Genomic DNA, 57,671 nt, shown 5'->3' with positions numbered 1-57,671 from the left:
GGGCAAAACCTGGCGGGAATCCGTTGTGCCGAACAGTACCGGCTGCGTACACATGAACATTACGCTGCTGCAGGACGGCACTCTGCTGGCGCTCTACCGCAGCCGTTGGGCCGACGCCATCTACCTGAGCCGCTCCACCGACGGCGGGGAAAGCTGGTCCGATCCGGTCACGACCGATCTGCCTAACAATAACTCGTCGATTCAGGTCACGACGCTGCGCAATGGCCATCTGGCGCTGGTGTTCAACCACATGAATGCAGAGGGCGCCACCGAACGTCGCGTTTCGCTGTATGACGAAATCGAAGATGAAGAGGATGAGGGCCAGAATGCAGTCATGCCGGAAATCACCAGCGAGCGCAGCGCCTTCTGGGGCGCACCGCGTGCGCCGATGACCGTCGCCATTTCTGAAGACGGCGGCCGTAGCTGGCCGTGGCAGCGCAACATCGAAATTGGTGATGGCTACTGCATGACCAATAACTCGACAGAAAAGCTGAACCGCGAGTTCTCCTACCCCAGCATCAAGCAAGGGCCGGATGACAAACTGCACATAGCCTTCACCTACTTCCGCCAGGCAATCAAATACGTTTGCGTCAGCGAAGCGTGGGTAAAAGGTTAACGCACTTTGCAGAGCAGGAAGGTGAGGAGTGATCAACCTGCATGACGTGCATTGCAAATAGGTGTTAGCCAGTGAGTCCGTCATGAGCGATGTCGGCTTGTTGGCTCGCCGGCACGAACCTCAAGGATGAGGTTCACCCATCCCGCCCCACCTGTCGCGAACCGACACATGGATAAAACTGATGGCGCCGGCAGCCGGGGATATAAAAGGGCATATCAACGTGCAAACTCGCATCTCAGGGGAAGCATGGGAGAATCTACCTTATCGTCAGTCCCCCAACGCTCTCAGGTAGAACACATTCAATAAAGAACCACTGTCCAACAACAGGAACACACCATGATCGCAGGCAATCTGAATCATCTGTCGCTGGCGACATTGCCAGCCTCGCTGTGGAACATCCTCTCCGGAATGACGCTGGAAACGCTAAACGCGCTGCCGGAAGGGAAATACCAGCCGGAAGGCGTCGACTGGTTTTACTCCATCGGTACCGTATCTACCGCGCCGCGTAAAGAACGGCACACCGAATTCCATCGCCGTTATCTGGACATCCAGCTGATTCTGGCCGGCGAAGAAATCATGGGATATGACCTGCAGGATGCAGGCGATCGCCCCGCCACCGAGCGCAAACCGGATCTGTTCATTCTCGATCAACCGGACGTCCCTCATGCCATCCGGCTCTCCGCCGGAGATTTCGTGACCTTCTACCCCGGCGAACCGCATCAGGCATTGTGTGCCATCGACGATGTGCCTGCGCCGGTCAAGAAAGCGGTGTTCAAGGTGCCGGTAGCCCTGCTGGAACAGGAAAGGAACCCGGCGTCATGAGCCATCAGAAACGTGTGTTGATCACTGGCAGCAGTTCCGGTATTGGCGCTGCCATCACCGATACCCTATTGCGGGTAGGCTGGCAGGTCGTCGGGTTGTCCCGCCAGCGCGGGCCGCATACCCATGCCGCGTTCGAGCACCATGCGCTGGACGTGACTGATATTCCGGCGTTGACCACATTGCTGGATAGCCTGCCCGCCGTCGATGCAGTCATCCATGCAGCGGGTATCATGAGGGCGGCGCCGTTGGGAAAGCTGAGTTACAGCGACAGCGAACAACTGTGGCGCCTGCATATTCAGGTGGCGGAAGTGCTGGCGGATCGCCTGGTGGATAAATTACCGCAGGGCGGACGCATCGTTTTATTAGGCAGCCGGACATCCAGCGGCGCCGCCGGACGCAGCCAATACGTCACGACGAAATCCGCCATGATCGGTATGGTGCGCAGTTGGGCAGCAGAATTGGCACCGCGCGGCATCACCGTGAATATCGTGGCACCCGGTGCGACGGAAACGCCAATGCTGAATCAGCCGGGACGTCAAAGCTCGCCGCCAAAAATGCCGCCGATCGGACGTTTTATTCAACCGCAGGAAGTCGCGGATCTGGTGGGTTATCTGCTGTCGCCATCCGCCGCGGCCATTACCGGCCAGCAATTGGTGATTTGCGGCGGTGCGTCGCTGTAACCCCCTTTCCATCGGGATACAAAAGCGAGGCCCAGCGCAGGGAGGCGCTGATATCACGCGACCACACAACGCAGGAGCACCGAGTTAACTCAGGGTTTCTGCACAAATTCCCGGTATTTAACCAGCAGATCGAGAAAATCGTCCAGACCGCACAGCGATAGGCTTTCCTCGTCGTAGTAGCTCATACCTTCTTCCATTTCATCCATGGAAAAATCCAGTTGATTGGCGCGCACCATGACTTCCTCGCTATCCAGCAATAGCGTGTATTCATGCCCATGGCGCTCCCACTGGCGTTCGCTGCCCGCGAGATCACGCACCGCAGCTTCGATCTCGTCCAGCACAGCTTCCTGCCCCTTCACTTCTTCATTCAACCAGTGACCTACAGCTTCATGTCCCATCGACATTCGTACCATGACCTGTCCGGTCACATCGCGTAAAAATTCATAGTCCATGGCGTGACTCCTGTTGCTGCATCCACTCTGAATGCCGGCACTGTTTGCCGGCCGTAAAAAAGGGAGGCTCAACGGCCTCCCTTCCTGTTTATTGCGGCAAACTATAACGGCTTAGACAGCGGTCTGGAAGATCACCTTATCCGCTTTCTCGGTATACGGCTGCAGGTGGTCAAAGTTCAGATAGCGGTAAGTATCCTCCGCCGTCTTATCCACCTGCGCCATAAAGCTCTGGTACTCTTCCGGCGTCGGCAGCTTGCCCAACAGCGAGGCGACCGCCGCCAGCTCCGCCGATGCCAGATACACGTTAGCCCCCGTTCCCAGCCGGTTCGGGAAATTACGTGTCGACGTCGATACCACCGTCGCGCCGTCCGCGACCCGCGCCTGATTACCCATGCACAACGAACAACCTGGGATTTCTATCCGCGCACCGCTCTTGCCGAACACGCTGTAGTAGCCTTCTTCCGTCAACTGTGCCGCGTCCATCTTGGTCGGCGGCGCCACCCACAGACGGGTTGGCAATTGGCCTTTATGCTGATCCAGCAGCTTGCCCGCCGCACGGAAGTGGCCGATGTTGGTCATGCATGAGCCGATAAACACTTCGTCTATCTTCGCCCCTTGCACATCCGACAACAGCCGCGCATCATCCGGATCGTTCGGCGCACACAGAATAGGTTCTTTAATCTCGTTCAGATCGATATCGATCACGGCGGCGTATTCTGCATCAGCATCCGCTTCCAGCAATTGCGGATCCGCCAGCCATTTTTCCATCCCTTGAACCCGGCGCTCCAGCGTGCGACGGTCGCCGTAGCCTTCGGCAATCATCCACTTCAGCAGCACGATATTCGAATTCAGATATTCAATGATCGGTGCCTTATCCAGCTTGATGGTACAACCTGCTGCTGAGCGCTCCGCCGAAGCGTCGGTCAGCTCAAACGCCTGTTCCACCTTCAGATTCGGCAGCCCTTCGATTTCCAGAATACGACCGGAGAAGATGTTCTTTTTACCCTTCTTCTCCACAGTCAGCAGCCCTTGCCTGATAGCATACAGCGGAATGGCATGCACCAGGTCGCGCAGGGTGATCCCCGGCTGCATCTGGCCTTTAAAGCGCACCAGCACCGACTCCGGCATGTCCAGCGGCATCACCCCGGTGGCGGCGGCGAAGGCCACCAGACCGGAACCGGCCGGGAAGGAAATCCCGATAGGGAAACGGGTATGGGAATCACCGCCAGTGCCCACGGTATCCGGCAGTAACATGCGGTTCAACCACGAGTGAATCACGCCATCGCCCGGGCGCAGCGACACACCGCCACGGTTCATGATGAAATCCGGCAACGTGTGGTGGGTGTTAACATCCACCGGCTTCGGATAGGCTGCAGTGTGGCAGAATGACTGCATCACCAGATCGGCGGAGAAACCCAGACAAGCCAGGTCTTTCAGTTCGTCGCGAGTCATCGGCCCGGTGGTGTCCTGGGAGCCGACCGACGTCATCTTCGGTTCGCAGTAAGCGCCGGGGCGAATACCCGTAACGCCGCAAGCACGGCCGACCATCTTCTGTGCCAGCGAGAAACCGCGGCCATTTTCCGCCACATCTTTCGCCTGACGGAAGACCTCGCTCGGCGGCAGCCCCAGTGATTCACGCGCTTTGGACGTCAGGCCGCGGCCGATAATCAGCGGGATACGGCCGCCGGCACGCACTTCGTCCAGCAGTACGTCGGTTTTCAGTTCGAAGCTGGCCAACAATTCGTTGGTATCGTGATGACGTACTTCCCCTTGATACGGGTAAACATCAATCACATCGCCCATGTTCAGTTTGGTGACGTCCACCTCGATCGGCAGCGCACCGGCATCTTCCATGGTATTGAAGAAAATCGGCGCGATTTTGCCGCCCAACACCACGCTGCCTGCGCGTTTGTTCGGTACGTTCGGGATATCTTCGCCCATAAACCACAGCACCGAGTTGGTGGCGGATTTACGTGAAGAACCGGTGCCGACGACATCGCCGACATAGGCCAACGGGAACCCCTTCTGGTTCAGTGCTTCAATCTGTTTGATCGGGCCGACCGCGCCGGGTTGATCCGGCTCGATGCCTTCACGGGCATTTTTCAGCATCGCCAGCGCATGCAGCGGAATATCGGGACGCGACCAAGCGTCTGGGGCCGGCGACAAATCGTCGGTATTGGTTTCACCGGTGACTTTGAATACAGTGACAGTAATTTTTTCCGCCAGCTCCGGGCGGGACAGGAACCAACCGGCATCGGCCCAGGACTGAATAACCTGCTGAGCATGAACATTGCCGACTTTGGCTTTTTCTTCCACGTCGTAGAAGTTATCGAACATCAGCAGGGTATGGGACAAAGCCTTGGCGGCGATAGGCGCCAGCGCGGGGTTGTCCAGCGCATCAATCAGGGGATGGATGTTGTACCCCCCCTGCATGGTGCCGAGCAGTTCGACGGCGCGTTCCGACGAAACCAGGGGGGAAACGGCGTCGCCTTTTGCGACGGCGGCCAGGAAACCAGCTTTGACGTAAGCGGCCTCATCAACACCCGGCGGCACGCGATTGACTAACAGATCCACTAAAAACGCTTCTTCGCCTGCGGGCGGATTTTTCAGTAACTCCACCAGCGCCGCCATTTGCGCAGCATCCAACGGCTTGGGGACGATCCCTTGTGCAGCCCGCTCGGCTACGTGCTTGCGATATTCTTCTAGCACGACATTCTCCTCGCTCTCATTGTCTAATTATGCCCGGCGCTCATATTACCGGCTCATGATGTCCATGCCTGATCCCAGCCAGTGGATGTAAGGTTCAGAGTGCCCGGTCCAGCGTGACGAGCATATCAGGATTTGAATCGACTGTTAATTCGTTTACATTAAAGCAACATTTATAAGCGGGCGCCATCACAGGTATTCCTGCGTTCAGGAGCATAAATCCGGGCGTCTCGACTCATGCCGGATCCAGTTGCAAAACCGGCACCAATGGCACGAAAAGCAACAAGATACCGTTTAGGCCAGCATAGCAGTTAGCAGCCACATCGACCACTGCGCCACCCACATAAACGGTAAGGTCTATGAAAGAAAAACCGAGGTGAATCGTCTGATGACGGCGGCATCGTTTCCCGACACCAGACACGTTTTATCGCTGCTGAAAGTGATGACGCAAGGCATGTAACAGCGCGGGAAACGACGCCGACATGTGCGATTGTTCCGCGTAAATACGCTGAGCCACCGTGAGCCGCGGAACCTTCAGATGCAGTTGTGCCGCCAATTCTCTAATGCCGTCCACCATGCGCCGCTGAGCGCGGTGCTGACGCAGCCACTGCTGCCGTTCCTCAGGAAGTCGCTGTAACTCCCATACTTCCAGCGATTGCTCATATTCACCGACGGATAACATCAGGCTGATTGACCGCGCCAACGGCTGTTCCTCCATGTGTGCAATAAACCTCTCGGCTTGCCGGGCCAGATAACCGCCGTTCCACCATACCGACGGGCTGGACGCATAAAAATGCTGAAAGCTGTCCGGCTGTTCAAACAGCGTATCCACAGTGAATAGCCCACCATAAGAGTGGCCGAATAAAGCCTGGCGTCGGCTGTCGATGCGATAGCGTTGGCGGATGACAGGCACGAGTTCTTCCAGCAAAAAATGACGAAAACCGGCGGCATTCCCCTCTGCACCGGGAGCACGAAGCCCACCCGAAGGATCGCGTTCCGGGATCAGGTGCGCCACCGACGGGCGGTAATCCCGATCACGCCGGGTCTGGCCGGGGTAATCCACCGCCACAATCACGCCCGGCGTCATGCCGCAACGCGGTTCACGCATCGCCGCCAACAGCGATACCGCCGTCGCAAAGTAACGTGCACCGTCCAGCAGGTACATCACCGGCCAGCCCGGTTCAGGCGCCGGATCGTCCGGCCAGGCAGTCAGCAAACGGTAGTGGCCGCAGGTTGCCGACGTAAAAGTCTCATCCTGGGTGTTGGCGAATAAGGTCATATCGACATGCTCACTGATAGCTCATGAATGACATCGGCCGGCATCAATAGGCCGGCCGTTTCATGGTTGATGGTTAGAAGTGGGTGTTAATACTCATATAGAAGGTTCGGCCCGGTTCATTGTAAGTCGCAGCCCCGGCACCGGCGATGGTGATGGCGCTGCAACTGCCGTTGGATGCTACCGTACAACCGGCCGATGCGTTACCACGGCGAAACTGGCGCTTGTCGAACAGGTTACTCACCCCGCCGGTTACGCTGACGTTCTTGTTGATGGTATAGGTGGCGCTGGTTCCCACTACTGCATACGGGCTGAGTTCATTCAGCTCGTCGCCCGAAGCGGCCATACCGCGATAGTTATATTTTTTCGGTTTCTGACGGCCGTACCAGGTCAACGTTGATTGCAACGACAGATCGTCCGTCGCCTGCCAGCTCAGCGTGGAATTCAGCGTGAACTCCGGCGTGACGGACAGAATATCGCCGGTACTCTTATTCTTCGAACGCAGCATGTAGGTAATGTTGTTGTTCCATTTCACACTCTCCGATACCGGTACGTTCAGCGTCCCCTCCACCCCTTCGACCACCGCACGGGGAATATTCTCCCAGCGGTAAACGTAGGTTTTGCCATCGGTGGTAGTCCCCACCGGCGTCAGCCCGGATTCGATCTTGTTGCGGTAATCGTTACGGAAGTAAGTCACCCCAGCCTGATAACCATGGCGTTTGAACTCCAGACCAATCTCCTTGTTGACGCTGGTTTCCGCTTTCAGATCCTCATTACCGATCAGATAACAGTTATTGCTGGCGCCATTGACCAGATAGCAACCCTGCCCCCGGCTGTAGAGCAGGTAGTTGGGGTTGACCTGGTACAGATTGGGCGCTTTATAAGCCTGGGCAATCCCCATTTTCAGGGTGAAATCATCCCCTAACCCTTGCGACAGGTTCAGCCCGGGGCTGACCTTGCTGCCCGCCAGCGAATGGTAGTCAAAGCGCAGCGCCGGCGTCAGCATGGTGCTTTGCGTCAGTTCGACATTGTCTTCGGCGAACATCGAGAAAGTATGAGCATTGATATCACCGCTGCGATTTTTGCTGCTATACCCCGCGATGGCCCCCGTGGACGAGATGTCATAAGAGGAAGAACTCGGATCTTTCATGCGTTGATCCGATGCCTCCACACCCAGTGTGACGGTCTGGTTGAAATAGGCGTCAAACGGAATATTCACTTCACTGTGAGCGGTCAGGGCATCCAGCTTGATGGTGGTGTAATCGTCGGCGGAGGAGAAGATCCCCTCGGTACCGCCCGCCAGCCCTTCGTTGATACGGGTGTTCTGAGTACGCTCGTATTGCAGATAAGACGTGGAGCTGACGCCGCTGTCCCAGAAACCACGGTGGGTCACGGCGTAGTTCTGCCGGTACATGCGGTTGGTTTCTTTCCCGTAGTTACTGCTCACATAGCTGTTGCTGTTAGTATTCTGGGTATCGCCGGCATAGATATTGCCCTGGCGGCTGCTCCCCATTTCAAACTCCAACGACTGTTGCCTGGTGATATCCCAGCGCAGCACGCCGTTGATATCTTTATTGCGCACCCCTTCGCGCCCGGCCGGCACCGAACTGGCATAACTACTGCCGGTACGCGCCGATTTATACGGCTCGTTGATATCGGCGGCATCCGCCTGCGTCTTGTTGAGGTTGCCGTACAGCCTCAGGCTCAGGCTATCGCTCAAGCCGCCGGACAGGCTGAAATCGGTACGCTTGGTAGCACCCTCCGCTTTGTGAACCGGGGCATTGAAGTAAGTATTCCAACTACCGTGCCACGCCTGGGTCGGCTGTTTGGTAATGATATTAATCACCCCGCCCATGGCGCCGGAGCCGTAGCGCGCCGCCGCCGGGCCGCGCAGCACTTCAATACGTTCCACCATGTCACTCGGCACCCAGTTGGTGTCGCCGCGGGTATCGCGTTCGCCCCGCCAGCCATAGCGCACGGCGTTGCGGCTGGATATCGGCTTACCATCTACCAAAATCAGGGTATTTTCCGGCCCCATGCCACGAATGTCGATTTGGCGGTTATTGCCGCGCTGCCCGCTGGTGGAGTTACCGGTCAGGTTTACTCCCGGCTGGGTACGGATGATCTCGGACAGATCGTTGGTGGGTGCGCGTCTGGCAATATCCTCAGAAGTCATCACCGAGACGCCCGGTGCCTGGCGCGTCTGCTCCGCCGCCGTCACCACCATCGTCTCGCCCTGCGTCTGGCCGGCATCGTTGGTCAATGCCGTATTAGAAGAAGCGGTGCTGGTTGGGGAGGTGCCGGCCGCAGTGTTATTGATCACTGTTGTCGCGGTGGTGTCTGTCGCTGCCGCCCAATTCAGGCTCGGGAAAGTCGCGCAACTTAGCCCGATCAGCGTCGCCAGAGAGTGGCGTAGTCGTAGTGTCATCATCAAAGTCGCCCTGTATCAATGAAAGCCAGCAGCCAAAGGTGCTACTGAGAAGTATTTGCATTACCATTAAGGCGCAATCATTGTTACATTTGTTTGCCGGGGCGGGGTTTGTATAAACCGCAAATTGCTTTGCGAAAGCGGCAAAATCGCCCGAAATCACCAGAGAGCATGAGGGGAAAGCCGTGCGTAATCCTGTTTCGACGTCAGCATCCATTTACAAGCATCAGATTATGCGGATGTCCAGCCTGATCGCTAATCACTACCACTTTCTCAGCCCTCAGGTGATTGATGATACACCGTTATTGTTCGGCCATTTCGATGTCACGCCGCTGCACCGCGATTTGATCCTGCACACCGCCGATGTCATCAACCTGCACAACATGCAAACCCAGACCACCTTGAACGGTGCGCTAAAACTGGCGGTGGTCGTCAACGGCAATGCGCATATCAGCTATGGCGAACAGCGTTTGCATCTGGGCAAACGCCACCCGGCCTTGCTGACGTCGCTGACCGAACCTACGTTATTTCGCCGCTATGGCAAACGCGACGACTACGAGCGTACCGTTTCGCTGACTTTCAGCCGTGAGTGGTTGTACGGCAACCTGATGGATAGCGTCGACGACTGGCGGGCCATTTATGACTTCACCCAAACCCACCTCGCCGTTCACCGCTGGATGCCGTCGCGTCAGGCGCTGGCCGCCGCCTGGCAACTCCTCAACGCCGGCCCTTGTCAAACGCCGTTGCAACGTCTGTATCTGGAAACTCAGTGCATGACATTGATTATTGAAGCGCTCGGTTCACTCGCCGAACAAGCCTTCATCGATAAGACAGCATCTGGCGTACCGCTGCACCACCGTCAACGGATGCAACAGGTGAAGGACATGCTGGAAAGCGGCGCCGCCGATCATCTTTCCATCGCCGATATCGCCAGCAGTGCCAACATGAGTGAAAGCTCACTACAGCGCCACTTCCGCCAAACCTTTGACATGACGGTATTTGAGTATCTGCGCAACTGCCGCCTGCAACGCGCCGTACTGGCGCTACAGCGGGAAGGCGTGGGGATCGCCCAGGCCGCCAGCCTCGCCGGTTACACCAGCCCGGCCAATTTCGCCACCGCCCTGCGGCGCGTTTATGGGCTGACACCGACGCAGCTAAAAAACGGCGTCTATACCCCCGATAATTAGAGCGGCAGCACAAACGCGATCACGCGAAACAATGCAATACGTTGTTCCTTCAGGGAGTAGGATCATCGCGCCCCCGCTGACGCAGCAACCCTGCACGTACCTCGGGAGCTTATAGCCGGGCGGGCAACACGTCGGCGACGTGAACGATGACGGATATGAGCGAGCGCAATGAAAAATCGCTAGGCTTTGCGCGTCATTCACGGCATTGTCTGTTATCACGTCCACTGTTGAACAACACCATACCGATATCGCCATGTCCGACTATTCCAGCATGACCACCCGATTGGCGCGTCTGATCGTCACCGCCCAGCCTGATACCATCGCTATTGACCTTGCCCGCAACGGGGTGACGGATTTTATTGCCTGTGCCTTGCCGGTCTGGCATGGCGTGGTGGCAGACAGCGGGCTGGCACCGCTGAAAGCGGTCTATCCAGGCAACGATAGCCAGACCCGCTGCCTGCTACTGGGTTATGCCGGTCACGCTCTGGACTTTGACGATTTCCATTCAGGATTCCGGGGGCACCCCGGCACGGTGATTCTGCCGGCGCTGCTGGCGCTGGCTGATGAGCACCCGGACATCACCGAAGACGCCTTTCTCAGCGCCTACGTTATCGGCGTCGAAACCGCCGGCCGGCTTGGGCTAGCCGCCGGGCCGCGCCATTACAGCCTTGGCTACCACAATACCGCCACGTTGGGGGCCATCGCCGCCGCTGCCGCAACCTGCCGCCTGATCGGCGCAACGGAGGAACAGACCGCCAACGCGCTGGGGTTGGCCGCCACTCAGGCTGCGGGTTTGCGGGCGCAATTCGGCTCCGCCATGAAACCGTTGCACGCCGGGCTCGCCGCCCGTGCTGGACTCGCCGCCACACAGTTGGCGCTGGCGGGATTTCATGGTAGCCACGATCGGGTGATAGATGCCTTTCTGGCGGCGCATGGTGAAGGGCAACAACGCCCCGACGCCCTGATGGCGCAATGGGGCACGCCCTGGCGTATCCGCTCTCCCGGACTCATCTTCAAGCGCTACCCCACTTGCGGCGGCACGCATAGCGCGGCGGAAGCGGCATTGATACTGCGGGAACAGTGGCTGCAATCTTCCGGTAAACCGATAGACGACCTGACTGCGGCAGCGGATCGCATCACCGTGACATTCCCGCCGGGCGGCGACGCTGCGCCCTTTATCCGGCGGGCTACGACCGGTGTTGAGGCGCGTTTCAGCCTCGAATACGTGATCGCCGCCGCGTTGCTGGAAGGTGAATTGCGGCTGGATCGTTTTGCTGAAGTGCCGGTTGAACCCTGGATTGCCGCGCTGGCGGACAAGGTCTCACGTCAGGAAGACCCGAGCGCCCCCCCGGATGAACTGAACCCGGATGCGCGTTTTCACGAGGTCACGCTATGGTTGAAAGATGATACATCGCTCACCGCCCGAGTCACCTGGCAGCAAACCTCGGCAACCGTCACCGATGTCGCGCACAAGCTGCGTCAGACTGTCAGTTTATTACCCGAGATTAACACCGAGGGTCTGCTCGGCTGGTGTCAATTACGGGTCGCAGGCGACTTACAAGCATTGACCCAGCTCTGGCGATCCTGAACGAGCGCCAGTGCTGGTCGACGCATTATAAAACAAAGGGTTAACGTGCTGGATGGGCTGGTGTCGCCAGCCAGCGATCCAGCCAGGCGAATACCGCATCCTGCTGTTCCTGATAAAACACATGCCCCAGTTCCGGCCAGATTTTCGTGACCAGCCGGTCATCTGCCTGCTGGGACAACCAGATACGGTGCATACGCGAGTAAGCGGCCTGCACTGCGCGAGCCGGGAACAACGAATCCTTGCCGCCATTGAAGAACAACATGGGTTTAGGCGCGGCGATACTCGCCACGTCGGGGAAATCCAGACGCGCTGATAACCCCGGATGGAGCATGTAAAACGCTGATTGACCACGTAGCACGTTGTTGCCCGGCACCATCAGGCCATCATAGGTTCCCATCCAGGCAATGGCGGCCGTCACCGCCGCTTTGTCAGACAGGGCCGCCAGTTGCCAGGCTCGATAGGCGCCCATCGAAAAACCGACGATACCGATTCTTTTAGGATCCACCTGCGGCAGCGAAGCCAGAAAATCCAGCGACCGCATATCTTCATAGGCCATCAATCCTGCCAGCGAACGACCGAGATTATAGAAATTGCTCGCCAGTGCCTGTTGCTGCTCATATTTCAACGGCCCGCGATCGCCCCACCCCAGCGCATCCACCGCTAGCACTACATAGCCCCGTTTCGCCAGTTCATCACCGACGAAACGACCGGTGAAAAACTTATCGGCCCAGGCTTTAGCGGAAGCCAAACGGGCGTCATCGCCCCATGGCTGAATCATTTTCTCTTTGCCAATATCGAACTTCGCACCATGGTCATGCAGCAGAATGATCGCCGGATGCGGCCCCGGTGAATTTGGCGTCAACAGCAACCCAGCCACCCGGCTTTCGTCCGTCAGATTAAACGCCACTTTCTCGGCCCGATACCCATCACGTTCCTGTTTATCCACCACCTGCGGCTCAAACGCCCGGTGGGTATCCGGCGTCAGCAGGCGTTCCCGCACTAACAGACGCGCCTGTCGACGCCATTGCTCAAAGGATTGTTGGTGCCCGGATAGCCAGGAATCGGGATAGGTCAGTTGCTGTTTTAATTCGGTATAGAAGACAGGCAAAGCCTCTTCGGTTATCGCTGCGGTTTGATAAGAAGCGTCGTTCGCCATGGATGCACCACTGCTCAGCCAAAACACTAACAGACCAAGCGTATGCCAGAGTCGGTTCCGTTTCATCATTGTCATTCCCAGAGTAAAACACGGTTTCATTATGGTGACGATGATTGTAAGTCAGGCGGTTCGGGGTGGCGAAAAAGGATGTGAATTCTGCGAGGAAGATAAAAAAATCCGGCAACTTGTGCCGGATTCAGTATCAACGAGGAAAGCGATATCTGATTATTTCTTCTTCGCTTTCGGGTTCGGCAGGTCGGTGATGCTGCCTTCGAAAACTTCAGCCGCCAGGCCAACGGATTCGTGCAATGTCGGGTGTGCGTGAATGGTCAGCGCAATGTCTTCCGCATCACAACCCATTTCGATCGCCAGACCGATTTCACCTAACAGTTCACCACCGTTGGTGCCGACAATCGCGCCGCCGATAACACGGTGCGTCTCTTTGTCGAAAATCAGCTTGGTCATACCGTCGGCGCAGTCAGAGGCAATTGCACGGCCGGACGCCGCCCACGGGAACACGGCGGTTTCATAGCTGATGCCTTTTTCCTTCGCTTCTTTCTCGGTCAAGCCAACCCATGCCACTTCCGGTTCGGTGTAGGCGATGGACGGGATCACTTTCGGGTCGAAGTAGTGTTTCTTACCGGCGATGACTTCGGCAGCCACATGGCCTTCGTGCACGCCTTTGTGCGCCAGCATCGGCTGACCGACGATATCGCCGATAGCATAGATATGGGGCACATTGGTGCGCATCTGCTTGTCAACACGGATAAAGCCGCGCTCGTCAACTTCCACTCCGGCCTGACCTGCGTCAATCAGCTTGCCGTTCGGCACACGGCCGATAGCCACCAGCACCGCGTCGTAACGCTGCGGCTCTGCCGGCGCTTTTTTGCCTTCCATGGAAACATAGATGCCGTCTTCTTTGGCTTCTACCGCCGTCACTTTGGTTTCCAGCATCAGGTTGAATTTCTTGCTGATGCGTTTGGTGAAGACTTTAACGATGTCTTTGTCGGCGGCAGGGATAACCTGATCGAACATTTCGACCACATCAATCTGGGAACCCAGCGCGTGGTATACGGTGCCCATTTCCAGACCGATGATACCGCCGCCCATTACCAGCAGACGCCCGGGAACGCTCTTCAGCTCCAGCGCATCGGTAGAATCCCATACGCGCGCGTCGTCATGCGGAATGAACGGCAATTGAATCGGACGAGAACCGGCCGCGATAATAGCATTGTCGAAGTTCACCGTGGTGCTGCCGTTTTCACCTTCGACGACCAGGGTGTTCGGGCCGGTGAATTTACCAAAACCGTTGACCACTTTGACTTTACGGCCTTTTGCCATACCAGCCAGACCACCGGTCAGTTGGGTAATGACTTTTTCTTTCCAAGTACGAATCTTGTCGATATCGGTCTGCGGTTCGCCAAATACGATGCCGTGTTCAGCCAGCGCTTTAGCTTCTTCGATAACTTTCGCAACGTGCAGCAGTGCTTTGGAAGGGATACAGCCTACATTCAGACATACGCCGCCCAGCGTGGAATAGCGTTCAACCAGCACGGTGTCCAGACCCAAGTCTGCACAACGGAACGCTGCGGAATAACCTGCAGGGCCCGCGCCAAGTACCACCACCTGAGCTTTAATTTCAGTACTCATCATGACCTCTTAATTAATTTCCGGCGGGTCTGTGACGTCATTATTGTGAGTCTTAACGCCCTCTTCCACCGGGACGTGTCTTTGCCGCGGTAGTTTACAAAATTGTTAACAATTTTGAAACAACAAGCGACTAACGATTTGTCCTTACTCACTGATAGCTGTAACAAATACCAGCTTATCAGAAAAAAGCCGGCCGTCAGGCCGGCTTTTCGATTACATCACCAGACGGCGAATGTCGGATAAGGTGTTGTTGATGATGGTAATGAAGCGAGCACCATCAGCACCGTCAATGACACGGTGGTCGAAGGACAGAGAGATCGGCATCATCAGACGCGGAACAAACTCTTTACCATTCCAGACCGGCTCCATAGCGGACTTGGACACACCCAGAATAGCCACTTCCGGCGCGTTGACGATCGGCGCGAAGTGAGTGGTGCCCAGGCCGCCGATGCTGGAGATGGTGAAACACCCACCCTGCATTTCGCCTGCGGTCAGCTTACCGTCACGGGCTTTCTTGGAGATCACCGTCAGTTCACGAGACAGCTCGACGATGCCTTTCTTGTTCACGTCTTTGAACACCGGAACCACCAGGCCATTCGGCGTATCCACCGCCACACCGATGTTGATGTATTTCTTCAGCGTCAGACGCTGAGCATCTTCAGACAACGAACTGTTGAAACGCGGCATCTGCTCAAGCGCAGCGGCAACGGCTTTCATGATGAACACCACCGGAGTGAACTTCACGTCCAGTTTGCGCTTCTCTGCTTCTGCGTTCTGCTGTTTGCGGAACGCTTCCAGATCGGTGATATCGGTTTTGTCGAAGTGCGTAACATGCGGGATCATCACCCAGTTACGGCTCAGGTTGGCACCAGAAATCTTCTGGATGCGGCCCAATTCCACTTCTTCCACTTCACCGAACTTGCTGAAGTCGACTTTCGGCCACGGCAGCAGACCCGGCAGAGAGCCGCCGGTCGCGCCCGCCGCCGGAGCGGATTCAGCGCGTTTCACGGCGTCTTTCACGTAAGCCTGTACGTCTTCACGCAGGATACGACCTTTACGACCCGTGCCTTTGACCTTCGCCAGGTTGACGCCGAATTCGCGCGCCAGACGGCGAATCACCGGGGTAGCGTGAACATAAGCATCGTTCTCGGCGAACTCGCCTTTGCTGTCAGCTTTCGCCGGAGCCGAAGCTGCGGCTGGCGCGCTAGCCGCCGGGGCAGCCGCGGCCGGGGCCGGAGCTGCGGTCGCCGCAGGCGCAGCGCCTGCCACTTCAAACACCATGATCAGCGAACCGGTTTTCACTTTGCTGCCGGTGCTGATTTTGATTTCCTTGACGGTGCCGGCAAACGGCGCCGGGACTTCCATGGAGGCCTTGTCGCCTTCCACGGTAATCAGCGACTGTTCGGCTGCCACTGTGTCACCGACTTTCACCAGCACTTCGGTCACTTCGACTTCATCGCCGCCGATATCCGGCACGTTGACGTCTTTAGCGCCGCCGCTGACTGCCGGAGCAGCAGCGGGAGCACTAACGGCCGCAGCAGGAGCAGCAGCAGGCGCGGCACCGGCGACTTCAAACACCATGATCAGCGTGCCGGTTTTCACCTTGCTGCCGGTGCTGACTTTGATTTCCTTAACGGTACCAGCGAACGGCGCCGGAACTTCCATAGAAGCCTTATCGCCTTCCACAGTGATCAGCGACTGCTCGGCCGCCACGGTGTCGCCGACTTTCACCAGCACTTCCGTCACTTCGACTTCATCACCGCCGATGTCAGGCACTTCAACGTCTTTCACGGCGCTGGCGGCAGCCGGGGCAGGCGCGGCGGCGACCGGAGCCGGTGCGGCAGCCGCCGCACCTTCTGCTTCAAATACCATAATCAGTTTGCCGGTCGCGACCTTGTCGCCCACCGCAATCTTGATCTCTTTCACCACGCCGGCCTGGGGAGACGGAACTTCCATCGACGCTTTGTCGCCTTCAACCGTAATCAGCGATTGCTCGGCTTCAACCTTATCACCCACTTTCACCAGCACTTCGGTGACTTCAACTTCATCTGCACCGATATCCGGTACGTTGATTTCGATAGCCATTACTCTTTCCCTCTTATGCTACGCGCGGGTTAACTTTTTCAGGGTTGATGTCGAATTTCTTGATGGCTTCAGCCACCACAGATTTTTCAACTTCACCGCGTTTAGCCAATTCGCCCAGTGCGGCAACCACCACGTAGGATGCGTCCACTTCAAAGTGGTGACGCAGGTTTTCACGGCTGTCGGAACGACCGAAGCCATCGGTACCCAGTACGCGATAATCGCTGGCCGGAACGTAAGTACGTACTTGTTCGGCAAACAGTTTCATATAGTCGGTAGACGCAACAGCCGGCGCGTCGCTCATCACCTGGGCGATGTACGGTACGCGCGGTGCTTCGGTCGGGTGCAGCATGTTCCAGCGTTCGCAATCCTGACCGTCGCGAGCCAATTCCGTGAAGGAAGTGACGCTGTACACGTCAGAGCCGATGCCGTAATCGTTGGCCAGAATCTGCGCGGCTTCACGTACATGACGCAGAATAGAGCCGGAACCCAGCAACTGAACCTTGCCTTTGCTGCCCGCTACGGTTTCCAGTTTGTAGATACCCTTACGGATACCCTCTTCCGCACCCTGCGGCATCGCCGGCATGTGGTAGTTTTCGTTCAGCGTAGTGATGTAGTAATAAACGTTTTCCTGCGCTTCACCGTACATACGCTCCAGACCGTTCTGCATGATCACGGCAACTTCATACGCAAATGCCGGATCGTAGGAGATACAGTTCGGGATAGTCAGAGACTGGATGTGGCTGTGACCATCTTCATGCTGCAGACCTTCGCCATTCAGCGTAGTACGACCGGAAGTCCCGCCGATCAGGAAGCCGCGCGCCTGTTGGTCGCCTGCCGCCCAGCACAGATCGCCGATACGCTGGAACCCGAACATGGAGTAGTAGATGTAGAACGGGATCATCGGCAGATTGTTGGTGCTGTAAGACGTTGCCGCAGCCAGCCAGGATGAGCCGGCGCCCAGTTCGTTGATGCCTTCCTGCAAAATCTGACCCTTCAGATCTTCTTTGTAGTAAGCCACCTGCTCACGATCCTGCGGGGTGTATTGCTGGCCGTTCGGGCTGTAGATACCGATCTGACGGAACAGACCTTCCATACCGAAAGTACGGGCCTCGTCCGCGATGATCGGCACCAGACGTTCTTTGATCGACGGGTTCTTCAACATCACGTTCAGTGCACGCACGAAAGCGATAGTGGTGGAGATTTCTTTATTCTGCTCTTCCAGCAGAGAACTGAAGTCTTCCAGCGTCGGCAGATCCAGTTTCTCGTCAAATCTCGGCTGACGGGACGGCAGATAGCCTTCCAGCGCCTGACGACGTTCATGCAGGTATTTGTACTCTTCGGAATCTTTATCGAAGGTAATGAACGGCAGTTTTTCAACGTCGGCATCCGCCACCGGCACATTGAAACGATCGCGGAAGTAACGCACGCCATCCATATTGATTTTCTTGACCTGGTGGGCAATGTTCTTGCCTTCCGCCGCATCACCCATCCCATAACCTTTGATGGTATGGGCCAGAATGACCACCGGCTTGCCTTTGGTCTCCTGCGCTTTTTTCAGGGCAGCGAAAACTTTCTTCGGATCATGGCCGCCACGGTTGAGCGACCAAATCTGGTCGTCGGTCCAGTCTTTAACCAGTGCCGCGGTTTCCGGATATTTACCGAAAAAGTGCTCACGCACATAAGCGCCGTTTTTGGACTTGAAGGTCTGATAATCGCCGTCAACGGTTTCGTTCATCAGTTGGATCAGTTTGCCGCTGGTATCGTTACGCAACAGTTCGTCCCAACGACCGCCCCAGATAACCTTGATCACTTCCCAGCCAGCGCCGCCGAAGATGCCTTCCAGCTCATTGATGATCTTGCCGTTACCCGTAACCGGGCCATCCAGACGCTGCAGGTTACAGTTGATGACGAACACCAGGTTGTCCAACTTCTCACGGGTCGCGATGGTGATGGCACCTTTGGATTCCGGCTCATCCATTTCACCGTCGCCCAGGAAGGCGTAAACGGTTTGTTTAGTCGTGTCTTTCAGACCACGATTGTTAAGATATTTCAGGAATTTGGCCTGATAAATCGCATTGATTGGGCCCAAACCCATGGACACGGTCGGGAACTGCCAGAACTCCGGCATCAGCTTCGGATGCGGGTAAGAAGAAAGGCCGTTGCCATGGACTTCCTGACGGAAGTTGTTCATCTGGTCTTCGGTTAAACGACCTTCCAGGAACGCACGGGCATAAACCCCAGGAGAAATATGCCCCTGGAAGAACACCAGATCACCGCCATCCTGCGCATTTCGCGCACGGAAGAAGTGGTTGAAACACACTTCATAGAAGGTTGCAGAAGACTGGAAGGACGCCATATGACCACCCAGCTCCAGATCTTTCTTGGACGCACGCAATACCGTCATTACTGCGTTCCAACGAATCGCGGAACGAATGCGGCTTTCCAGTTCAAGGTTACCCGGATAGGCGGGTTCGTCTTCTACCGCAATGGTGTTGATGTAGCTGCTGCCGACACCGCCCGCCGCAACTTTTACGCCACCTTTGCGTGCTTCGCTCAACACCTGATCGATCAGGTACTGCGCACGTTCAACACCCTCTTCACGGATAACCGATTCGATCGCCTGAAGCCAGTCGCGAGTTTCGATCGGATCCACGTCATTATTCAAACGTTCTGACATGGTTTGGTCCTTATCTGTTTCTAATCAGTTAATTGTCTGGAGCCTGTCTTTCTACGCTCTGTGTCTTGGCTGAAAACGCAGAAAGACAGGCTCTTCGTTAGTTACCGCATACAGGTCCCAACAGGGCCCTTAATCCTTGCGTTGCTGGAGTCGACGCAAAGAGCGTTCCCGCCGACTATGTTCCCGGTTAAGTTCCAGCAGTACTTCTTCAATAAACGCCAGGTGGCGATGAGACGCCTCACGCGCCTTCTCAGGCTCACGGGCAACAATCGCCTCAAAAATCCTGGCTCTGTGGCTGCTTACCTGAGCCAACACTTCACGGCTCAGATACAGCAATTCAAAATTCTGTCGGACATTCTGTTCGAGCAACGGCCCCATGCAACGCAACAAATGTAGCAGTACCACGTTGTGCGTAGCCTCAGTAACCGCCACTAGATACTGCATTACCGCTTCGGATTCCGCTTCCAAATCCCCGGCTTCTCTCGCCTTGTCGATTACCGCGTGGCAATCACGAATACGCTGCAGATCGGATTCCGTGCCACGCAATGCCGCATAGTAGGCCGCGATGCCTTCAAGCGCGTGACGGGTTTCAAGGAGGTCGAACTGGGATTCTGGGTGATTGCTGAGTAATTCCGATAAAGGATCGCTGACGCTCTGCCAGAGATTATTCTGGACGAAAGTACCGCCGCCCTGACGACGCAGGAGCAGACCCTTGGCTTCCAGACGCTGAATAGCCTCTCTCAGCGATGGGCGGGAAACATCAAACTGTTTAGCCAGTTCACGTTCCGGAGGCAGTTTCTCTCCGGGCCGCAGCGTCCCCTCAAGGATCAGAAACTCCAGTTGCTGTTCGATGACATCTGACAGCTTGGGCTGACGGATCTTGCTATATGCCATGGTGAATGGGTCCCGGCGGAAAAGCATAGAGTCAATTGGTAATACCAATTATAAAAACGTGACGCTCAAAGTAACAAAGTATTCACCTTCTGTCCATACAGACGTTGCGGGAAAACATCAATCACCTTACTTTTTAACAAATGCCCTGATTATTGTTGCAAAAGCACGATAAGGTCAGTGGTATTACCATTACACGCCAGGTGGACGTTTTAACTTTTATGAAACCCGAATCAGGCAAAGCTGAACCGTTCAACCCCGATGAAATTGAATTAAAAATCAAAAATAAAGAATATTAATTCAAACCGAATGAGATTGTGTATTTTCCGAACTGTGCAACCACATCAAATTTATGAACGTTTCGACCAACGACTGCGTCGGTATCGGTTTTTCTCCAAAACACCATGTCGTTATAAAAAAACAGCACCTATCAGCAAACGAATCGGCATCGCATTTTCTACCGGCGACGGTAAGAAATCAGTGCATTTAGCGCCGCTTACCACTATTCTCTGTCCACCGATAGCTCTGGCGGCAATTTCTTCCATCAGACATCGTAAAAATAAAATTACATCAACGTAAAAAGAGCAAAACGCCGACAGTCGCATCGGCACGTCTCCATTTGTCTTTCTCATATCGGCAGAGGGTAAAAATAATGGAAAATCAACAAGACGGAACGCTACAGCGCGGTCTGAAGAACCGTCATATTCAGTTGATTGCCTTGGGTGGCGCTGTGGGTACCGGCCTGTTCCTCGGGATCGCACAGACTATCAAAATGGCGGGGCCATCGGTTCTGCTGGGATACGCGATTGGCGGTATCATCGCTTTTTTCATCATGCGTCAATTGGGTGAAATGGTCGTCGAAGAACCGGTTGCTGGCTCCTTTAGCCACTTCGCCTACAAATACTGGGGAGAGTTCGCCGGTTTCGCCTCGGGATGGAACTACTGGGTATTGTACGTGTTGGTTGCCATGGCCGAGCTAAGCGCGGTCGGCATCTATGTACAATACTGGTGGCCCGACATTCCGACCTGGGTTTCCGCCGCAGTATTCTTTGTACTGATCAATGCCGTCAACCTATCCAATGTGAAGATGTACGGCGAATTAGAGTTCTGGTTCGCCATCATCAAAGTCGTGGCCATCATTGGTATGATCGTTTTCGGCGCCTGGTTGTTGTTCAGCGGACAGGGCGGCCCCGAAGCCACCATCACCAATCTCTGGTCGCAAGGCGGTTTCTTCCCGCACGGCATCAGCGGCATGGTAATGGCGATGGCGGTCATCATGTTCTCGTTCGGCGGGTTGGAGCTGGTGGGCATCACGGCGGCCGAAGCCGACCATCCGGAAAAAAGCATTCCGCAGGCCACCAATCAGGTAATCTACCGCATTCTGATTTTCTACATCGGTTCGCTGACCATTCTGCTGTCACTCTACCCGTGGGAGAAAGTCGTGGAAGGTGGTAGCCCATTCGTCATGATCTTCCATGCACTGAACAGCAATCTGGTGGCGAACGTCCTCAACATCGTGGTGCTGACTGCGGCGCTGTCGGTTTATAACAGCTGCGTCTACTGCAACAGCCGTATGCTTTATGGTCTGGCCAAGCAGGGTAACGGCCCGAAATCACTGCTGACGGTGGATCGCCGCGGTGTGCCGGTCATCGCCATCGGCGTGTCCGCGCTGGCCACCGCGCTGTGCGTACTGATCAACTACGTGCTGCCCGGCAAAGCATTCGAACTGCTGATGTCTCTGGTGGTTTCCGCGCTGGTCATCAACTGGGCGATGATAAGCCTAGCCCATCTGAAATTCCGCGCCAGTAAAGAACGGGAAGGCGTGGAAACCCGCTTCAAGGCACTGCTTTATCCGCTCGGCAACTACCTGTGTCTAGCCTTCATGGCGGGGATTCTCGTCATCATGGCGCTGACGCCGGGGATCACAATATCCGTTGTCTTGATCCCGGTTTGGTTGTTGGTACTGGCTGTGGGTTACTGGCTCAAAAAACGCGCGTCCACCGCAATCGCCTAAACCACCATCTGGATCAAAAAACCACCTCATCGAACCGCCAGCTGACGACCCGCCGGCGGGGAGCAAAAGGGGAGGCCCCGTAAAGCGGCCTCCCCTTTTGCTTGATTAACCAGCCCTTTCATAACCAGCGCTTCGGCGCCCGGTAGGATGCGCTTTGCATGATCCCCCAGCGTCGGCACCTAGAGGATCAAGCGTAAGACGTCACACCAACGCACCATAAATCGTCAGCAACGCGACCACCACCACCACGGCCAATGACACCTTTTTCGCCAGCGAAACCGCCGCCCTGGGCGTTGACAGAGGATCGCCGTGCGGCTCTCTCGCCAGAGAAAACTGCGCCAATTGCGTCAACACCCAATACTGGCTGCTGTGCCTGTCAAGTAAGGTGGCGAACCAGGCGGGCAAAGCCTTTTCGCCATGCCCCAATAATGCATAGGCAACGCCGACAAAACGTACCGGCAACCAATCCAACCAGTGCAACAGCGTATCGACGCCGGAATGCGCTCGTTCCAACGGCGTATGGTGGCGAGCCAAACAGCTTTGACGAGCACGCAGAATCGAATAACCAACCAACGCCACCGGGCCGTAAGGCCCGGCGACAACAAACCAGAACAACGGGGCCAAATAACAGCGAAAGTTAATCCACAACAGCGCGTTCTGTAGCTCTTTCAGACGTTCACGCTCGCTGGCATCCTGCGGTAAACCGTGAATCAACGCCAGCTCTTCTTCCATCTCGCGGCAAGCGTCGGCCTCACCGCGTTGTACTGACGCCAGATAACGCCGATAGTGCAGCCTGACTTCGCCGGCACCGATGCACAACAGCCCGATGGCAATCCACAACAGCAATAATGGCAAGCCGAACAACCAACCGCTCGCCAGCCACAGTAGGATCACGACCACCCCCATACCGCCAAACGCCAGCAACAACGTTTGAAGAAAGGAAGGTGCAGGAAGATAACGAAAAATCACTTCAAGATGGTGATCCAGCTGCCAGTGTTTCCCCAACTTAAATAAGCGTTCCCACCCCAACACCAACAACAGGGTAAACAGCGTCATCAGTAATTACTCCTCTTCTCCATTCGAGTTTTCCCCTTGCCATTGATGTTGATAGCGCTGCCAGTCAAACGCAGAACCGGGGTCGGTTTTACGGCCGGGCGCGATATTGCTATGGCCGGTAATGCGCGCCGACGTAATGGGGTATTCACCATGCAATACGCGAGTGACCTCGGCCAGCGCCGTGTACTGCGCATCAGTAAACGGCGTGCTATCCGTTCCTTCCAGCTCAATGCCGATAGAAAAATCATTGCACCGTTCACGGCCTTCAAAACAGGAAACGCCTGCATGCCAGGCGCGTCGTTCAAAAGATACGTACTGAACGACTTCGCCATCTCGCCGAATGAGGCAATGCGCCGACACCCGTAACTGGTTGATGGTTGCAAAATACGGATGCGCATCACCATTCAGCGTACCGGTAAACAGCTGATCGATATAAGGCCCGCCAAACTCTCCCGGCGGCAGGCTGATATTATGAATAACCAGCAATGACGGCTTTTCACCATCCGGCCGCGCATCCTGATGCGGCGACAGTACGCGCCGGACGCCTGTCAGCCAACCTAGCTCCATCCTCATTCCGTCTTCTCCTCTACGTCAGGCCGCCAATCGCCAGCTATCAGCCTTAATCACGCCCATCCTACCCGTTCAGCGTTCAACGCAATCAAGGGGGGAAGCCTGAAACCCGTCACCATTGCACTGTGTTCCTCACCATCCCGCAATAGTACCGCATATCCCACATCCGGGATGCGTCAAAACATCGATGTTCGTCTATTGGCGCCAACCGGGGAAATTAACCGCCTGCCGGCATGCCGCATCAAAGCACTTCTGGTATGCTGCATCCCCCTCACGGCCGGAGGCCACCGTATCCCGAGGTTCTTGCCTCTGGCAGTCGTTGCGGCGCGCTTCCCGCACCAGCAATGCCATCGCTTCCAGCCATATTCTGGCGCTGACCGATGCACACTGGCATTACTCGGTGGTTGCCCGCTATTGCCATAATGACGGTCAATGGGCGGAAGGCGCCGAGCTTGATTTCGGACGCGGCCCGTTCAATGTTCGCTCAACCGGATGGGGCTACTATCTGGTCGCCGGTTACAACCGCTAATCCGCCCACCACATTGGCGCCCTGAGAAAAGCAGAGCGACAAACCACAACCAACGCATTGAATAATAAAGAAAAATAAATTGGATGCTCCGCGACAAACAGGGTAGCATAAGTGCCCGGCTAACCCTGGAGTAAGAAGATGACCACACGCCGTTATAGTCAGGAACAGCGCCGTACTGAGCTGCTCAATCGTATCGCAAATGATATTCCCGTCAGCGTACAACAGGCGCTAAGCGAAGATCTGGGAGGAGAAGTCAGTCTAGATCAGGATATTACCGCTCAGTTGCTGCCCGACGATAAACCGGCCGCCGCCGTGATCATTACCCGTGAAGCTGGCATTTTCTGCGGCCAGCGTTGGCTGGAAGAAGTGTTCTTCCAGTTGGGAGGCGGCGTCGACGTGGAATGGCTGGTACAAGACGGCGACGCGCTGAAAGAAAACCAGCCTCTGTGCCGCCTGCAAGGCTCCTCCCGTCAACTACTGACCGGCGAACGCACCGCACTGAATTTCCTGCAAACGCTTTCCGGCGTCGCTACCGAAGTCAATCGTTACATACAACGCCTGACCGGTACTCACACCCAGTTGCTGGATACGCGCAAAACGTTGCCGGGTCTTCGCACTGCGCTGAAATACGCCGTACTGTGCGGTGGCGGTAGTAACCATCGCCTTGGTCTGGCCGACGCCTTTCTGATCAAGGAAAACCATATTATCGCCGCCGGTTCCATCCGCAAGGCGGTAGAGCAGGCGTTCCGGCTGCGTCAGGATGTGCCGATCGAAGTTGAAGTCGAAACATTGGACGAATTGCAGCAAGCACTGGATGCTGGCGCCGACATCATCATGCTGGATAATTTTACGTTGGACGCTATCCGTACTGCCGTGCAACAAGCCCATGGGCGGGCACAACTTGAGGTCTCCGGCAACGTCACACTGGATACGCTGCGCGATTACGCCGAAACCGGCGTGGACTACATTTCCGTCGGCGCACTGACCAAGCACGTCAGAGCGCTGGATCTCTCCATGCGCTTTGACTAACGCGCGATGCCAGGCTCTCCGCTCCACCGGGGAGCCTGCCACACCGACGAAAAACCAACGCCAGACATCACACGCGATGCAATCTTTACCGCCTCATCCCCTCCCGATCCCCGCCTGATGCTGAGTAGCCGCTCGCAAAAAATTGCCAACACGACATACCGCCACTAATTTTCGGTGCGAAGCCGTTTCCCGATCCTGTTTTCCACCGTCGCCAGTCACTCTACCGTCAACTATGCTGCCGACATCCGCCACACCAGGGAAAAGGGCTATGAGACACCAGGGATTTACATTGATAGAACTGATGGTGGTGATTGTAATCATCGCCATCCTGAGTACGCTGGGCATCCCGGCGTATCAGGGCTACCTGCAGAAAGCCGCGATGACGGACATGCTGCAAACCATGGTTTCCTATAAGACGGCTATCGATATCTGCGGGCTCAGCAACGCGGGCTTCGGCAGCTGTTCCGCAGGAAATCAGGGGATCCCAGCGACCGCCAGCTCCCGTTATGTCAGCGCTATTGCCGTTAATCAGGGCGTGATCACACTGACGGGGCAATCAACGTTACAGGGATTGAGCGTCGTCATGACACCGGAATGGGACAACCAGACCGGAGCGACCCGCTGGACACGCAACTGCCAGAGCAGCGGTAATGCAGAAAGCCTGCGTCAGGCTTGCGAGGATGTTTTCCGCTTTGATTCAAGCGCAGGATAAACATCATGATAAACAATACGTTACATCATGAATTAAGTGTAATTTGTCAGCGTTATCAGGCATTGTTGTTGGCGGTAGACGAGCAGGTTATGACCGTCGCCGTATCAGGAAATGTGCCGGAAGAAATGGTCGTCGCACTGAGGTTCACCGGCAATCGTCGGGTACTGATCGAACACTGGCCGGCAGCAAAACTGGAGCAGCAGTTATCTCCCACCAGAGCGGCAGAAACGGGGGAACATTATCAGGCGACCCCCGATGTCCGGGATGAGCCGGAAGACACACCAGCGCTGCAGTTTATCAACCAGATATTGAAACTGGCGGTACAACGCCGTGCGTCCGATATCCATTTTGAACCTACGCCGACCCGCTATCGGATAAGATTGCGTATTGACGGGGTGTTACAGGACAGTCTATCCGCACCGGAAGACTTAGTACCCCGGATAACCACTCGTCTGAAAATTCTGGGCAAACTGAATATTGCGGAACGTCGGCTGCCTCAAGACGGGCAATTCGGTCTGCATCTTGAACAGCAGCGCTATTCGCTGCGTATCGCCACCTTGCCGGTTCATCATGGTGAAAAAATCGTCCTTCGCATCCTGCATACCCAGCAACAGACGCTGGCGCTGGAGGCGTTGGGGATGACACCCTCCGAGCTGCAATTGATCAAACAATCGCTACAACTGCCGCAGGGCATGATTCTGGTTACTGGCCCGACCGGCAGCGGCAAAACATTTACCCTTTACAGCGCTATACGCTGGCTCAACGACAGCAGTCGCAATATCTGCAGCGTGGAAGACCCGGTAGAGATCCCGCTCGAAGGAATCAATCAAACCGCCATTGCGCCCAAAGCCCATCTGGATTTCAGCCGCGTATTACGCGCCCTGCTCAGGCAGGATCCCGATATCATTATGGTGGGAGAAATTCGAGATGCGGAAACGGCGGAGATAGCGGTTAAAGCCGCACAGACCGGCCATCTGGTGCTTTCTACGCTGCATACCAATTCAGCGCTGGAAACCCTGAGCAGACTTAAGCATCTCGGCATTCCTGGCTACCTACTGGCATCGGCGCTAAAGCTTATTGTCGCTCAGCGATTGGTGCGCCGCCTCTGTCCTCATTGCCGACAACGGCAGGAGGACAGTACAGGATTTCCAACCACAGTCTGGCAAGGGCCGTTGCGGCGGTGGGCCGCTAAAGGATGCAACCACTGTTTCTCCGGCTACTACGGCCGGACAGCTATTTATGAAATGTTACCGATCACCCAGGACATTCAGCACCTTTTGGCCCAGGAGCCGCATCGCCTTTCCTTGCAATCACTACTGGCATCGTCAGGCCACGTCACGTTGCTGTCGGCTGGCCTGGCGCTGGTTGACAAAGGTACAACGTCTCTGGAGGAAGTCTATCGGGTGACAGGCGACGGGCCGTGTTAAGAGAGATAACGATGGCACTACAGAAGCTTTACCGCTGGCAGGCCCTCCATAGTAATGGCGAATTTTGTACCGGCGAACATATCGGGTACAACCGACGGCAAATCTATCAGCATTTACTGGAGCAGGGCTATCAGCCGTTAAAACTGACAACGAGCGCCTATATCACGCCTCGTTATTGGAAAGGTACCCATCTGGCCGTCATTCTGCGGCAAATCGCTTCGCTATTACAGGCCGGTCTACCGCTTCCTGATGCGCTCGCACTGATTGGCGAACACCATGAAAAAGCCGGCTGGCGTTGCCTGTTGAGCGACATCCGACATGAGATTCTTCAGGGGAGAGCGTTCTCAGACGCCATAGGAGATTACCCGGATATCTTTCCGGCTATCTGCGGTTCGCTGATCGCCGTCGGCGAACTAACCGGAAAGCTGGATGAGTGCTGCGCTCGTTTGGCCGTGTACCAGGAAACACAACAACAGCTGGCGAGCAACGTCATGAAGGCCATACGTTATCCGGCATTCATCATCGTCGCCGGCATGTTGGTCGGCCTGCTGATGACGGCACTGGTTCTGCCGGAGTTTGCCGGTTTATATGCCACATTTAATGCGCCGCTGCCCTGGTTTACCCGTCTGATGTTGTCGTTCTCGGATAACCTGCGCCAATACGGGCTGCCCGCATTGCTGTTACTTCTGTGTCTGACGTTGATGTTGTCAGTGTTACGCAAACGCAGCATCACATGGCGAACACTGGAACACCGTCTGGCACTGAAGTTACCGTTGCTCTCTGCACTGATCCGCGGCCACTGCCTGAGTCAGGTATTCCATTCTCTGTCGATGACACAATATGCAGGTATCCCTTTGCCGGCCGGTCTAAGCGCAGCAAGCGCAATCAACCATCCGCTCTACCGACACGCATTGCGGCAAGCAAAAATCGGCGTCGAACAAGGGCTGTCGTTCGCCCAGGCGATCAGCGACCCTTGGTTATTTCCTGCCCCATGTCCCCAGTTGATTCGGGTTGGAGAGGAAACCGGCGCGCTGGATCAGCTATTCAACCAGTTGGCGCATTGGTATGAAAAGCACACCCAAGAACTTACTGATACGCTGACCCAAGCCATCGAACCCTTATTGATCGCTATTGTCGGGGGAATAGTGGGAATGCTGGTCATTGCGATGTACCTGCCCATTTTCCAACTGGGCAATGTGCTGGCCGGTGCCTGACGGCCAGCGGTCGCTGATTACCGGAAATCAGGCACTGAACACCTGATTTTCCTGTTCGGAAACGCGGATAAACGTGGTTCTTTTAGTGAGCTCCTTCAACCGTGCCGCGCCGACATACGTACAGGCGGAGCGTAGTCCGCCTAAAATATCGCGCACGGTATTATCCACCGGGCCGCGAAATGGCAAACGAACCGTTTTCCCTTCAGCAGCTCGATACTCCGCCACACCGCCAACGTGCCGTTCCATCGCGGAAGCGGAACTCATCCCATAAAACAACATCAGTTTGCGGCCATCTTCATCGATCACTTCACCACCGCACTCCTCATGGGCAGCGAGCATCCCTCCCAACATCACGAAATCGGCACCACCCCCGAAAGCTTTGGCAACATCGCCGGGAACGGCACACCCGCCGTCACTGACAATCTGGCCACCCAAGCCATGTGCGGCGTCAGCGCATTCGATAACCGCTGACAATTGGGGATAACCTACCCCGGTTTTCAACCGAGTGGTGCATACCGAACCTGGGCCAATCCCCACTTTTACAATATCGGCGCCAGAGAGCAGCAACTCCTCCACCATTTCGCCCGTAACAACATTACCGGCGCAGATGATCCGATCCGGGCAGGCTTCACGCGCCTTTTGCACAAACCGGACAAAATGCTCGGAATATCCATTTGCCACATCAATACAGATGAATTTCAGCTCCGGCGACAGCGCCAGTATCTGCTTCAGCTTGTCGAAGTCATTGTCTGACGTCCCGGTAGACACCATGACATGACGTAAAACAGACTCAGATTCCTGGCCAACAAACTGCTGCCAATCCGCCACGGAATAGTGTTTATGGACCGCAGTCAGCAACCCATGCGTCGCCAGTACACGGGCCATTGAGAATGTACCGACGGTATCCATATTCGCGGCGATAATCGGCACGCCCTCCCAATGGCAACCGGCATGCAGAAATGAAAAATCGCGCGCTAACTCTACATCCGAGCGGCTTTTCAGAGTTGAACGTTTGGGCCGAATCAGAACATCTTTAAAACCCAGTTTGATATCTTCTTCAATACGCATGTTAAGCCTCAGAGAAATGATCAACGCTGAAAACACCCATGACACACCGGCTTGATGATACGCCCGAATAATAAGGCGACAAGACTGCGATTCTTCCTTTATTTAGGCTAGAATCCGATAAATTTACCTGTTGTTTTCAGCACACAAATATGACATTCATCGTAGCGCTTACCGGCGGCATCGGAAGCGGAAAAAGCACTATTGCAGAGCAGTTTTCCGCGCTGGGCATCACTGTTGTCGATGCGGATATCATCGCACGTCAAGTGGTTGAACCCGGCCAGCCGGCGCTGAAAGCTATTGTGCAACATTTCGGCAGGGATATCCTGAACGAAGACGGTAAATTAAATCGGGCCGCATTACGTACACGCATCTTTTCCGTTCCGGAAGATAAAAATTGGCTAAATGCATTGCTCCATCCGCTGATTAATGCGGAAACACAGCGTCAGCTCAGACAATCGGCAAGCCCTTACGCACTTTGGGTCGTACCGCTACTAATAGAAAATAGTCTGCAATCTCAGGCAGATCGCATTCTGGTGGTAGACGTAGAACCAGAGGTACAGCTTGCCAGAACCATGGCCCGGGATGGGGTAAGTCGCCGGCAGGCGGAACGTATTCTGGCCTCCCAGGCAACCCGAGAGCAGCGGCTGGCCTGTGCTGATGACATTATTGACAATAACAACAATCCAAACACACTTGCTTCGCGGATTAACGGGTTACATCAGCATTATCTTGCGCTGGCTGAATCCGTAACCGACAGGATTACCCATAATGAGTGACGTTTCCCCAACAGTGCTATTTGAATATCCGCTCAATGAAAAAATGCGGACTTGGTTGCGTCTGGAATTTTTACTACAACAGATGTACGACAATCGTGGCCTAAAAGACATCGGCGTTGCGCTGACGTTCTTTCGTGCTGTGGCTGAATTACTGGATATCCTCGAGCGAGGGGATGTTCGCCCTGACTTATTGAAAGAATTGGCGCGTCAACAGCAGAAACTGGCGCAGTGGAGTGAGTTGCCGGAAGCGGATATTGAGCGCATTCATACCTTGCACCAGAAACTGCGTAACCTGTCGTCGGAGTTGACGGCGGCGCCCCGCATGGGACAAGGGCTACGGGAAGATAAACTGATCGGTATGGTGCGGCAACGGCTCAGCTTGCCCGGTGGATGCTGCAGCTTCGACTTGCCTACACTGCATATCTGGCTGCATCAGCTCCCGGAACAAAAATGCCAACAAGCCAATATCTGGCTGAATAGCATTGCTGTGTTGAAACATTCTCTCGACAGCGTACTGGAGTTGATCCGTCACGCCGGGACATTCCGGGATCTCACTAGCCTTAACGGTTTTTATCAGGATAATGCGACCGATGCCGACCTGTTACGATTGCAGGTTGCTCTCGAACACCAGGTCTATCCGCAAATATCCGGCCACAAAACCCGGTTCGCTATTCGTTTCCTGCCGCTGGATAGTGAACGTGGGCATATACCGGAACGGCTGGTATTTGAACTGGCCTGCTGCTAAGCGGCATCCGTTTTCAGGAAATGTATCGTGAATGATCAGATGACTTTTGTAAAATGCCCCACATGTGCCCGAGCGGTTGAGTGGAGTAAAAACAGTATTTACCGGCCATTTTGTAGTAAACGTTGCCAGTTGATCGACCTGGGTGAATGGGCCGACGAAGAAAAACGCATACCTAGCAACGAAGATGTTTCCGATAGTGACGACTGGAGTGAACCCCAGCGCTGAAGTCAGGGATTATTCGGCGGCATTGCTCTTCAGCCAGCGAATCATTTCCGCATTCGCTGGCGGGAACTCATCGGCATCCAGTTGTTCAACCGTCAACCAGCGTGAACGTTGCCCCTCTCTGCCATAGGGCTCCCCCCGCCATTCCTCAACCAAAAAGAAGTGCAGGGTGATCAAGCGTTCACCGGCAGGGAACGTTTTATTTTCCAGATGCTGTGGATTGATGACGTCAATCCCGGTCTCTTCCCGCAATTCACGCGCCAGCGCCTGCTCCGGTGTTTCTCCCGCCTCTACCTTACCACCAGGGAACTCCCATTTACCCGCCATGTGAACCCCTTCGGGACGGCAGGCGATAAAAAACTCGTGTTCCAGGTTACGAATAATACCCACTGCAACTGACAGAGGTTTTAGTGCCATGTTCCTCTTTCCTTTCTGAAAAACTGCATAACATCAGCTCCGTTCTCGTCGTTCAGCGCCCACTCGTAACAACGGCGCCAGGCATCCACCAGAACACCTCGCACCGTTGTTGACTCCTGTCGCCGACCGGATCACGTCAAACCGACAGCAGCGCCCGACTTCACGACAATAACCCGGTGTGATTAATGAATACGACCGTGGCACTGCTTGTATTTCTTGCCGGAACCACAAGGGCAAGGGTCATTACGACCGACTTTACGATCGGCATAAGGAGCCCCCTGTGGAGCCGTTTCTTCCTGATGACTTAGTTGCTGCTGACGAGCGAGACGTTCAGCTTCCTCGCGACGTTGCTGTTCCAACGCCTCAATCTCCTCCGGCATTCGGATCTGAACTTTGCTCAGTGTGCTGATCACTTCATATTTCAGTGATTCCAGCATCGCGGCAAACATAGAGAACGACTCGCGCTTATACTCTTGCTTCGGATCTTTCTGCGCATAACCACGCAGGTGGATCCCCTGACGCAAGTAGTCCATGGCAGCCAGATGTTCTTTCCACAATGAATCCAGCGTCTGCAGCATCACGCCTTTTTCAAAGTTCCGCATCACTTCACTGCCAACAACCTCTTCCTTACTGCGGTACACATCCACAGCTTTAGCGTAAATCCTTTCACGCAGTGTTTCCTCATGCAGTTCAGGCTCTTTATCCAGCCATTCAGTAATCGGCAACGCTAGATCGAAATCATTCTTCAGGCGCTGTTCCAAACCTGGAATATCCCACATTTCTTCCAGTGACTGCGGAGGAATATGTGCATCCAACGTCGCTTTGAATACGTCTTCGCGGATGCTGTCGATGGTTTCACTAATATCCGATACATCCAGTAATTCATTACGCTGGGAGTAGATGGCTCGACGCTGATCGTTAGCAACATCATCGTATTCCAGCAGTTGTTTACGGATATCAAAGTTACGGTTTTCCACCTTACGCTGAGCATTGGCAATCGCCTTGGTGACCCATGGGTGTTCTATGGCCTCCCCTTCTTTCATACCCAGCTTGCGCATCATGTTGGACACACGTTCAGACGCAAAAATACGCATCAGTGCATCTTCCATCGACAGATAAAAACGGGAAGACCCTGCATCACCCTGACGACCGGAACGACCACGCAACTGGTTATCGATACGGCGCGATTCATGACGCTCGGTGCCGATAATATGCAAACCACCCGCTTTCAGTACCGCATCGTGACGTTCCTGCCATTCGGCTTTGATGGCGGCGATCTGCGCGTCGTCCGGGCTTTCCAACTGAGCGACCTCAGCCTGCCAGCTACCTCCCAGCACAATATCCGTACCACGGCCCGCCATATTGGTAGCAATCGTCACGGCTCCGCTACGCCCGGCCTGAGCAACAATATCCGCCTCCATGGCATGGAATTTGGCATTCAGGACATTGTGATTAATACCCGCCTTAGTTAGCGCATGGGACACCACTTCCGACTTCTCGATGGAAATGGTACCCACCAGAACCGGTTGCCCTTTCTGCGTCCGCTCTTTGATGTCTTCAATGATAGCGTTGATTTTTTCCTGCTCCGTCATATAGACCAAGTCAGGCAAATCCTTACGGATCATCGGGCGGTTGGTAGGAACAACCACCGTATCCAGTTTATAAATGGAACTGAACTCAAAGGCCTCCGTATCCGCCGTCCCGGTCATCCCTGCCAGTTTTTCATACAGACGGAAATAATTCTGGAAGGTAATCGAAGCCAGAGTCTGGTTCTCATTATTGATCTTGACGTTCTCTTTCGCTTCGACCGCCTGATGCAACCCATCAGACCAACGACGCCCCTGCATGGTGCGACCGGTATGCTCGTCGACGATGATGACTTCATCATCTTTGACGATGTAATCCACATCTCGGGTAAACAACGCATGGGCGCGCAAAGCGGCAGTCACATGATGCATCAGCATGATATTAGACGGTGAATAGAGTGACTCTCCCTCCTCCATGATGCCTGCATTCATCAATAGTTCTTCAATCTTAATCAGGCCTCGCTCCGTCAGGTTAACCTGACGCGCTTTTTCGTCCACGGAGAAATGCCCTTCCCCCTGGAACGTTTCGGAGTCTTCTTTTTCCTGACGAATAAGATGCGGAATAATTTTATTCACCCGCATGTATAGTTCCGAACTGTCTTCCGCCGGGCCGGAAATAATGAGTGGAGTACGCGCCTCATCGATCAGGATGGAGTCGACTTCGTCCACCAGCGCGTAATACAGCTCACGTTGTACGCGCTCCTGTGGACTAAATGCCATGTTGTCACGCAGATAATCGAAACCATATTCATTGTTGGTGCCGTAGGTAATATCCGCTGCATAAGCTTCACGCTTTGCAGGCGCCGGCATGCCTGGCAAGTTGATCCCTACCGACATACCCAAGAATTCAAACAGCGGACGGTTGTTTTCAGCATCACGCTGCGCCAGATAGTCATTGACGGTCACTACATGTACACCGCGTCCGGTTAATGCATTCAAATAGGCAGGCAATGTTGCCGTCAGCGTTTTACCTTCACCGGTACGCATTTCAGCAATACAGCGTTCGTTCAACACCATGCCGCCAATCATCTGCACATCAAAATGACGCATACCGAAAACCCGTTTACTGGCTTCACGAACGACGGCAAAAGCTTCCGGCAATATGGATTCCAGCGACTCACCTTTTTTCAAGCGATCGCGAAATTCCTGCGTTTTAGCTTTCAGTTCATCATCCGAAAGCTTTTCCAGCGCCGGTTCAAAACGATTAATCACCTCAACCGCTTTACGCATCCGGCGCAACGTGCGGTCATTACGACTACCAAAAACTTTGGTCAATAATTTCATCAACATAATGATTTATATCTCAACACAGCCGTCATATTAATGACGACACTAAATCAGAAAGGGAATCTGCGCCTATGCTAGGTCGCAGCGCTTAGGCTCTCAGCATCAAACCAACGGACCAGCGCGGATCCCCATAGACTGGGCCAGCCAGATCCCTGACTGGTAAGGCATGGAAAAAATTGGGGGAACTACCGACAACAACGGTGATACCGGCTGCTTTGCTTCACGCATCAGCAAAGCATTCAGCGTATCGAGCAACACCTGATGATGCAAAGAGGCTTCAACCTCTTGCTGGACGACAGTTTCATGCGGTGTGAAAGCAAATGAGAGATGACGAATGACTGTTCGGATCGCATGCTGATGCCAGTAATCGGTCGTGAGCGGAGAGCGACGTCTGGTATCTTTGAGAGCTTCCAAATCGGTGAGGCTAAAATAAGAAACATTATGGCGGCTGATGGCTGATGTAGAATTTGCCTGGGAAGAGGCCTCTCTCGATTCGGTAAAATTGTTGGCAGGCAGCCCAAGCGTCGCCGCCACCATCCCCAGAAGAAGATGTGGCCAGAAATAACGTCTGCCAAATTGTCGCCAACGATTTAAAATACCAATCACAAATCTTCTTTCCGTCGGAGCCTGTTATGCGAGATAGTCGGCCACAATCACTGGAGTCATTCTTTGACTGTGCATCCCAAAGCGGGATAGGTCCGTTGCGTGACATTCAGAAACGCGCAACCGCATTACTAAAGCTCACCCAAACCGTTCGCGCCTTATTACCATCAACACTGCAACCCTGGTGCCGGGTTGCCAATTACCGTCAAGGACTATTGATACTGGAAACAGCCAATGCAAACTGGCTAATGCGGTTACGCTATGAACAACCTGCATTGCTGTCAGCCCTGCGCGAACAAATACTACCATCATTAGTAACGATCGACATCAGGATTAATCCAGCGCTGGCCGCAAATATACATGAAAGAAAAGTCAAACAATCATCCCAGGAGCTATCGGCAATATCCCGACAACAGCCAAGAATACTCAGCCCGCAAAGTGCAGAAATATTGAAAGGATTGGCGACTCAAAGCCCGGAAAGGTTGCAGAAAGTATTAGAAAGACTGGCTTCGCTGGCCGGAGAGAGTACCAGCGAAAACCAGTCGTCTGAATAAATAACTAGAAGGGTCAGGCCAACACGGTCGAGGGAGCCCGGAAAGCGACTGGCATTTCGGCCTCATCTTCAAAGGTTACATATTCCCATGCTTCTTGTCTGGCCAGTACCGCCTGCAATAGCTTGTTATTCAGCGCGTGACCAGATTTAAATGCTGTAAATGCACCAATGATGTTATGGCCACACATGAACAGATCGCCGATTGCATCCAGCAGTTTATGACGGACAAACTCATCGTCAAAACGCAAGCCATCCTCGTTCAGCACACGGTAATCATCCACGACGATGGCACTATCGAGACTGCCACCAAGGCACAAACCACGGGACTGCAAATATTCGATATCACGCATAAAGCCGAAGGTACGGGCACGGCTTATCTGGCGCACAAAAGCATCAGCAGAGAAATCCAGTTTGAAACGCTGAGAACCTGAATCGATGACGGGATGTTTGAAATCAATCGTGAAATCAAGACTAAAGCCATTAAAAGGCTTTAACTCTGCCCATTTATCACCATCGTCAACACGCACTGCTTGTTTGATCCGAAGAAACTTTTTGGCACAGTTCAATTCTTCAATACCAGCATCAAGCAATAAGTAGACAAACGGACTTGCACTACCATCCATGATAGGAATTTCCGGGGCATCAACTTCAACGACAATGTTGTCGATTCCCAGCCCAGCCAAAGCAGCATTCAGATGTTCCACCGTAGAGATACGGATGTCATGCTCATTAACCAGGCAAGTACACAGCATGGTATCACGCACTGATTTTGCATCTGCAGGAAAATCAACCGGTGGATTCAAGTCAGTACGGCGATAGATGACCCCGGTGTTCGCCGGTGCAGGGCGCATAGTTAAAGTAACCTTCTTGCCAGTATGTAAACCGACGCCGGTCGCTTGCACAATGCGCTTTAATGTACGTTGTTTGATCATCATGTTATCTCGCATTCATCTGAACCTACGGCCTCAGGGTACACTAAGGCCGGCGGCACAGTTTAGCACAAAGAGCGAAGATTCCAACCGATGCTTAATCGGCCTGCTTGCGCAGAAACGCTGGAATATCCAGATAATCAGGCTCTTTACTGGTTTGCGAACTCGGGTCATTCACCACTTTGGCCGCCGGTTTCTCCTGAGGCAGCGGAGCCATACCATGTTGCTGGTAACGGTGATCCATTACCGGCTGGCTGCTCTGCTTATTTGTCACCAAGGTAATTTCAGGACGTTTATCCATACCGATACCTGTGGCAACCACCGTGACACGCAGTTCATCGTTCATGTCCGGATCCAGAGACGTACCAATTACTACCGTTGCGTTATCAGAAGCAAAGGCACGGATGGTATTACCCACGGTTTCGAACTCATCCAGACGTAAATCAAAACCGGCGGTGATATTCACCAGCACACCACGAGCTCCCGACAGATCAATATCTTCCAACAGCGGGCTGGAGATAGCCATTTCAGCGGCTTCTTCCGCACGATCCTCACCGCACGCCACACCTGAACCCATCATGGCGTACCCCATTTCAGACATGACAGTGCGCACATCGGCGAAGTCGACGTTCATCAAGCCAGGACGTGTAATCAGTTCAGCGATCCCCTGCACCGCACCTTTCAGCACGTCGTTCGCCGCACCAAAAGCATCCAGCAGTGAAATACCACGGCCAAGCACTTTCAACAGCTTGTCATTTGGAATCGTGATCAGAGAATCGACATGCTTGGACAGCTCAGCGATCCCCTGTTCGGCGAACGCCATACGCTTTTTGCCTTCGAAGTTGAAAGGTTTGGTGACAACGGCTACCGTCAGGATACCCAGATCTTTGGCCACTTCGGCGACAACAGGCGCAGCACCTGTACCGGTACCGCCCCCCATACCCGCCGCGATAAACACCATATCTGCGCCTTCAAGAGCGGAACGCAGCGCTTCGCGATCCTCTTCGGCGGAATTGCGCCCTACTTCAGGATTCGCGCCCGCACCCAGACCTTTGGTAATCCCGCTACCGATCTGGATCGTCTGCCCAACAGCACTCTTGCGCAGCGCCTGGGCATCGGTGTTAACCGCATAGAATTCAACGCCTTCAATGCGTTCGCGCACCATGTGTTCGACGGCGTTACCGCCACCGCCACCGACGCCGATGACTTTAATCACCGCGTCGTTGGTTAATTCCATTGGTTCAAACATAATTTCTCTCCGTCTTTGTGCCCGTGTTACTTCGAGATCAAAAGAATTGTGCTAGGGATCTCTTTAGATAACCACTAAAATTCTTTTCTCAGCCAGCTATTTAGGCGTTTAAACCAGTTGCTCACTGAGGCGCGTTTTTCAACTTCGTTCTCACCGTTCAGATGAGACTCTTTGCCATAGTGCAGTAACCCTACTGCTGTCGAGTAGTACGGCTCCTGCGCATAATCCGTTAATCCTGTTATATTCAGTGGCTGCCCAATGCGCACCTGGGTGTGAAATACACGCTGCGCACAAGCTGCCAAACCGTCAATCTGAGCGGCTCCCCCGGTCAATACTATCCCTGCGGCCAGGTGGTGTTTCACGCCCTGTTGACGCAACTGCTCCTGCAACTGCAAAAGTTCGTCGTTCACCAGATTAAGCAATTCGGTGTAACGCGGTTCAATCACTTCAGCCAGCGTCTGACGCTGCAAACTGCGGGGGGGACGCCCTCCAACGCTTGGAACCTCCACCGTTTCATCTTTGCTGACGATGGAACCCAGCGCACAGCCATATCTAACCTTAATGGCTTCCGCATCCGTCGGCGGCGTACCAAACGCATAAGCTATATCGCTGGTTACTACGTTACCAGCATAGGGAATCACTTTTGTGTGACGCAACGCGCCGCCGGTATAGACCGCCATATCCATGGTGCCGCCGCCGATATCGACCACGCAGACACCCAACTCACGTTCATCTTCCGTCAACACTGCATAACTGGATGCCAAGCCGGAGAAAATCAGCTGATCCACTTTAAGGCCGCAGCGCTCAACCGCTTTGACAATATTTTTCGCCATGTCATTGTGACAGGTAATCAAATGCACCTTGGCCTGCATACGCACGCCTGATAATCCTACCGGGTTTTTTATCCCTTCCTGATAATCAATGGCGTACTCCTGTGGAATAACATGCAAAATGCGGTGCTCATCGCGTACACGAACTGATTTTGCGGTGTGTACTACGCTTTCCACATCATCCTGCGTCACTTCTTCTTCTGAAATCGGCACCATGCCGATTTCATTCTGGCAACTGATATGCTTGCCGGACAAAGCCAGATAAACCGAAGATATCTGGCAATCCGCCATCAATTCCGCCTGATCGATAGCCCGCTGCACACACTTGACCACCGACTCAAGATCATTAACCCCGCCTTTATCCATACCGCGAGACGGGCAACTGCCCACACCGATGATATTGATCATGCCATCTGGCAGAACTTCCCCTACCAGCGCAGCAACTTTTGCTGTACCGATTTCCAGCCCAACTACCAGTTTTCTATCCGTCGACTTGATCATTGCTGTTTAGCCTGTGCCTGATTTTGTTGCTGATTACCGTTCTTCTGCTGATCAATGTCTTTTTGCTGATCAATAAATGCCTGATTCCAACCGACTGCCGCGCCGGTGTCATACCGGAGATCCACGTAGCCGATGCGTTTGTTTTCGCTCTGAGCCTGCCGCTGTAACAGCGGATACAGCTCAAGAAAACGCGCCAAACGCCGTGCGCGATCGTCACGCCCCAGGTTCAGTCGAATATCGTCTTCCAGACCAACCTGCCATGAATGACGCGCCGTCATGGCCACCATTTTCACGCTGAACTTATCGGCAGCCAGTGTCTGACTTATGATCCGATACCCTTCCAGCACATCCTCTTCACTCCCCTCCGGGCCATACAACATCGGCATTTTTTTATTGCCGATGCGCTCGGGGGGAACACTGAAAGAATTTCCTTCACTATCAACCATTAGCTGGTCATTCCAGCGCGCATAAGGCTCATATTCAACCAGATGAATCTTTAATTCATCCGGCCATTGCTTTCGCACACTCGCCTGTTTTATCCAGGGCAACCGCTCTATCTGTTGCTGCAGAACATTCACATCCTGGGTCATAAATGTCCCCGGTGCGCCTAACGACAAAATGGCCTGCCGGATATCATCATTGGTGGTATAGCGCCGTTCTCCAGTCACCACCAGTTTTGACAGCGGCAGCCGACTGGCATCCTTCATCCACCCCAGTACCATCCAGCTTCCCCACAGAATGGTACCCATCACCAGCAGCAGGAAAAAAATACCCGCCAGTTGACTACCGTTGCTACGACGCACGCCGCTTTCCGGCTCACGTCCGCGCGCGTTCAGCGCCGCCTGTGACATAATCGTCAACCAGCGCCTACACGGGTCATCGCGTGAACGCCACAACACTCGTCACGCTTCACCGCCACAAACCATCTGGTTAAAATACAGGCCACCGGTACTCTCATCTTGCCCGACATCAGCCTTAATTCCTGGTCTGCGGCTGCAGCCGGGTTTCAGCCAGACGACGAGCCAGCTTGCCGACGCTGCCCGCACCTTGAGCCAGTACCAGGTCGCCGTTTTGCAGCGCTTGCGCCAGTAATTCCGGCAAATTCTCCACATCCGGCACCATAATCGGGTCGATCTTGCCGCGCCCGCGAATGGTACGACACAACGAACGACTATCAGCGCCAGGGATCGGGGCTTCGCCCGCCGGGTAAACATCCAGCATCAGCAGCACATCAACCTGAGACAGCACATGCGCAAAGTCATCATACAAATCCCGCGTGCGAGTATAGCGATGCGGCTGGAAAATCATCACTAGACGTTTGTCCGGCCAACCGGCGCGCGCCGCTTTGATAGTCGCGTCCACCTCAGTCGGATGATGACCGTAGTCATCCACCAACATCACCGCGCCACTCTTGCCATTCACCGGCTCCAGCGGGAACTCACCCAGAAAATCAAACCGACGGCCGGTTCCCTGAAAACGTTCCAGCGCCCGCAGAATGGCATCATCCTCAATACCTTCTTCCGTTGCCACCGCCACCGCCGCCGCCGCATTCAGCGCATTGTGGCGGCCCGGCGCATTTAACGTCACGTTCAACAACGGCTTACCTTGTCGAGCCAGGGTAAATAGCCCCTGAGCACCCACCTGACGATAATCGGCGACACGGACATCGGCATCATCGCTAAACCCATACGTCGTAATATGTCGCCCCACCCGAGGCAGCAGCTCACGAATAACAGGATCGTCCAGGCACATCACCGCATGACCATAAAACGGCAGATTGTGCAGGAAGTTGATAAATGTCTGCTTAAGATTCTCAAAATCGCCCTGATACGTATCCATGTGATCTGCCTCGATATTCGTGACAATTGCCACCATCGGCTGCAGATGCAGGAACGAGGCGTCGCTTTCGTCGGCCTCCGCAATCAGATAACGGCTCGATCCCAAACGAGCATGCGTCCCGGCAGCTTTTACCAACCCACCATTCACAAACGTCGGATCCAGCCCGGCCTCGGCATAAATACTGGTCACTATAGCCGTCGTCGTCGTCTTGCCATGCGTACCCGCAATGGCGATACCGTGACGAAAACGCATCAATTCCGCCAACATCTCAGCGCGACGAATCACAGGAATACGGGCGTCATGCGCAGCAAGTATCTCGGGGTTGTCCGACGAAATGGCGCTTGACACCACCACCACGCTGGCATCATTTACATTTTCCGGGCGATGATTGAAATAAATCCGCGCCCCCAGTTCCGTCAGTTGCTGAGTCACCGCATTCGGCGCCAGATCGGAACCACTGATTTCATACCCTTCGTTAGCCAGCACCTCGGCGATACCCCCCATGCCGGCGCCACCGATGCCGACAAAATGGATGTGCCGGACGCGATGCATCTCGGGCACGATAGAACGCAGTTTCGCCAATTCTTGTGTATTCACTTTCTTCTATTGCAACCTAATCAACGCCGAACGCATGCCGGCGATTTTGTTATTAACGTTGGGCTACCGGAGCAACCCGACTATCGGCAGCGGCAACCACCTCGGCGGCAACCCGCGCCGTCGCATCAGGGATCGCCACAGCTCGGGCTTTCTGCGCCATATCGCGCAATGTCCCGCGATCCCAGCCGGAAAGAATGTCGCTGACGGCTTCTACGCTCAGTTGCGGTTGCTCGACAATTCTGGCCGCTCCTGCTTTTTCCAGCGGCAGCGCATTCCAGTATTGCTGCCGATCTTTATGCTGAAACGGCACAAACAATGCGGGCAATCCCGCCGCCGCAATCTCGCTGACCGTCAGCGCGCCGGAACGACATACCACCACGTCAGCCCAGGCATACGCCGCCGCCATATCATCAATAAATTCGGTGATGCGATGCTCGTGGCGACCAGCACGGACATAAGCCGCTTCAACTTCACCCTGTGCACCTTTGCCGGTCTGGTGCCAAATCGTCACCGCGTCACCCAAACGCGCCGCCACCTCTGGCATCGTCTGATTCAGTATGCGAGCCCCTTGACTGCCGCCGACCACCAGAATCCGCACCGGCCCCTGACGATCCGCCAACCGTTCCTGCGGCGACGGCAAGGCCAATACATCGGTTCTAACCGGGTTGCCCACCACATCCGCATGCGGAAACGCACCCGGAAATGCCTGTAAAACCTTTTTGGCGATACGCGACAACCCGCGGTTGGTCAGCCCCGCAACACCATTCTGCTCATGCAGCACCACCGGAATACCGCACAACCAGGCGGCCAGCCCGCCGGGGCCGGAAACATACCCGCCCATGCCCAGCACCACATCCGGCCGATAATGCCGCATAATGGCTCTAGCCTGACATACCGCCCGAAAAATCCGAACCGGCGCCAGCAACAGTGCTTTCAGCCCTTTACCCCGCAGGCCGGAGATACGGATGAAATCGATGTCGATACCGTGTTTCGGCACCAGATCCGCTTCCATACGATCCGCAGTCCCTAGCCAGCGCACCTGCCAGCCTTGCGCCATCAGGTGATGCGCTACCGCCAGCCCAGGGAAAACATGCCCACCGGTACCGCCCGCCATCACCATTAAACGCTTGCCTTCGCCACTCATCGGGCACCTCTCGTAAACGCCTGCGCTTTGGTCAGGCGCGTCTCATAATCAATGCGCAACAACAGTACGATCGCCGTCGACATAATCAGCAGGCTGGAGCCGCCGTAACTGATGAGGGGTAACGTCAACCCTTTGGTCGGCAACATACCCGCCGCCGCGCCGACATTGACCAGTGTCTGGAAACTGAACCAGATACCGATGGCGCAGGCCAGAAAGCCGGAAAAACGCTGGTCTATCTCCAAGGCGCGGCGCCCAATCGACATCGCACGAAAAGCGACGAAGAATATCATTAACAGCGCCAAAACCACACCGAGATAGCCGAGCTCCTCGCCTAAAATCGAGAAAATGAAATCGGTATGCGCTTCCGGCAAATACTCCAGTTTCTGGATCGAATTACCCAGCCCTTGCCCCCACACTTCGCCACGGCCAAACGCCATCAGCGACTGGGTGAGCTGGTAGCCGCTGCCGAACGGATCATCCCACGGATTCCAGAACGACGTCACACGGCGAACACGGTAAGGTTCAGCAACAATCAGCAGCCCCACCGCAAACGCGCCGCACCCAATAATCGCCAAAAACTGCCACAGCTTCGCACCGGCCAGAAACAGCATGGCCAGCGTGGTGATAAACAGCACGACCACCGTGCCCAGATCCGGCTGCGCCAACAGCAACACCGCCAGCACGACCATAACGCCCATCGGTTTGCAGAACCCCCAGAAGTTGCTCCGCACTTCATCCACTTTTCGTACCATGTAACTGGCCAGATAGCAGAACAGCGACAACTTCGATAATTCCGCCGGCTGAATACGCAAGGGCCCCAGCGAAATCCAGCGTGACGCACCGTTAACCGAACTGCCTACCACCAGCACAACCAGCAGCATCGCTATCGACACCAGCAACAGCACCACGCTATAACGCTGCCAGACCTCCATCGGAATACGCATCGTGACCAGCGACAACCCAAAAGCCAGCCCAAGGTAAATCGCGTCACGCTTGGCGAACAAAAACGGATCGCTTGCCAGACGCTGCCCTACCGGCATCGAGGCGGACGTCACCATCACAAAACCGATAACCGCCAAGCCCAGGGTCAGCCACAGCAACGTCCGGTCATACAGCACCGTGCTGAGATCGTCGCTTTCGCGCGTCCCCATCACCCAGCTTTTCAGACGTTCAACCGCAGAGGCCCCGAAGAAGCGCATTATCCCAACTCCCTCGCCAGACGGGCGAATTCATCGCCCCGATGTTCGAAACTACGAAACTGATCCAGGCTGGCGCAGGCCGGCGATAACAGCACCATATCGCCGGAACGAACCCGCCCGGAAATCAACCGCATCGCCTGTTCCATGGTTTCCGTTTGATCGGCGATCTCCGGCCGCAGTGCCGCCAGTTGGGCGCCGTCACGGCCAAAACAGTACAGACGGATCCGGTCGCCCTGCAGGTAGTGCTGCAACGGCGAGAAATCCGCCGATTTGCCATCGCCCCCCAGCAGCAGGTGCAATGTGCCATCCAGATGCAGGCCGTTAAGCGCCGCTTCCGTACTACCCACATTAGTGGCCTTGGAGTCATTCACCCAACGAACGCCCTTGCCGTCCATCACCAGTTGGAAGCGGTGCGGCAAGCCGCTGAAGGTTGTCAGCGCCGTCAGCGCCGAAGCGCGGGGAATGCCGACCGCATCCGCCAGCGCCAGCGCCGCCAGCGCGTTGGTGTAGTTATGCTGCCCCGTCAGTTTGATTTCGCGGGTATTCAACACCCGTTCGCCTTTCACGCGCAGCCAGACTTCACCCTGCTGACGGTTGAGATGATAATCCCCCACGTCGACGCCAAAGCTCAGGCAGCGGGGATCCGCGCCGCGAATCGGCATAGTCAACGCATCATCGGCATTGACGATGCAAACGTTGGCATGCTCGTAAATACGCAACTTAGCGGCGCGATATTGCTGCAATCCCAGCGGATAACGGTTGGTATGATCTTCGGTCACATTAAGAATGGTCGCCGCCGCTGCATGGAGGCTGCGAGTGGTTTCCAGCTGGAAGCTGGAAAGCTCCAGCACATACAGCCGACACTCCTGCTTCAACAGCGCCAGCGCCGGTAAGCCGATATTGCCGCCGACGCCGACCGCCCATCCGGCGGCGCGAGCCATCTCGCCCACCAGCGTCGTCACCGTACTTTTACCGTTCGAACCGGTAATCGCCACGATCGGCGCCTGCGCTTCACGGCAGAACAATTCGATGTCGCCCACAATTTCCACGCCGGCCTCGGCGGCATCGCACAAGGCCGGGGTCGACAATGCAATACCAGGGCTTGCTACAATCAGGTCGGCTTCCATCAGCCATGTTTCATTCAGGCCGCCGAGATACCGCTCAACATGGCCGGGCAGTTTGTCCAATCCCGGCGGACTGACACGGGTATCCACCACGCGAGGCACTACGCCGCGTGAAAGGAAGAAATCAACACAGGAGAGCCCTGTCAGCCCTAACCCGATAATGACAACCTGTTTACCCTGATAGTCCATTTTTACCGCACCTTGAGCGTAACCAGTCCAATAAGCACCAGCATCAGCGAAATAATCCAGAAGCGCACGATCACCCGAGGCTCCGGCCACCCTTTAAGCTCGTAATGGTGATGAATCGGCGCCATGCGGAAAATCCGCTGGCCCCGCAGCTTAAAGGATCCCACCTGCAAAATGACGGACAGCGTTTCCACCACAAATACGCCGCCCATGATGACCAACAGAAACTCCTGGCGAAGCAGTACGGCGATGGTGCCCAGCGCGCCGCCCAGCGCCAGCGAGCCCACATCCCCCATGAAAACCTGCGCCGGATAGGTGTTAAACCATAAGAATCCCAGACCGGCGCCGACGATTGCGGTACAGACCACCACCAGTTCGCTGGCGTGGCGGATGTACGGAATATGCAGATAGCTGGCGAAATTCATGTTGCCGGTAGCCCAGGCCACCAATGCGAACCCTCCCGCAACGAATACCGTCGGCATAATCGCCAGGCCATCAAGACCGTCGGTCAGATTCACCGCATTACTGGTGCCGACAATCACAAAATAGGCCAGCACGATATAAAACAAGCCCAACTGCGGCATCACATCCTTGAAGAACGGCACCACCAATTGCGTAGCGGGCGTGCCCTTACCAATCGCATACATCGAAAACGCCACCACCAGCGCCAGCAACGACTGCCAGAAATATTTCCAGCGAGCGATAAGCCCCCGGGTGTCCTTGCGCACGACCTTGCGGTAGTCATCCACAAAACCGACGACGCCGTAGCCGAGCAGCACCAGCAGCACGCACCAGACATACGGGTTGGAGAGATTCACCCACAGCAATACCGAAATCACGATGGACGCCAGAATCATCACCCCGCCCATGGTCGGCGTACCGCGCTTGCTGAAGTGAGACTCAGGCCCTTCGTTGCGAACAACCTGACCTATCTGCAACCGCTGTAGCCATGCGATCAGATGCGGCCCCATCCACAGGGAAATAATCAGTGCGGTCAGCAGGCTGACAATGGCCCGGAACGTCAAATAGGAAAAGACGTTAAAGCCGGAATAAAACTTGACCAGATGCTCGGCCAGCCAAACTAACATGTTGCATGCTCCTGTAATGCACGTACTACCTGTTCCATCGCCGCGCTGCGTGAACCTTTAATCAAAACGGTAATGGTGTTGTGTTCCGCCACCAACGCCCGCAAGCGAGCCGTCAGGGCAGTCTTGTTATCAAAATGCTCGCCGACGCCGCTGGCCTCGCCAATCAATGCACTCAACGTTCCCACGCTCAACACTTTATCGATGCCGGCCAGTTTCGCCGCCGTGCCCACCTGACGATGGCAGGCTTCAGCCTCTTGCCCCAATTCGGCCATATCGCCGACGACCATCACCTGATATCCCGGCATTTCAGCCAGTACCTGAGCGGCGGCCGTCATCGAACCGACATTGGCGTTATAGCTGTCGTCCAGCAAACGCTTCCCGGGCGCCAGCAGAATCGGGAACAAGCGCCCCGGTACGGCCTGCAACCGAGATAGCCCGAGTTTAACCGCCTCGAGAGACGCACCGACGGAAATCGCCAGCGCGGCGGCGGCCAGCGCATTGGCGATATTGTGGCGCCCCGGCAACGGCAGAGTGACGTCTACCTGACCGACCGGCGTATGCAGTGTAAATGCCGTACCGAGATCCGCCGCACGAACATCACTGGCTTGGAAATCGGCCGATGATGCCGGCTGCGAAGAAAAACGCCACAGTGTCTTGCCGGCCAGAGACGGCTGCCAGCCGGCGATATCGTTACTGTCCGCATTGATAATGCCGATGCCGTTTTCCGGCAACCCATCGAAGATCTCGCCTTTGGCTTTCGCCACCCCGGCCAGCGAACCGAATCCTTCCAGATGCGCCGCCGCGATGTTGTTCACCAACGCGGTTTCCGGCTTCACCAGCTCGGTGGTATAGGCGATTTCGCCAATATGATTAGCGCCAAGCTCTATCACGGCGAAATCATGTTCGGGCGCCAGACGCAATAACGTCAACGGCACGCCGATGTCGTTATTGAAATTACCCGCGGTATACAGCACGTTGCCGCACTGACGCAAAATCGACGCCGTCATTTCCTTGACCGATGTCTTGCCGGAAGAACCGGTGAGCGCAACAACGCGCGCGTGAGACTGGCGGCGCACCCAGGCCGCCAGCGCACCCAGCGCTAGCCGAGTATCCGCCACCACCAGTTGAGGAACCTCAATAGGTAAGCGCTTGCTAACCACCAACGCCGCGGCACCGCCGGCAACAGCGTCAGCAGCGTAGTCATGCGCATCAAAATTTTCCCCGCGCAACGCGACGAACAGACAGCCCGCCGTCAATTTGCGGGTATCCGTGGAAACCTCGCTGATGGTGAGATTTTCACCCACCAACCGGGCGCCAAGCACTTCGACCAACTGTTGCAACGGGACGCGGATCATACGATAACCCCCAGTAGCCGTGCGACAGTGATGCGATCTGAATAATCCAACCGCTCATTTCCTACTAACTGATAATCTTCATGCCCTTTGCCTGCGACCAGGACTACATCGTCGGCGGCAGCCTGCATGATTGCGCTGGTCACTGCCTCCGCCCGTCCTGCGATCGCCTGCACTCTCCCGGCATCCAACAACCCGCTCAGGATATCGCTTACGATCGCCTGAGGATCCTCGCTGCGCGGGTTATCGTCCGTGACAATAACCCGGTCGGCCAGTTGTTCCGCAATCGCCCCCATAAGTGGGCGCTTACCTTTATCGCGATCGCCGCCGCAGCCGAATACGCACCACAGCTTGCCGTGACAGTGTAAACGGGCAGCCTCCAGCGCTTTTTCCAATGCATCAGGCGTATGGGCGTAATCCACCACGACGGTCGGCCGGCCATCGGCAACAAAAACCTCCATTCTACCGCATACCGGCTGTAACGTAGAACCGGTGATGACCAGTTGTTCCAGCGGATAACCCAGCGACAGCAACGTCGCCAGCGACAACAACAGGTTACTGACGTTGAACGCCCCCATCAGGCTGCTGTCAATGACACCTTGCCCCCATGAGGAATCGAAGTGCACCGTAAAACCACTGTTGTGATAGTCAACCCGCGTAGCCTTCAGCCACTGCCGACGCGCAGCGCCGATATCGCCGCGAACAGACACGGCGACGGCATCAGGCAAACGTTCGAGCCAGCGGCGCCCCACCTCGTCATCGGCGTTAATCACAGCCTGGCCAACGCGATGTTCGGAAAACAGGCGCCACTTAGCGGCTTCATAGCTCGCCATATCGCCGTGATAATCCAGATGATCACGGCTCAGGTTGGTGAAAGCTGCGGCGGCGAACGACACATCCTCGACACGATGCTGCACCAGTCCGTGAGACGAAACTTCCATCGCCGCCACCTGAGCGCCTTGAGCGACGAACTGGCTCAATACCTGCTGCACATCCACTGCAGACCCGGTGGTATTCTCAGCCGGCGTCACATGTCCTAACAACCCGTTGCCCACGGTTCCCATCACCGCGCTGGTCTTTCCCAACGCCTGCGTCCACTGCGCCAGCAACTGTGCCGTGGTGGTTTTGCCATTAGTTCCCGTTACACCGATTAGCTGCAGTGTGTCAGACGGATGCTGATAAAAACGCCCGGCCAGAGCAGACAAGCGCTGGTTCAAATCGTCGAGATAGACCACGGGAACGCCATGCAGCTCACAGCAGGTTCCGTTTGGCGACGCGGCATCGGCCTGCGCCACAATAGCCGCGACGCCCTGCGCGATCGCCTGCGGAATATAGTGCCGCCCATCCGTTTTGTGGCCGACGACAGCGACAAACAGATCCCCGGCAGCCGCTACACGGCTGTCTAATGTCATTTCTCGCAGCACACGCTCCGGTGCATTTGCCACCCACGGAGCCAGCAAGTCGCGCAAGTTACGATCTGCCACCTGAACCCTCTTTTCTGTTAATCACGTATTCGCTTTTGTCACCGGTCGCCAACGCATCGGGCTCGATATTCATGGTGCGCAGCACGCCCCCCATGATGGCTCCGAACACCGGCGCCGATACCGCACCGCCGTAATATTTGCCCGCCTGGGGATCGTTGATGACCACAACCAGCGCGAAACGAGGATTGCTGGCAGGTGCCACCCCGGCGGTATAGGCGATATATTTGTTAATGTATTTGCCGTCCGGGCCGACTTTTTTCGCCGTACCGGTTTTGATAGCAATACGATATCCTTTAACAGCGGCTTTGGTTCCGCCGCCGCCGGGCAGCGCCACGCTCTCCATCATGTGCACCACGGTACGGACAATCTGCTCGGAAAATATGCGTTCTCCCGGCACTGGGGGATCGACTTTAGTAATGGAAAGCGGACGGTAAATGCCGAAGCTGCCGATGGTGGCGTACATCCTCGCCAGTTGCAGCGGCGTCACCATCAGGCCATATCCGAATGAAAAGGTAGCGCGTTCAATATCCGACCAACGTTGACGGTTGGGAAACAGCCCCAGACTTTCACCGACCAACCCCAGATTGGTCGCTTTACCGAGACCGAAACGAGAGTAAGTATCCACTAACGCAGCAGCAGGCATCGCCAGAGCTAGATGCGACACCCCGACGTTACTGGATTTCTGCAGCACGCCCGTCAGCGTCAGCTCGCTGTAGCGCGCAACGTCCTTGATCTCGTGCCCATTGATGTAATACGGCAACGTGTTAAGCACCGCATTTTCCTTCACGACGTTACGCTGCAGCGCCGTCATCACCACCATCGGCTTCACGGTCGAACCGGGTTCGAAAATATCAGTAATGGCGCGGTTACGGATCACGTCAGTCGGCGTACCCGTCAGGTTGTTCGGGTTGTAGGACGGGCTGTTGGCCATCGCCAGCACTTCGCCGGTATTCACATCCACCAGCACGGCGGTGCCGGATTCGGCCTTGTTGAAGGCTACGGCGTTGTTCAGTTCGCGATAGACGAGCGCCTGCAACCGCTCGTCGATACTGAGCACCAGATTATGCGCGGCCTGGCTGTCCACCGATGAAATATCTTCGATCACCCGCCCGAATCTATCCTTACGTACCGTGCGCTCCCCCGGCCTGCCGGTCAACCAGCGATCGAAGCTTTTTTCAATGCCTTCAATGCCCTGCCCGTCAATATTAGTAAAACCGATAAGATGGGAAGTCACCTGCCCAGAGGGATAATAACGACGAGATTCCTGACGCAGGTTGATGCCAGGCAGCTTCAACTTATGGATATACTCGCCGATCGCCGGATTAACCTGACGCGCGAGATAAACAAAGCGTCCGTCTGGATTGGCGTTAATCTTCGCCGCGATCTGATCCAACGGGATACCCAGCGCATCAGCCAGCGCCTTCCAGCGCGTATCCAGCGAGATACCGCCATGATCGTTCAGATCTTTCGGATCGGCCCAGACGGCATTGACCGGTACGCTGACCGCCAACGGACGACCGGCACGGTCGCTGATCATGCCCCGCGCAGTCGGAATTTCCTGCACACGCAGCGAACGCATATCACCTTCGCGCACCAGCTTATCGGGCGCTATCACCTGCAGATAAGCGGTACGCATCATCAATCCAACCAGGCATAGCAAAATACCGCCGCAAAGCAACGCAAAACGCCAGCTGACAAAGCTGGCATGCTCTTCCTGACGCTTCAATTTTCCTGGGCGCGCGGCTTTCATCGTTTAGCGATACCTATTCAATCATTGTTGCTTAACCACAATATTTTCCTGTGAAGGATCGACATGCACCATATGAAGCTTTTCTGTAGCAATTTGTTCAACGCGGCTGTGATCGCCCAGCGCGTTCTCCTCAAGAATTAGGTTGCGCCATTCAATATCCAACGCATCACGTTCCAGCAACAGCCTTTCGCGCTCCGCCGTCAACAAACGTGTCCGGTGCGCAGTCGTCACCACCAGGATCGCGGAGACCAGCACGGCAATCAGCAACAGCATCGGCAACTTGCCATAACGCAGCAAATCACCGCCAATCACCGCCCCGAGAGAGTGGCGCTCATTGCCGATCACGCGGGTAGTCTCTCGGCAAAACGCAAGACGGAACTACGCGCCCTCGGGTTTTCCCCGACTTCACTTTCCGAAGGCATCATTTTCCCGACCGCCTTCAGCGTGCGTCCCCCCTGACTCTTCAACTGAGCCTCCGTCAACGGCAACCCCGCTGGCACCTGGGGCCCGCGACTATGCTGGCGGATAAAACGTTTTACAATGCGATCTTCCAGCGAATGAAAGCTGATGACCGATAAGCGGCCATGTGGAGCCAACACCTGCAGAGCGCCTTCCAGGGCCCGTTCAATCTCGTCCAATTCGCTGTTGATATAAATCCGGATGGCCTGAAAGGAACGTGTCGCCGGGTGTTTGTGTTTTTCGCGGATCGGGCAAGCGGCAGCGATCAACTCCGCCAACGCTTTAGTACGAGTCAATGGTTCAACGCGATTACGCTCCACAATGGCGCGTGCGATACGTTTGGCAAAACGCTCCTCGCCAAAGGTTTTCAGCACCCAAGCGATGTCGTCGGCCTCTGCGTTCATCAACCATTCAGCCGCAGAAACGCCGCGAGAGGGATCCATGCGCATATCCAGCGGCCCATCGCGCATAAATGAGAATCCGCGTTCAGGATCATCAAGCTGAGGAGAAGAAACACCCAAATCTAACAAGATACCGTCGATCCGACCGGCAAGACCACGCTCGGCGACATAATCGGCCAATGACGAAAACGGGCCGTGAATAATTGAAAAACGCGCATCATGAATAGCGCTTGCCGCGGACACGGCCTGAGGATCGCGATCGATCGCCAACAGCCGACCGTCCGTTCCAAGATGGGACAGAATAAGACGGGAGTGGCCGCCGCGGCCAAACGTACCGTCGATATAGATACCGTTACTGCGGATATTCAGACCGTTGACAGCCTCATCCAGCAGTACGGTGGTATGTTTAAACGTTTCTGCCATGGCTATAGTGATAAATCCTGCAATCGCTCAGACAACGGTTCCTGAGATGATTGCGTAGCGTCCATATCCTCCTTGACTTGCCGATACCAGGTCTGTTCATCCCACAGTTCAAACTTGTTGAACTGACCGACCAGCATCACTTCTTTTGTCAGTCCTGCGTGTTGCCTAAGGGTCGGAGCAATCAGCAATCGCCCGGCCCCATCCATCTGGCACTCGCTCGCGTGCCCTAACAACAACCGCTGCACACGACGCTCCGCAGGATTCATACTCGACAGGCGGGAAAGTTTCTGCTCGATGAGTTCCCACTCAGGCAGAAGATAAAGCAGTAGACAGGGCTGATGGAGGTCAATGGTGCATACCATTTGCCCTTGAGCTTCCTCGTTCAGTAATTCCCGATAACGGGTAGGTACGGCAAGCCGTCCTTTACTGTCGAGGTTTACCAGCGTAGCCCCACGAAACATGACAGTATTTAGCCCTTCATGATCTTCTTTACCACTTTATCCCACAAAATCCCACGCTTCAAAGTTTACGGAGGGGATGAAAAGCTTGTCAAGCCAGTACAAACGGGCCAAGGAATTATTCTTGCTTTAATTGGAAGGTAAAAAGCCGACAAAAAAAACACCCACGAAAAAATAATGACGAGTAATAACGTGATTATTTAAGTAAAATTAATGACTTTTAAGAACGCGCTCTAAGATATAGGTTTTTTAATTACGCGCAATATTATTTTTCCTGACACAAATCGATACGTATTTCACAAATATCAGTGAATTCTTAAAAAGATTTTTTTGTTTGATTTTTAAACGTTTTTTTAAATTCATATCCTGACTATCAGTATAAATACCGGTCAGATTCTTTTTATTGATATCTGCTTCTCATTTTTTTACTGCAATTACATCAATGGATTACTTCAATTTACGTTATATATCCATAATCGAAACATAATCGACAAATTTGCTAACAACACCGCCTGAATACTGTTTGAATTCACAGTGTATTGCGGTGAAAAATATTTCTCGAAAAATCCTGTTTTCGCCTCTACTTCCGCTTACTCCCTCGTCTTATTGCTTCCCCTTTACCCGTATAAAAACACAACGCATTGTTTTTAAAAAACTTTAATCCATAAGAAATGATAATTGCACGTAAAAAGTATTCTATGCCCATAAAGTCACGAGAATGAACAAAAAACACACAAAAATAAAAATTTTAAGCTACTTATTAAACACCATTCAGATATGTAAACTATATAAAAGCTAAAAACACAAAACTAAAAACCAAACAAAAGCATCATTTATAAACGTATCATCTAGTAAAGTGGAGAAAAATATGCCCCCCTTGCTTGATCGCTTGCGCAGTGTCCTGGCGGATACTTTTGCAATGGTGATTTATTGCTTCATTACCGGTATGGCGGTAGAACTGCTGCTTTCTGAAATGACGTTTCAGCAATCGCTGTCTTCCCGATTACTCTCCATTCCTGTCAATATCGTTATTGCGTGGCCTTATGGGCTTTACCGTGACCGCATTGTGGCGTTGTTATTAAAATGGGGAAAAAACAAGCATGGGATAAGAAATCTGGCCGACTTGTTTGCCTACGTGAGTTTTCAGTCCCCCGTGTATGCCGCAATACTTTGGGCAATTGGCGCTGACGTGTCTCAAATCGTAAGAGCTGTGGGTAGTAATGCTATTATTTCTATGTTAATGGGCGTGGTGTACGGTTATTTCCTGGAATATTGTCGTCATCTTTTCCGCGTACCGGTTCTAAACCGTCAGCGAATTGGCAGTAATTAAGAGAAAGCATTAGCAGATGGGTATATATAATATACGGGAAAAATAGGAATGCTCTTATCACGTTGGAAATCCCCACGATTTCCAACGTGCCGCAGAAATCTAACGACGATTCAAAAATCCACGACGATATAAATTACGCCGAATCCGATATAGCCCCGGTTTAGGTTTACGGGGTTCGTCCAAGCTAGCCAGAACCAATTCCAGAACCCGCTCTGCGACTTCACGATGACGCTGTGCGACGGCCAGCACCTGACATTCCAGGAAATCCAGCAGTTCGTTATCACCAAACGTGGCGATAGCCAGATTGTTGGGCAGGCGTCCGCTTTGCTTCAACGTCACATCCATCACCCCCTGCAACAACGGGAAAGAAGTCGTGAACAACGCTTCCGGCATAGGGTGATCCTTCAGATAATCCGCGAATCTTGCCGCCGCTGCGCTGCGCTCATAACTATTGGCATAGACGAACGACACCTTACGCGGATCGTCGGCCCAGGCACTGCGAAACCCCTGCTCACGCAGGAAACTCACGGATAACTCAGGCAGCGCCCCCAGATAGAGCACAGATTCGGCGGGGACTTTACGCAGTTCTTGCGCCAGCATCTCGGCATCTTCCCTATCCGCGCCGACCACGCTGGCAAAGTGCTCGCGATCCAGCGCGCGATCCAACGCAATCACCGGTAAGGGATCATTCGCCCAACGCTGATAAAACGGATGTTCCGGCGGTAGTGCCGTCGACACAATGATTGCATCCACCTGCCGTTGCAGCAGATGCTCGATACAACGCATTTCATTATCAGGCTGATCTTCGGAGCAGGCGATAAGTAGCTGATAACCTCGCTGGCGGGCCTGACGCTCCAGATAATTGGCAATACGGGTATAACTGGTGTTCTCCAGATCGGGGATCACCAACCCGATGGATCGGGTGCGCCCGGCACGCAAACCTGCAGCCACAGCATTCGGATGATAATTATGCTCTCTGACCACAGCCATAACCTTCTCAACGGTTTTATCGCTGACGCGATACTGTTTTGCCTTTCCGTTGATAACGTAACTGGCAGTGGTACGCGAAACGCCCGCAAGACGCGCGATTTCATCCAGTTTCACTGGTAACCCCTTAATAAGCCGGATAAAAGAATGAAGTGATAACCATGTATTAGCCATGGATATAATACCGATCTAACCGCAGAAAACACTGACGGGCAACCGCTTTTATGACTTAATTAATTCATAAAGAGACCGGAGATCCGCATAATTATCGGACCTCCGGCGCTTAGCAGTAAACCGCTAACTACGTTCGAGACAAAAGGGGCTGATCCAGATAACGTACCGTTCAGCGCATCACGCGATCACCGCGGGAAACACCGACAATCCCTGAACGAACGACTTCAACAATTTCAGCGACTTCACGCACAGTATGAAGAAATGCGTCCAGCTTATCGCTGGCTCCTGCGAGCTGAACGGTATACAGCGAGGGCGTCACATCAATGATTTGGCCGCGGAAAATCTCAGTGGTACGTTTGACCTCCTCCCGGCCATAACCGGTCGCCTGAATCTTCACCAGCATCAGTTCGCGCTCGACATAAGCCCCTTGCCCCAGCTCACTGACGCGCAGAACGTCCACCAGCTTGTGCAATTGCTTTTCGATCTGCTCCAGAACCTTCTCATCCCCAACCGTCTGGATCGTCATACGCGACAGCGTAGGATCGTCCGTCGGCGCGACCGTGAGGCTTTCAATGTTATAACCACGCTGAGAAAACAAGCCGACCACGCGCGACAGGGCACCTGATTCGTTTTCCAACAATACCGATAAAATCCGACGCATGATCAGGTCCTCTCCGTCTTGCTTAACCACATTTCATCCATTCCGCCGCCACGGATCTGCATAGGGTAGACATGCTCGCTGCTGTCCACCCGAACATCCACAAACACCAACCGGTTTTTCTGCGCCAGCGCTTCTTGCAGCTTCGGCTCCAGCTCTTCCGGCTTATCGATGGCGATCCCCACATGGCCGTAGGCTTCCGCCAGACGAACAAAATCAGGCAGAGATTCCATATAAGAACTGGAGTGGCGACCGGAATAGATCATGTCCTGCCACTGTTTCACCATTCCCAAGAAACGGTTGTTAAGATTCACAACCACAATAGGCAGGTCATACTGCAGCGCGGTGGACAACTCCTGAATATTCATCTGGATACTACCGTCACCGGTCACACAGACCACCGTTTCTTCCGGCAAGGCCAGTTTGATGCCCAACGCCGCAGGCAGACCGAACCCCATCGTGCCCAACCCACCGGAATTGACCCAACGTCGCGGCAGATCGAACGGATAATACAGTGCGGCAAACATCTGGTGCTGGCCGACATCAGAGGCAACATAAGCCTTACCCTGCGTCAGGCGGTGCAACGTCTCGATGACAGCCTGAGGTTTGATGGTGTCCCCTTCGGGGTTGTATTTCAGGCATTGGCGGGCGCGCCATTGCTCGATACGCTGCCACCAATCGCGCAATGTATCAAAATTCTGTTGCGCTTCCCCGCCTTGAGCCAACAGTTCCAGCATCAACCCGAGTACCTGGCGAGCATCGCCGACGATGGGAATATCCGCCGCCACCGTTTTGGAAATGGAAGTAGGATCGATGTCGATATGCAACACCGTGGCATTCGGGCAGTATTTCGCCAGATTATTGGTGGTGCGATCGTCAAAACGCACTCCGACGGCGAAAATCACATCCGCATTGTGCATCGCCATATTGGCTTCATAAGTACCGTGCATCCCCAGCATCCCCAGACTCTGGCGATGCGTGCCTGGGAAACCGCCCAGCCCCATCAATGACTCGGCGACCGGCAAATTCAATTTTTCCACCAGCTCACGCAATTCCTGATGGCAGCCTGCATTAATAACGCCGCCCCCGGCATAAACCACAGGACGCTCTGCCGTCAGCAACGTCTGCAATGCACGTTTCACCTGCCCTTTATGCCCCTGAACAGTCGGGTTGTAGGAACGCATGGAAACGTGATCGGGATAAGCGTAAGGCAGTTTTTTCGCCGGATTGAGAATATCTTTCGGCAGATCCACCACGACAGGGCCGGGGCGCCCACTGGCTGCCAGATAGAAGGCCTTTTTGAGCACGGTGGGAATGTCTTCCGTCTGCTTGACCAGATAGCTGTGTTTCACGACCGGCCGGGAAATCCCGACCATGTCACACTCCTGAAACGCATCATAACCAATCAACGAGGTGGCGACCTGGCCGGAAATCACCACCAACGGGATGGAGTCCATGTAAGCCGTGGCGATACCGGTAATGGCGTT

The 57,671-nt window shown here is 54.7% G+C and carries 49 protein-coding genes and 1 pseudogene (2 of these 50 running past the window's edge); 16 read left to right on the top strand and 34 right to left on the bottom strand.

Annotated elements, in window-relative coordinates; translation table 11 throughout:
* The 3 genes from HEP82_RS10155 to HEP82_RS10145 form a co-directional block, all read left to right on the top strand.
* Positions 1-616 carry the 3' portion of a sialidase family protein gene (locus HEP82_RS10155; RefSeq protein WP_192457965.1) on the top strand. 566 nt of this gene lie to the left of the window's left edge, so the window shows 616 of its 1,182 coding nt (coding positions 567-1,182); its start codon lies off the left edge, out of view; it ends in the stop codon at positions 614-616.
* Positions 617-952: 336 nt separating this feature from the next.
* Positions 953-1,438, top strand: a complete 486-nt coding sequence (locus tag HEP82_RS10150) for a YhcH/YjgK/YiaL family protein (RefSeq protein ID WP_192457964.1) — start codon at positions 953-955, stop codon at positions 1,436-1,438.
* A complete protein-coding gene (locus HEP82_RS10145) occupies positions 1,435-2,118 on the top strand; it encodes an SDR family NAD(P)-dependent oxidoreductase (RefSeq protein ID WP_192457963.1) in 684 nt (227 codons plus the stop codon). The genes HEP82_RS10150 and HEP82_RS10145 overlap by 4 nt, the downstream gene beginning before the upstream one ends.
* Positions 2,119-2,207: 89 nt before the next feature.
* Here HEP82_RS10145 and yacL read toward each other — a convergent pair whose 3' ends face one another.
* The 4 genes from yacL to HEP82_RS10125 all read right to left on the bottom strand — a co-directional run bounded on the left by yacL (position 2,208) and on the right by HEP82_RS10125 (position 8,983).
* Complete coding sequence (gene yacL, locus HEP82_RS10140) at positions 2,208-2,570, bottom strand: protein YacL (RefSeq protein ID WP_192457962.1); 363 nt, start codon at positions 2,568-2,570, stop codon at positions 2,208-2,210.
* Positions 2,571-2,681: 111 nt separating this feature from the next.
* Positions 2,682-5,279: a bifunctional aconitate hydratase 2/2-methylisocitrate dehydratase gene (gene acnB / locus HEP82_RS10135; RefSeq protein ID WP_192457961.1), complete on the bottom strand. Its 2,598-nt coding sequence runs from the start codon at positions 5,277-5,279 to the stop codon at positions 2,682-2,684.
* 421 nt (positions 5,280-5,700) lie between these two features.
* Positions 5,701-6,555 (bottom strand): alpha/beta hydrolase, encoded by an 855-nt coding sequence (locus tag HEP82_RS10130; RefSeq protein WP_192457960.1) that lies wholly within the window; start codon positions 6,553-6,555, stop codon positions 5,701-5,703.
* A 73-nt stretch (positions 6,556-6,628) separates the two neighbouring features.
* Positions 6,629-8,983 carry a TonB-dependent siderophore receptor gene (locus HEP82_RS10125; protein WP_192457959.1) on the bottom strand — a complete coding sequence of 785 codons (2,355 nt, stop codon included), beginning with the start codon at positions 8,981-8,983 and terminating at the stop codon, positions 6,629-6,631.
* A 182-nt stretch (positions 8,984-9,165) separates the two neighbouring features.
* Here HEP82_RS10125 and HEP82_RS10120 point away from each other — a divergent pair, with 182 nt between their 5' ends.
* Complete coding sequence (locus HEP82_RS10120) at positions 9,166-10,167, top strand: helix-turn-helix transcriptional regulator (protein ID WP_192457958.1); 1,002 nt, start codon at positions 9,166-9,168, stop codon at positions 10,165-10,167.
* 253 nt (positions 10,168-10,420) lie between these two features.
* The gene (locus tag HEP82_RS10115; protein ID WP_192457998.1) at positions 10,421-11,755 is read left to right on the top strand and encodes an MmgE/PrpD family protein; all 1,335 of its coding nucleotides are present in this window, start codon (positions 10,421-10,423) and stop codon (positions 11,753-11,755) included.
* Between the two features lie 40 nt (positions 11,756-11,795).
* Here the strand turns inward: HEP82_RS10115 and HEP82_RS10110 are convergent, their stop codons facing one another.
* The 6 genes from HEP82_RS10110 to HEP82_RS20115 all read right to left on the bottom strand — a co-directional run bounded on the left by HEP82_RS10110 (position 11,796) and on the right by HEP82_RS20115 (position 20,759).
* The gene (locus HEP82_RS10110) at positions 11,796-12,977 is read right to left on the bottom strand and encodes a dienelactone hydrolase family protein (RefSeq protein ID WP_192457997.1); all 1,182 of its coding nucleotides are present in this window, start codon (positions 12,975-12,977) and stop codon (positions 11,796-11,798) included.
* Between the two features lie 159 nt (positions 12,978-13,136).
* The gene (gene lpdA, locus HEP82_RS10105; protein ID WP_192457957.1) at positions 13,137-14,561 is read right to left on the bottom strand and encodes a dihydrolipoyl dehydrogenase; all 1,425 of its coding nucleotides are present in this window, start codon (positions 14,559-14,561) and stop codon (positions 13,137-13,139) included.
* 213 nt (positions 14,562-14,774) lie between these two features.
* Complete coding sequence (gene aceF / locus HEP82_RS10100) at positions 14,775-16,646, bottom strand: pyruvate dehydrogenase complex dihydrolipoyllysine-residue acetyltransferase (RefSeq protein ID WP_192457956.1); 1,872 nt, start codon at positions 16,644-16,646, stop codon at positions 14,775-14,777.
* 13 nt (positions 16,647-16,659) lie between these two features.
* On the bottom strand, positions 16,660-19,323 hold the full coding sequence (gene aceE / locus HEP82_RS10095) for a pyruvate dehydrogenase (acetyl-transferring), homodimeric type (protein WP_192457955.1): 2,664 nt from the start codon (positions 19,321-19,323) through the stop codon (positions 16,660-16,662).
* A gap of 129 nt (positions 19,324-19,452) precedes the next feature.
* The gene (gene pdhR, locus HEP82_RS10090) at positions 19,453-20,217 is read right to left on the bottom strand and encodes a pyruvate dehydrogenase complex transcriptional repressor PdhR (protein WP_012764303.1); all 765 of its coding nucleotides are present in this window, start codon (positions 20,215-20,217) and stop codon (positions 19,453-19,455) included.
* Positions 20,218-20,624: 407 nt separating this feature from the next.
* Positions 20,625-20,759, bottom strand: a complete 135-nt coding sequence (locus HEP82_RS20115; RefSeq protein ID WP_269150420.1) for a hypothetical protein — start codon at positions 20,757-20,759, stop codon at positions 20,625-20,627.
* Positions 20,760-20,866: 107 nt separating this feature from the next.
* Here HEP82_RS20115 and HEP82_RS10085 point away from each other — a divergent pair, with 107 nt between their 5' ends.
* Positions 20,867-22,228: an amino acid permease gene (locus tag HEP82_RS10085; RefSeq protein WP_192457954.1), complete on the top strand. Its 1,362-nt coding sequence runs from the start codon at positions 20,867-20,869 to the stop codon at positions 22,226-22,228.
* Positions 22,229-22,429: 201 nt separating this feature from the next.
* Here the strand turns inward: HEP82_RS10085 and ampE are convergent, their stop codons facing one another.
* Both ampE and ampD read right to left on the bottom strand, forming a co-directional pair.
* Positions 22,430-23,284: a beta-lactamase regulator AmpE gene (gene ampE / locus HEP82_RS10080; protein WP_192457953.1), complete on the bottom strand. Its 855-nt coding sequence runs from the start codon at positions 23,282-23,284 to the stop codon at positions 22,430-22,432.
* A 6-nt stretch (positions 23,285-23,290) separates the two neighbouring features.
* Positions 23,291-23,857, bottom strand: a complete 567-nt coding sequence (gene ampD, locus HEP82_RS10075) for a 1,6-anhydro-N-acetylmuramyl-L-alanine amidase AmpD (RefSeq protein WP_192457952.1) — start codon at positions 23,855-23,857, stop codon at positions 23,291-23,293.
* Between the two features lie 325 nt (positions 23,858-24,182).
* Between ampD and HEP82_RS10070 the strand changes: the two are divergent.
* The 5 genes and pseudogenes from HEP82_RS10070 to hofC form a co-directional block, all read left to right on the top strand.
* Positions 24,183-24,383: pseudogene (locus HEP82_RS10070) on the top strand (outer membrane protein OmpK); the annotation flags it as partial.
* A 138-nt stretch (positions 24,384-24,521) separates the two neighbouring features.
* Positions 24,522-25,412 carry a carboxylating nicotinate-nucleotide diphosphorylase gene (gene nadC, locus HEP82_RS10065; RefSeq protein WP_192457951.1) on the top strand — a complete coding sequence of 297 codons (891 nt, stop codon included), beginning with the start codon at positions 24,522-24,524 and terminating at the stop codon, positions 25,410-25,412.
* Between the two features lie 268 nt (positions 25,413-25,680).
* Positions 25,681-26,124 carry a prepilin peptidase-dependent pilin gene (ppdD, locus tag HEP82_RS10060; RefSeq protein WP_192457950.1) on the top strand — a complete coding sequence of 148 codons (444 nt, stop codon included), beginning with the start codon at positions 25,681-25,683 and terminating at the stop codon, positions 26,122-26,124.
* Positions 26,125-26,129: 5 nt separating this feature from the next.
* A complete protein-coding gene (gspE, locus tag HEP82_RS10055; protein WP_192457949.1) occupies positions 26,130-27,551 on the top strand; it encodes a type II secretion system protein GspE in 1,422 nt (473 codons plus the stop codon).
* An 11-nt stretch (positions 27,552-27,562) separates the two neighbouring features.
* The gene (gene hofC, locus HEP82_RS10050; RefSeq protein WP_192457948.1) at positions 27,563-28,765 is read left to right on the top strand and encodes a protein transport protein HofC; all 1,203 of its coding nucleotides are present in this window, start codon (positions 27,563-27,565) and stop codon (positions 28,763-28,765) included.
* Positions 28,766-28,792: 27 nt separating this feature from the next.
* Here the strand turns inward: hofC and HEP82_RS10045 are convergent, their stop codons facing one another.
* Positions 28,793-29,833, bottom strand: coding sequence for a GMP reductase (locus tag HEP82_RS10045; RefSeq protein WP_192457947.1), 1,041 nt, complete (start codon positions 29,831-29,833; stop codon positions 28,793-28,795).
* A 149-nt stretch (positions 29,834-29,982) separates the two neighbouring features.
* Here HEP82_RS10045 and coaE point away from each other — a divergent pair, with 149 nt between their 5' ends.
* Genes coaE through yacG form a run of 3 tightly spaced genes read left to right on the top strand, consistent with a single transcriptional unit; the run spans position 29,983 to position 31,579 of the window.
* Complete coding sequence (gene coaE, locus HEP82_RS10040) at positions 29,983-30,609, top strand: dephospho-CoA kinase (RefSeq protein ID WP_192457946.1); 627 nt, start codon at positions 29,983-29,985, stop codon at positions 30,607-30,609.
* The gene (gene zapD, locus HEP82_RS10035; protein ID WP_192457945.1) at positions 30,602-31,354 is read left to right on the top strand and encodes a cell division protein ZapD; all 753 of its coding nucleotides are present in this window, start codon (positions 30,602-30,604) and stop codon (positions 31,352-31,354) included. Before coaE ends, zapD begins: the two co-directional genes overlap by 8 nt.
* A 39-nt stretch (positions 31,355-31,393) precedes the next feature.
* The gene (yacG, locus tag HEP82_RS10030; protein WP_225622415.1) at positions 31,394-31,579 is read left to right on the top strand and encodes a DNA gyrase inhibitor YacG; all 186 of its coding nucleotides are present in this window, start codon (positions 31,394-31,396) and stop codon (positions 31,577-31,579) included.
* 9 nt (positions 31,580-31,588) lie between these two features.
* Here the strand turns inward: yacG and mutT are convergent, their stop codons facing one another.
* From mutT to secM, 3 genes are all read right to left on the bottom strand, one after another.
* On the bottom strand, positions 31,589-31,993 hold the full coding sequence (gene mutT, locus HEP82_RS10025; RefSeq protein WP_192457943.1) for an 8-oxo-dGTP diphosphatase MutT: 405 nt from the start codon (positions 31,991-31,993) through the stop codon (positions 31,589-31,591).
* A gap of 182 nt (positions 31,994-32,175) precedes the next feature.
* A complete protein-coding gene (secA, locus tag HEP82_RS10020; RefSeq protein ID WP_192457942.1) occupies positions 32,176-34,869 on the bottom strand; it encodes a preprotein translocase subunit SecA in 2,694 nt (897 codons plus the stop codon).
* 99 nt (positions 34,870-34,968) lie between these two features.
* Positions 34,969-35,472 (bottom strand): secA translation cis-regulator SecM, encoded by a 504-nt coding sequence (gene secM / locus HEP82_RS10015; RefSeq protein WP_192457941.1) that lies wholly within the window; start codon positions 35,470-35,472, stop codon positions 34,969-34,971.
* Between the two features lie 26 nt (positions 35,473-35,498).
* On the opposite strand from secM, the gene HEP82_RS10010 reads away from it, so the two are divergent.
* A complete protein-coding gene (locus tag HEP82_RS10010; protein ID WP_192457940.1) occupies positions 35,499-36,023 on the top strand; it encodes a DUF721 domain-containing protein in 525 nt (174 codons plus the stop codon).
* A 13-nt stretch (positions 36,024-36,036) separates the two neighbouring features.
* Here the strand turns inward: HEP82_RS10010 and lpxC are convergent, their stop codons facing one another.
* The 15 genes from lpxC to mraZ all read right to left on the bottom strand — a co-directional run bounded on the left by lpxC (position 36,037) and on the right by mraZ (position 53,038).
* Positions 36,037-36,954 carry a UDP-3-O-acyl-N-acetylglucosamine deacetylase gene (gene lpxC / locus HEP82_RS10005; RefSeq protein ID WP_023638138.1) on the bottom strand — a complete coding sequence of 306 codons (918 nt, stop codon included), beginning with the start codon at positions 36,952-36,954 and terminating at the stop codon, positions 36,037-36,039.
* A 94-nt stretch (positions 36,955-37,048) separates the two neighbouring features.
* Entirely contained in the window at positions 37,049-38,200 is a 1,152-nt protein-coding gene (gene ftsZ / locus HEP82_RS10000) for a cell division protein FtsZ (RefSeq protein ID WP_192457939.1), read from the bottom strand.
* 74 nt (positions 38,201-38,274) lie between these two features.
* On the bottom strand, positions 38,275-39,531 hold the full coding sequence (ftsA, locus tag HEP82_RS09995) for a cell division protein FtsA (protein WP_192457938.1): 1,257 nt from the start codon (positions 39,529-39,531) through the stop codon (positions 38,275-38,277).
* Positions 39,528-40,382, bottom strand: coding sequence for a cell division protein FtsQ (ftsQ, locus tag HEP82_RS09990; RefSeq protein ID WP_192457996.1), 855 nt, complete (start codon positions 40,380-40,382; stop codon positions 39,528-39,530). The genes ftsA and ftsQ overlap by 4 nt, the downstream gene beginning before the upstream one ends.
* 124 nt (positions 40,383-40,506) lie before the next feature.
* The gene (gene murC, locus HEP82_RS09985) at positions 40,507-41,967 is read right to left on the bottom strand and encodes a UDP-N-acetylmuramate--L-alanine ligase (protein WP_192457937.1); all 1,461 of its coding nucleotides are present in this window, start codon (positions 41,965-41,967) and stop codon (positions 40,507-40,509) included.
* A 52-nt stretch (positions 41,968-42,019) separates the two neighbouring features.
* Entirely contained in the window at positions 42,020-43,111 is a 1,092-nt protein-coding gene (gene murG / locus HEP82_RS09980; RefSeq protein ID WP_192457936.1) for an undecaprenyldiphospho-muramoylpentapeptide beta-N-acetylglucosaminyltransferase, read from the bottom strand.
* Positions 43,108-44,310 carry a cell division protein FtsW gene (ftsW, locus tag HEP82_RS09975; protein WP_192457935.1) on the bottom strand — a complete coding sequence of 401 codons (1,203 nt, stop codon included), beginning with the start codon at positions 44,308-44,310 and terminating at the stop codon, positions 43,108-43,110. The genes murG and ftsW overlap by 4 nt, the downstream gene beginning before the upstream one ends.
* The gene (gene murD / locus HEP82_RS09970; RefSeq protein ID WP_192457934.1) at positions 44,310-45,623 is read right to left on the bottom strand and encodes a UDP-N-acetylmuramoyl-L-alanine--D-glutamate ligase; all 1,314 of its coding nucleotides are present in this window, start codon (positions 45,621-45,623) and stop codon (positions 44,310-44,312) included. Before murD ends, ftsW begins: the two co-directional genes overlap by 1 nt.
* A gap of 2 nt (positions 45,624-45,625) precedes the next feature.
* Positions 45,626-46,708 (bottom strand): phospho-N-acetylmuramoyl-pentapeptide-transferase, encoded by a 1,083-nt coding sequence (mraY, locus tag HEP82_RS09965; protein WP_192457933.1) that lies wholly within the window; start codon positions 46,706-46,708, stop codon positions 45,626-45,628.
* The gene (gene murF, locus HEP82_RS09960; protein WP_192457932.1) at positions 46,702-48,063 is read right to left on the bottom strand and encodes a UDP-N-acetylmuramoyl-tripeptide--D-alanyl-D-alanine ligase; all 1,362 of its coding nucleotides are present in this window, start codon (positions 48,061-48,063) and stop codon (positions 46,702-46,704) included. The genes mraY and murF overlap by 7 nt, the downstream gene beginning before the upstream one ends.
* Positions 48,060-49,544, bottom strand: coding sequence for a UDP-N-acetylmuramoyl-L-alanyl-D-glutamate--2,6-diaminopimelate ligase (murE, locus tag HEP82_RS09955; protein WP_192457931.1), 1,485 nt, complete (start codon positions 49,542-49,544; stop codon positions 48,060-48,062). Before murE ends, murF begins: the two co-directional genes overlap by 4 nt.
* Positions 49,531-51,294, bottom strand: coding sequence for a peptidoglycan glycosyltransferase FtsI (locus tag HEP82_RS09950; RefSeq protein WP_192457930.1), 1,764 nt, complete (start codon positions 51,292-51,294; stop codon positions 49,531-49,533). Before HEP82_RS09950 ends, murE begins: the two co-directional genes overlap by 14 nt.
* Positions 51,295-51,315: 21 nt before the next feature.
* Positions 51,316-51,639: a cell division protein FtsL gene (ftsL, locus tag HEP82_RS09945; protein WP_192457929.1), complete on the bottom strand. Its 324-nt coding sequence runs from the start codon at positions 51,637-51,639 to the stop codon at positions 51,316-51,318.
* Positions 51,636-52,577, bottom strand: a complete 942-nt coding sequence (rsmH, locus tag HEP82_RS09940) for a 16S rRNA (cytosine(1402)-N(4))-methyltransferase RsmH (RefSeq protein ID WP_192457928.1) — start codon at positions 52,575-52,577, stop codon at positions 51,636-51,638. Before rsmH ends, ftsL begins: the two co-directional genes overlap by 4 nt.
* 2 nt (positions 52,578-52,579) lie before the next feature.
* A complete protein-coding gene (gene mraZ / locus HEP82_RS09935) occupies positions 52,580-53,038 on the bottom strand; it encodes a division/cell wall cluster transcriptional repressor MraZ (RefSeq protein WP_192457927.1) in 459 nt (152 codons plus the stop codon).
* An 865-nt stretch (positions 53,039-53,903) separates the two neighbouring features.
* Here mraZ and HEP82_RS09930 point away from each other — a divergent pair.
* Positions 53,904-54,365: an L-alanine exporter AlaE gene (locus HEP82_RS09930; RefSeq protein ID WP_192457926.1), complete on the top strand. Its 462-nt coding sequence runs from the start codon at positions 53,904-53,906 to the stop codon at positions 54,363-54,365.
* A gap of 99 nt (positions 54,366-54,464) precedes the next feature.
* Here the strand turns inward: HEP82_RS09930 and cra are convergent, their stop codons facing one another.
* The 3 genes from cra to ilvI form a co-directional block, all read right to left on the bottom strand.
* Positions 54,465-55,469 (bottom strand): catabolite repressor/activator, encoded by a 1,005-nt coding sequence (cra, locus tag HEP82_RS09925; protein ID WP_192457925.1) that lies wholly within the window; start codon positions 55,467-55,469, stop codon positions 54,465-54,467.
* A 226-nt stretch (positions 55,470-55,695) separates the two neighbouring features.
* Positions 55,696-56,187 carry an acetolactate synthase small subunit gene (ilvN, locus tag HEP82_RS09920; protein WP_192457924.1) on the bottom strand — a complete coding sequence of 164 codons (492 nt, stop codon included), beginning with the start codon at positions 56,185-56,187 and terminating at the stop codon, positions 55,696-55,698.
* Between the two features lie 2 nt (positions 56,188-56,189).
* Positions 56,190-57,671, bottom strand: partial view of an acetolactate synthase 3 large subunit gene (ilvI, locus tag HEP82_RS09915; protein ID WP_192457923.1) — the 3' portion only. Its footprint extends 240 nt past the window's final position; the window shows 1,482 of its 1,722 coding nt (coding positions 241-1,722); its start codon lies beyond the right edge, outside the window; the stop codon is at positions 56,190-56,192.

The organism is Musicola keenii (genome assembly GCF_014855505.1).
GTDB classification, from domain to species: domain Bacteria; phylum Pseudomonadota; class Gammaproteobacteria; order Enterobacterales; family Enterobacteriaceae; genus Musicola; species Musicola paradisiaca.
This window is presented reverse-complemented; position numbering and strand designations above follow the sequence as displayed.

Excerpts from the sequence above, each read along its gene's own strand:
- HEP82_RS10045 (WP_192457947.1), bottom strand. The coding sequence starts at position 29,833 with ATGCGTATTGAAGAAGATATCAAACTGGGTTTTAAAGATGTTCTGATT.
- HEP82_RS10125 (WP_192457959.1), bottom strand. The coding sequence starts at position 8,983 with ATGATGACACTACGACTACGCCACTCTCTGGCGACGCTGATCGGGCTA.
- murD (WP_192457934.1), bottom strand. The coding sequence starts at position 45,623 with ATGGACTATCAGGGTAAACAGGTTGTCATTATCGGGTTAGGGCTGACA.
- ftsW (WP_192457935.1), bottom strand. The coding sequence starts at position 44,310 with ATGCGCTTCTTCGGGGCCTCTGCGGTTGAACGTCTGAAAAGCTGGGTG.
- yacL (WP_192457962.1), bottom strand. The coding sequence starts at position 2,570 with ATGGACTATGAATTTTTACGCGATGTGACCGGACAGGTCATGGTACGA.
- ppdD (WP_192457950.1), top strand. The coding sequence starts at position 25,681 with ATGAGACACCAGGGATTTACATTGATAGAACTGATGGTGGTGATTGTA.
- ftsA (WP_192457938.1), bottom strand. The coding sequence starts at position 39,531 with ATGATCAAGTCGACGGATAGAAAACTGGTAGTTGGGCTGGAAATCGGT.
- aceE (WP_192457955.1), bottom strand. The coding sequence starts at position 19,323 with ATGTCAGAACGTTTGAATAATGACGTGGATCCGATCGAAACTCGCGAC.
- HEP82_RS20115 (WP_269150420.1), bottom strand. The coding sequence starts at position 20,759 with ATGGAAGAAATTGCCGCCAGAGCTATCGGTGGACAGAGAATAGTGGTA.
- HEP82_RS10150 (WP_192457964.1), top strand. The coding sequence starts at position 953 with ATGATCGCAGGCAATCTGAATCATCTGTCGCTGGCGACATTGCCAGCC.
- coaE (WP_192457946.1), top strand. The coding sequence starts at position 29,983 with ATGACATTCATCGTAGCGCTTACCGGCGGCATCGGAAGCGGAAAAAGC.
- ilvN (WP_192457924.1), bottom strand. The coding sequence starts at position 56,187 with ATGCGTCGGATTTTATCGGTATTGTTGGAAAACGAATCAGGTGCCCTG.
- HEP82_RS10110 (WP_192457997.1), bottom strand. The coding sequence starts at position 12,977 with ATGAAACGGAACCGACTCTGGCATACGCTTGGTCTGTTAGTGTTTTGG.
- HEP82_RS09950 (WP_192457930.1), bottom strand. The coding sequence starts at position 51,294 with ATGAAAGCCGCGCGCCCAGGAAAATTGAAGCGTCAGGAAGAGCATGCC.
- nadC (WP_192457951.1), top strand. The coding sequence starts at position 24,522 with ATGACCACACGCCGTTATAGTCAGGAACAGCGCCGTACTGAGCTGCTC.
- HEP82_RS09930 (WP_192457926.1), top strand. The coding sequence starts at position 53,904 with ATGCCCCCCTTGCTTGATCGCTTGCGCAGTGTCCTGGCGGATACTTTT.
- HEP82_RS10145 (WP_192457963.1), top strand. The coding sequence starts at position 1,435 with ATGAGCCATCAGAAACGTGTGTTGATCACTGGCAGCAGTTCCGGTATT.
- HEP82_RS10010 (WP_192457940.1), top strand. The coding sequence starts at position 35,499 with ATGCGAGATAGTCGGCCACAATCACTGGAGTCATTCTTTGACTGTGCA.
- pdhR (WP_012764303.1), bottom strand. The coding sequence starts at position 20,217 with ATGGCATATAGCAAGATCCGTCAGCCCAAGCTGTCAGATGTCATCGAA.
- lpxC (WP_023638138.1), bottom strand. The coding sequence starts at position 36,954 with ATGATCAAACAACGTACATTAAAGCGCATTGTGCAAGCGACCGGCGTC.
- secA (WP_192457942.1), bottom strand. The coding sequence starts at position 34,869 with ATGTTGATGAAATTATTGACCAAAGTTTTTGGTAGTCGTAATGACCGC.
- rsmH (WP_192457928.1), bottom strand. The coding sequence starts at position 52,577 with ATGGCAGAAACGTTTAAACATACCACCGTACTGCTGGATGAGGCTGTC.
- lpdA (WP_192457957.1), bottom strand. The coding sequence starts at position 14,561 with ATGAGTACTGAAATTAAAGCTCAGGTGGTGGTACTTGGCGCGGGCCCT.
- yacG (WP_225622415.1), top strand. The coding sequence starts at position 31,394 with ATGACTTTTGTAAAATGCCCCACATGTGCCCGAGCGGTTGAGTGGAGT.
- murF (WP_192457932.1), bottom strand. The coding sequence starts at position 48,063 with ATGATCCGCGTCCCGTTGCAACAGTTGGTCGAAGTGCTTGGCGCCCGG.
- murG (WP_192457936.1), bottom strand. The coding sequence starts at position 43,111 with ATGAGTGGCGAAGGCAAGCGTTTAATGGTGATGGCGGGCGGTACCGGT.
- gspE (WP_192457949.1), top strand. The coding sequence starts at position 26,130 with ATGATAAACAATACGTTACATCATGAATTAAGTGTAATTTGTCAGCGT.
- ftsZ (WP_192457939.1), bottom strand. The coding sequence starts at position 38,200 with ATGTTTGAACCAATGGAATTAACCAACGACGCGGTGATTAAAGTCATC.
- mraZ (WP_192457927.1), bottom strand. The coding sequence starts at position 53,038 with ATGTTTCGTGGGGCTACGCTGGTAAACCTCGACAGTAAAGGACGGCTT.
- mraY (WP_192457933.1), bottom strand. The coding sequence starts at position 46,708 with ATGTTAGTTTGGCTGGCCGAGCATCTGGTCAAGTTTTATTCCGGCTTT.
- ftsQ (WP_192457996.1), bottom strand. The coding sequence starts at position 40,382 with ATGTCACAGGCGGCGCTGAACGCGCGCGGACGTGAGCCGGAAAGCGGC.
- zapD (WP_192457945.1), top strand. The coding sequence starts at position 30,602 with ATGAGTGACGTTTCCCCAACAGTGCTATTTGAATATCCGCTCAATGAA.
- HEP82_RS10130 (WP_192457960.1), bottom strand. The coding sequence starts at position 6,555 with ATGACCTTATTCGCCAACACCCAGGATGAGACTTTTACGTCGGCAACC.
- HEP82_RS10115 (WP_192457998.1), top strand. The coding sequence starts at position 10,421 with ATGTCCGACTATTCCAGCATGACCACCCGATTGGCGCGTCTGATCGTC.
- ampE (WP_192457953.1), bottom strand. The coding sequence starts at position 23,284 with ATGACGCTGTTTACCCTGTTGTTGGTGTTGGGGTGGGAACGCTTATTT.
- ampD (WP_192457952.1), bottom strand. The coding sequence starts at position 23,857 with ATGAGGATGGAGCTAGGTTGGCTGACAGGCGTCCGGCGCGTACTGTCG.
- HEP82_RS10085 (WP_192457954.1), top strand. The coding sequence starts at position 20,867 with ATGGAAAATCAACAAGACGGAACGCTACAGCGCGGTCTGAAGAACCGT.
- aceF (WP_192457956.1), bottom strand. The coding sequence starts at position 16,646 with ATGGCTATCGAAATCAACGTACCGGATATCGGTGCAGATGAAGTTGAA.
- hofC (WP_192457948.1), top strand. The coding sequence starts at position 27,563 with ATGGCACTACAGAAGCTTTACCGCTGGCAGGCCCTCCATAGTAATGGC.
- mutT (WP_192457943.1), bottom strand. The coding sequence starts at position 31,993 with ATGGCACTAAAACCTCTGTCAGTTGCAGTGGGTATTATTCGTAACCTG.